The following is a 57,671-nucleotide window of genomic DNA, read 5'->3' as shown; positions in this document are numbered from 1 at the left end:
AGTCCAAAACTTAAAGATAATGCCATTGCTGTAGATAGAACTTTACGTTTTCTCAATCGTACCCCTCCTAGTAATTTTAATCGCGATACCCCTATCGAATTGACTACAAAAGTATGTACTTGAAACCCCCTCACAACTATTGGACTAGCCTAGCTTTTTCAATGTATCAGAAAATTCTTTAAAAATTTGTTGAAATTCTATGCTTATGATAATTTTCTTTCGCTAAATTCTTCTTAAAATGTTGCCATTCCGACAAATTGGCTTATTATACTTTTTTCGTAAAATAACTCGAAGGTCGAAATACATAGAAAATAAAAAACAGGCCCACATTATGAGCCTGTTTTCATACTTATTTAGTTGCCTTACCTTGAACAGTACGAGCAACTGTGATTAATTCATCTTGTGTTAAGTCTTCAGAGGCAATCATGTAGTCAACTCCATTATGAGTCCATGAGATTGCTTTGTCTGAAAGGATACCAACTGTAAATCCAAGATCTACAGGTTCACCGCTAACAGATATTGTTGTACCTACTTCTGCTACACGTGCTCTTTCTTGGATCATTGTGAATGACTTTTCTCCACCGAATGTCATGATCATTCGAGTGCCATTCTCTGTTTTCATTTCTTTTTCTTCAATAAGTTCTACGCCCGCAATTGCATCTTCGGCTGGATATAAAACTTCTAATGGTGCTTCATCAACTTCTCCCATTACCGGAATTTCTTCTAGGTTCGCTGTTGACATGTTTTTATCTACATCAAACGCAGATTTATCAAAGCTAGCATCAAACTCAACCTTTGAGAATTCTACTAATAGTAAAACTTTACGATCAGGATCCATTACTTTCACACTCATTGGAGTTAGATCCTTTTTATTAAATGTGATCTCTTGAGTTGGCAGCATTTTATTATTTTTGTAATTTGTTTTTGTTTCAAATACATAATGGTCTTTTGTTGCAGTAAATTTCGCCTCTGGATCTTCCTTCACATCATGTACTAATGATTCAAAAAGATATGCTTGGCTACTATTTTCTGGCCATTCGCTTTGGAAACGGAAGCTCTTATTAAGTGCAGGTGTTAATACGAAAACTCCCTCATCGTTTCGTAAGATCATTTGGCTCTGATCTTTTTCAGCATTTTTTAGGTTTACACGATAGTAAGTAGGCTCCTTGTGCCAAATTTCCACTTCGTATACTTGTGGATCATTTCCTGTTTGAAGCGTCATTTTTGCATCTGCTTTATAGCCAGTCATTTTTGAAACCTTTTCGTCTAACTCACTTACTACATCTTCTTGCGATTTCTCCCCACATCCTGCGAGTACAAGGGCAATGAGTAGCCCTAATAACAACAACAATACATTTTTCTTCATTTCCTTCTTCAACCCCTTTGCCTCATATCGACTATTCTGGACGAGACAAAGTGCATTTGTAATGAATGGATGTAAAAGCGTCTTAACCGATCGTTTTAGGACCCCCACTTTTTTGTTCCGTTTTTCTTAGGCTCTACAAAAATAGTACCTTCACAAGTAAAGCAAGCTAAACTTTACCCCATTCATTAAACTCGTACACCTTGTCTCCCCTACCGCACTAAAAATATATGAGACAAAGTTCCGTAATATGCAGACTAGCTTGACAAGCTTTCAAGAATTACTTGTGCAACTGCATATTCTTTACTATGCGAAATAGAGATGTGAGCCTTATATGTCAAGGGTTTAGAGACAATCGGCTTGCCTAAATGATCCGATAAAACTTCTATATCTAAAAAACTAAGAGTCTCTCCAATTCCAGTTCCAACTGCTTTTGCATATGCCTCTTTTACCGCAAATCGACCTGCAAGATATTCAATTTGTCTGGATTCAGATAGTAACTTGAATTTCTCTTTCTCAGCTTGAGTTAAAATTCGGTCTGCAAATTTTTTTTGCCTTTGATAAACACTTTTTATTCGATTAAGTTCAACGATATCAATTCCTGTCCCAATAATCATATCTAATCCCTCTTCTATTCATTTACTAAATGTCATATGTATGTACAAACAGTAGTCCATTGTAGTCTTCTTTTTTGAAGTATATATGTATTTGTAGTACGATTAAATGAATAAACAAAGGAGAATTCATATGTTTGTACGAACTGAAAGTTTTCGCTCTTTTTTACGATTATATCCAATTATATCAATAATAACTGGAATTCATATTTTTTTATGGTTATTGCTACTATTGCCTATTCCCTTTACAACAACGCTTCTTCAACAAATGGTTGGATTTAATTACCTAATCTCCGAGGGAGAATTCTGGCGTTTGGTGACCCCTATTTTTGTACATGGCGGCTTTGGCCACATGTTGTTTAATTCTTTTTCACTTATTCTGTTCGGTCCTGCATTAGAAGGTATGCTAGGTAAGTTCAAATTTATCGTTGCGTATTTGTTTGCCGGAGTAATTGCAAACATCGCAACATTTTACATCGAGCCACTTGATTTTGCACATGTAGGTTCCTCAGGGGCAATTTTCGGATTATTTGGTGTCTATTTATACATGGTTGTATTCCGTAAAGATTTAATTAGCCAAATGAATTCACAACTCATTGTCACGATCTTAGTTATTGGTCTTGTCATGACATTTGTTAATTCCAATGTAAATATTATTGCACATTTATTCGGATTTGTTGCCGGAGCACTGATTGCTCCGCTCGTTTTACCAAAAAATGCAGGTCTTATAATCAGAGCAGATACATCAAGTCGACCACGTCTTCAAATACCAAGAGAATTCTCGGCTAAACACATAGTGTGGCTGGTGATCATTATCCTCGTCATTATCGGAATAATTATGTAAATTCGAAAAGGAGCTTAGGCGAATACCTATAGCTCCTTTTTGTTATCCAGACTCTCTAGCACGTGATCTGTTTTTCTTTTTGTAAACCACTCAAATATCGTCCAGCCATCATCCTCGCATAAATCTTTTACTTGGAAGCCTTTCCCGCTGAAAGAAGATTTTATAAATGACTTTATTGAACTAAGCTCCGCTTTCTTCTGAAACGCTGACTGGCTTTTATCAATAGATTGTATTCGTTTCTTGTGCTGCATTATAGTTACCTTACTAAAAAGTCGATACTGTAGCGTCAGTTGATCATTTTCAATTTTCCAACCAGAATCTTTGTACCTATGGTACCCCAATAAAATCCCCAACGGTAAAAGCAGAAGGGAGAATAATCCCCAAGGATAAGCTAAGTAGGCGATTAGAATGATTACAGGTACAATCGGTAATACTGCTCTCAATATGTATCTCCATAGGGCTTTCTCTGATACCTTATTAACGTTTGTTGTAATTTTATAATCCGGTACAAAATGCTCTAATAATCCTTGAATCTCTTTCTTTTTTAGTAATGGAAAAAGGACTGTCGAAAAATCCTCTCCTTTATCCAGTGACCCTCCTGCAGATTCGATGTATACTGTTGCAAATCCTAATGGCTGTCGAATGAGGTTCTCACCTATTCGTATTGCCTGTATACGACTTAATGGGATTGTAGATTGGCGCTTTTCAATTAAACCTCTTGTAATAAAAAGCTCTTGGTCTCTTTTTACAACCGAAAAATTTGCATAGCGTAGAGTCATAATTAAGATTCCCACCACCCACGCAATCAATAAAAAGAAGGCAATTAAAACAGTGAGATATACTAAGATTGATAGACTCACATACTTTTCAACCGTGTCATACATCTTCTCAAAAGGCAGATATTCCGCAAATTGGCTCAGGAAAGCCAAGACACCTGAAATAACAATCCCTATTCCTCCTGAGGTTGATGCTAAAACAAGTAACTCTTTTGACGTAATTTGATAAGAAATAAGCGGCTGTTTATTTTCTTCAGCTTCACCTACGACTTCGGATGATTGATTCTTTGAACGTGTTAATAATGAACGAAGTAAGTTTGCCTCTTCTTCCTTAATAGCCGTAAGAACTGCCTCAGCCTGCATTCCACCACCGGCTGTTTCAACCTGTAGTTTTACAAGTCCAAATATCCGCTGAATAATTCCAGCAGAAACATCAATTGTTTGTATACGTTCAATCGGAATATATCGTTTTTTTCTTATGAACACTCCATATTCAATCCGAAGTTCTCCCTCTTCAACCCGATACGAATAGCGATACCAATGCAGAACACCTATAATTAATAATCCTAAAATAATAACCCCTGCGCCAATATAATAAATGCGATCAAGAAGGTCTGAATCCCCTGTCCCTACAAAGAAAAAAAACACCAAAGGAAGAATAAGTTCTTTTAATTGTTTAAGAAAATTCAATAACCCTGCAACAGGGTGCATGCGGCGTGGTTCAGACATCATCTTCATCCACCCTCGCTAGCTTAGAAATATAGTCACGTAGCTGGTCTGCCTCTTCTAAATCAAGCGCAGGAATTTCATGGACTGTTGCTGCTGTTGAAATTGTCACAGTTGCCAACTCATGTTTTCGTAATAATGGTCCTTGCTGGGTATCGACGTGTTGAACGCGATTCATTGGGATAATCGTCCTCTTAACAATGAAAACGCCTCTTTGCAAATCTATTTCGTGTTCATGAACCTCATATCTCCATCTCTTCCATTTAAGCTTTGGTAATATAAAAATAGATAAAATGGATTCTATCACGGAGAGAACAAGTAACACTCCGAATATCCAAAAAGTCCAATCAAATATGATTGTTAATACTAATACTGCAATCGTTATAATCCAACCAATCAATGACGTAATCGCAGCAGATGTCTTCCAAACGGTTAAGGCACGCTCACTTATCCGATTTTGTGGTATATTTCTCATTCACCAAACCAACCTCTCTCTTGCCTCTACTGGTATATTTTTCATGTCTATTCAAAAGTATATATGATTTTGTCGAAAACTTGAACTTAAATAATGAATTCGCCCTTGCGTTGCGAAGTTGCTCACCAAAGGTAAAAAAAAGAAACCACCCTTGGTGATTTCACTTTATTTTAAACCTAGCTCCAGATAATACCTCTACCTCTGGGTACTGTGCCATATCTTTTAGTAATTTGAACAAAGCATTATCCTTTTGTTTCGCTTCAATCATGCAATCGATATGGTCAACACTTCCTTTAATTTTAGTTAAAAAGTCCATAAACATGGAAGGATCAATATAATCTGCATGGGCTCTATATTCCGCCTCATCTCGTGGGCTGGATATATGCATTTTTAATGGGAGATTTGAATGCCTCCATGTTTCGATCACTCTCTCCCAATGTTCCTCCCAGTTTTCTCCCTCTTCATGGTGAGCTAAGTAGTGATGATAGTCAAAAACAAGAGGAATTGAGAGCTTTTCACATAAATATAATGTGTTATGTAGAGAAAAGGTAGTGTCATCATTTTCAAGCATAATCATCTGCTGAATCCCTCGAGGCAGCAACCCAAAGTTGTGAATAAACTGTTCAAGTGCTTGTTCTTTGTCATCATATGCTCCACCCACATGGATTACACAGCGATATTCAGGATTCACTCCCATCCCCTTTAATAAAGTATAATGCATCCTAAGCGTTTTAACTGTTGGATTAATAATCTCTGGCTTAGATGAAGTCAAAACTACAAAATGATCGGGATGAAAATCAACTCTCATTGGATTTTTCTCTAGGAAGTCTCCAATTTCCTTTAATTTCCACTTCAAAGGCTTTATATAGTTCCAATCAGGGAGTTCATCATGATTGGCTAATGGTATGAGCTTTGAGCTGAATCGAAAAAAAGTTACTCCATTACCTTTGTTATGCTTTAATAATCGGAGACAATTTTCCAGATTTGAAACCGAAATTCTCTCAAGTTTTTGAATGGCAGCTTCACGGTCTTTTATTGTTTTAAATTTTGCAAACGTCATTGTTTGTGAAGGTGAACAGTTTTGTAAATTCATACTCATTGCCACATATCCGAGTCTTACAACCGTCAACGAGAGACACCTCTTCTGTCGAATTTTTCTTTTAGTATGCCTCTTATCATGTATATCATGAGGAATCACGACCATTCCTTCATGTTATAAGCACTTTTCATTAATAATGATTTTAGATGCGGTAGTAGTTTGTAAAACAATTACGTAATCCGACAATATCAGTGGTAATTCGAAAAACTTTCATGTTAATCCGATAAAATGAAGTACTAATTCGAAAAACTTATTAGTTAATCCGACAATAATTAAATTAATTCGGCAAAACTGTCCCCCCAAAAAAACTATACAAAAAAACAGCGCACAACTTGTGCACTGTTTTTCAAAATTAGTCATTCTTACGGAAATTACCTCGGCGATTACTTCCAGATGATTGGCGTCCACCGGAAGATGGGCGATTACCACCGCTGCCACCACGACCACCACGGTCACGGCTACCTTTATAACGACCACGATCTCGTCCGCGGTCACCACCGCCACGATTATCGCGCTCTCTTTTCACACGTACTGGTGCTTCATCAGTTAATTTTACTGGAGTTGCATCCGGTTCTTTTGTCATTAGCTTAATTGCTGCAGCAACAACTGATACAGAATCATGCTCTTCTAAAAGCTCCTCTGCTGTACGAGTATAATATGCTAAATTATTTGCTTCAATTGTTGAAACGATTTTTTCAATCGTCATTTTTTGTTGACCTTCTAAAGCCTCATCTAATGTTGGTGGCTTCATTTTGTCCATTTTGCGTTTTGTTGTATTTTCAACGTTCTTTAATTGGCCAATTTCACGCGGTGTTACGAAAGTCATCGCCATACCATGCTTTCCAGCACGACCTGTACGTCCAATACGGTGAACATAGCTTTCTGGGTCCTGTGGAATGTCAAAGTTGTATACGTGAGTTACACCTGAAATATCTAATCCACGTGCAGCAACGTCCGTCGCAACTAACACTTCAATTGATCCTTCTTTAAACTTACGTAAAACTGATAAACGTTTCGCCTGACTAAGGTCACCGTGGATTCCTTCAGCAGCATAGCCTCTTAGGGTTAACGCCTCCGATAACTCATCCACACGGCGTTTTGTACGACCAAAAATAATCGCTAATTCAGGAGACTGAATATCTAATAAGCGTGTTAATACATCAAATTTTTTCTTTTCTTGTACCTCTAAATAATATTGTTGGATATTAGGTACAGTTACTTCTTTTGCTTTTACTTTTACTACTTGAGGGTCCTTCATAAAGCGTTCAGCAATACGTTGGATTGGACCAGGCATTGTCGCTGAGAAGAGTAATGTTTGTCTTTCCTCAGGAACTCCTTTTAAAATCGCCTCAATATCTTCTATAAAGCCCATGTTTAGCATTTCATCTGCTTCATCAAGGACAACTGTTTTTACGTTCTGAAGACGTATCGTTTTACGGTTGATATGGTCAATAACACGACCTGGTGTACCAACAATAATATGAGGATATTTTTTTAATGAACGAATTTGGCGGCTAATATCTTGACCACCATAAATAGGAAGAATGCGAATACGGTTAAAGTGACCAATTTTGTGAAGCTCTTCAGATACTTGAATTGCAAGCTCACGAGTTGGAGCAATTACAATACCTTGAATATGGTCGCTATTAACGTCTACATTTTCAATTAGTGGAATTCCAAATGCTGCGGTTTTACCTGTACCTGTTTGAGCTTGACCAATTACATCATGCCCACTTAATGCTAATGGAATTGTTTGAGCCTGAATTGGTGTTGCTTCCTCAAATCCCATTTTACTTATTGATTTCATTAAATCTTGACTAATCCCTAATTCATTAAATGTTGCCAATCTTTTCATACTCCTTTTGCTAATCATATTTGTACAATGACAAAATTGACTATTTAGACGGGAAATCTGTATAGACACTTGGCTTTACGCCTCGGATAGATTACATTCGGTTACTTTGGATACATAAATATGTATCATTGTCGCGAAACCTCCACATAGCATCCACAAGTTATGTGATAGGTAGGCGATCTGCCTAGTATTCCAATTAGATCAGAATTTAGAATTCTGCTTAAAAAAAGGACATTTTCCGTGAATACGGAAGTAATGCCCTTAGGGTTCACGTCCAAAAAGTTAAATTCTAGGGCATACATTTTTAGTTGCCCTTTTTAACACTGTATTTGTTATCTTACCATTACAATATTAGAATTGCAATTAAAGTCAATCTGTCCTGCTAAAAATAGTATAGACAATTTTTTTATATTTCATGTAAAAATCTATCAACCTCTTCAAATAATTTTTTCTGGTCCTCCCCGTAACAAACATGATGTTTGGCACACGGTAATAAACAAAGATGTTTTTCTTCTGAAGAGATTTCCTTGTAAATATAATGTGCACTTTTTAAAGGCACAATACCATCACATTCTCCTTGCACAATTAAGGTCGGTACTTTAATTTGCTTAAGTTTCGGGCGAATCGCTCTAACTAGTTTTCGAAACTCGATAGTTGCACTTATCGGTGTATCAGTTATTTTTTTCTTATATCGTAAAAACAGGTCATTTTCAGTTAACGTTTTTGTTAATCCATCACGGATCATTTCTCTCACGTCAGCAAGTAGTTGTTTCGGATTTATATAATAAGCCGCAGCGCTTAATAAGACTAACTTTTCAATAGGATACTTGGTGGCCAAATGTCCCGCTATAATACCTCCCATTGAAAAACCAACAACGTATACGGTATTACATATTTCGAGAAGTTCCTGCAGCTCACGCTCAGCATATGAAATCCAATCCGAGAATGGAATTCCCTTTAATTTTAGTTCCTCTCCATGTCCAGGTAGAGTAGGCGTTTTTACAATCCAATCGGTCGTTGCTCTAATATGTTCAGTTAGAGGCTCCACCTCATAAGGCGCACCTGTAAACCCATGTAGTAATAAACAGCCAATCATCCAATCACCCGCCTAGGACTTTAGATATATTTTTGAAATACTTGTAATATTTTTGTAACATTTCTCGTTTTCAAACGTACTATATAGTAACAGATAATCTAAGGAGGAGTTAAAATGGACAACCTATTCAACGAAAAATCAAAAGAATTTATGAAGGAGTTGTTATCCTACTCCGTCGGTATTGCAGTTACTATTTTACTAATTATTCCATTTATAAGCTAAGAACAAAAGCGCAAGCGCCTTGAAGTAGGAGCATCGACTAAGAACCGCCACGTCCTGTGGCGAACGTCGATGTCAGCACATCCTGTGCAAGTCCGACAAGCGCTGGAACCCAGACGAGTAGGCTCGAAAAAAAGCAAAGCTTTTTTCCTGCGAGGATTAACCTCACGAAGCATTCCTTAGTGTTGCCTCCGCAGGAGGGGTGAAGCGACCTCGAGGGGCTAGGCGCTGGAGCTGGACTTTTGATAATCCTTATTTCAAGTTATCCGCAAAATTTCCTAAACATTTAAAAGGCTCGGTGAGGTACCGAGCTTTTTCTCATGCATACGGTCCTTTTCGTCCCGCTTTTATTTTTTCGATTGATTGTTCAATACGTCGCGTACGAGTTTCTTCTCGTTTGGCGTCCGTTACCCATTCAATATAAGCCCGTTTATGGGAAGGTGCAAAATCTGAAAAAATTGCGTTTGCCTCTTGATCTACTGCAATTGCCTGTTTCAAATCGTCAGGCATTACAACTTCAACCTGTGGTTTACTTTGCTTAGGATAACTATTCCCTTTTACACCTATAGTTTGCTTTCTCGTATATTGTTTAATTTCTGATCTATTTCGGAATCGTAGTCCTGAATATATGTCATTAATAGAAATCTGCGTAACCCCTTCAAAGCCTTCATTAATAAACGTTTCCCAACCTTCATCTCGATTGATATCAGTTTTAACTTTAGAAGACTTTTTCGGATAACACGCCCAGAGTTGGCCACCTTCGGCTAACGAACGTAAGGCTACAGGCCCAAACTCTTCTAATTCGGCAATACTATTTACAAATAACAGAACATATTCATATACTCCTGTTGGTGTTGTATCAATTTCAACGCCATTAGGGAAAGCAGATTTATCGCTCACGTAATTGTCTGGCGCACGTAGGATTAGTATTTTTTGATCCGGTTGAATCCGCAGCTTTTTAATAGTTCCTGCATCCATATCTAACACCTCTATAGCTATCACTTTTTAAACGCAAAAATCACTTCTTCAAGCTTCATACCGCGTGACCCCTTAACTAAAAGGATATCTCCTTCAGAAAGTATATTACGTAACTCCTGAATTAACTGTTCTTTATCCTGAAAAGCTAGTACCTTGTCTGCAGAGAAGTTTTCTTTAGCTCCTGTTGCAATATGTTCTCCTAATTTGCCATAGGTAAACACATAATCAACCTTATCTGCCTGAAGAAAACGACCGATTTCTTCATGGTACTCTATTTCTCTCTCTCCCAATTCCAGCATATCGCCTAGTACAACAATTTTCTTACCTGTTGGTTGGAGGTCATGGATTAGTGAAATGGCCGCCTTCATTGACAGAGGACTTGCATTATAGGCATCGTTAATTAATTTTATTCCGTTTACACCTTCACTTAATTCTAATCTCATGTTTGTTATTTTAATTTGTCGTAGCCCTGCTTCTATATTGATCCATGATAGGTTAAAATGCTTAGCAACAGCAATTGCAGCAAGTGCATTATTTACATTATGCTTCCCTAGTACAGGGATGTATAGCTCTGAATCCTTTTCGTTACTAGTAAAATACGTACCTTCATTTTCTTGTTTTATTTTAAGAGGATAGAGGTCATTTTCGGTTGATTCCCCAAATGTAACTGTTGAAATCTTCATGTCCTTTACTCTTTCAGCTAATAGTGGTTCATCACCATGGTAAATAAGGACACCATCACTCGCTAAACCATCTACAATTTCAAGTTTTGCTTCAGCAATTCCTTCTCTAGAACCCAAGTCAAGCATATGAGATTCGCCAATATTCGTAATTACGGCAACCTCTGGTCTTGCCAGGCGTGATAAAAATTCTATTTCCCCTCGTGAACTCATACCCATTTCTAGTACAGCTACTTCTGTATCTTCTCGTAATCGTAGAATAGTGAGTGGTAATCCAATATGATTATTAAAGTTACCTTCGGTTTTTTGAACGCGTAGTGTTGTTGATAAAACCGAAGTAACCATGTCCTTAGTTGTTGTTTTACCATTACTTCCAGTAATCCCTACTACCTTAATGGCTAATTGGTCAAGGTAGTTTTTGGAGAGAGTTTGCAAGCTGATTAGGGTATCGTCTACATAAATAACAGGTATATTTTGTGGTGGATTGGGTTCATTTTCTCCCCAAAGTACAGCTGCCGCACCATTTTCAATTGCAGCATTAACAAACTGGTGTCCATTAAATGTTTCACCTATGATTGGTATGTATAAGTTACCTGATGAAATCGTTCTTGTATCAATCGAAACTCCTTCAATTACAATATCTTTAAATTGTGGGTCCAGCTTTTTTCCGAGTGACATTTGTTCAATTTCAGCTAATGTCTTTTTTATCACAGGAATCTCCCCTTTATTTAAACTTTGGCGCTGTTAAACAGTCTATTGATTTCCTTTACTTTTGAAATGCAAATCGTGTTCTTCTACTAAATCATTAACTCCATTAAGAAACACTATTCAATTATAGAATAGTGTTTCTTTAAAAGGCTGCCTTTGACTTACTATATTGTGTATTTAATACTTTGCTTTTCCGCATGGCGGTCAATGCCAAGTTGAACAAGTTTTTCAATAAGTTCAGAATAAGAAACTCCAGCTTCCTGCCAAAGCAATGGAAACATACTAAATGGAGTAAAACCAGGCATTGTGTTTACTTCGTTAATAACGATTTTTCCATCCTTGGTTAAGAAGAAGTCTGCTCTAACTAACCCCGAACAATCAAGTGACTTAAATGCTTTTATTGCTGCTTCTTTCACTTGTTCATATTGCTCTTCTGTAATATCTGCAGGAATGATTAGGGCTGTGTCTCCATCTTCATATTTCGCTTTGTAATCGTAAAAATCTTTCTTTGGAACGATTTCACCCACAACAGAGCATGTAGGATAATCATTTCCAAGTACACCAATTTCAATTTCACGCCCAATAATTGCTTCCTCAATAATGACTTTACGATCAAAAATAAAGGCTTCTTCAAATGCTTTTTCAAGGCTCTCACGGTCAGTCGCTTTGCTTATTCCAACACTAGATCCTAAATTAGCAGGTTTCACAAAACAAGGATAACCTAATTCCTTCTCAACCTTCTCATATGCAGCAGCAGGTGATTCCTTCCATTCACTGCGGATATATGAAACATACTTAGCTTGTAGTAACCCAGCCTGCCCAAATATGTTTTTCATGATAACTTTATCCATTCCAGCCGATGATGCAAGAACACCGTTACCTACATAAGGTACGTTCATTAATTCAAGGAGTCCTTGAACAGTTCCGTCCTCACCGTTTGGTCCATGTAATAGTGGAAAAATGACATCAATCGAATCTTGTTGTTGACTTTGCCCTGCAGGAAATAAATCTGTATTTAATGATACAGGTGAAATAGCAGTTCCTTCTTCTTTTAAAACCAGCTTTTTCACGTCTTCCACTGGTCCAGTTAATTGATTCCCACGGACCCATTCACCTTGTTCAGATATATATATAGGATGTATATCATACTTGGAATGATCTAATGCTTTAATAACAGCCAACGCAGTTTGCAATGAAACCTTGTGTTCAGCTGATTTACCTCCATATAGTAAGCCTAATTTGACTTTCATAAGCTTCCCCCTAAAAAATAAGTATACGTTTTATTTTATCATTAACCTTTTTATTTTATATAACAAATACGTAACATTTCTATAATTTATTACAAACGCCTAGAAATGTGTCTGTCTAGGCTTATATAGATATATTTTACACTCTTTTGTTGCAAAATAAAAAGCCCTGACCAGAGTCAAGGCTTTACTTCTATTCTAACGCACTAGCACTTTGCCCTAGTGAGTAGACATGTTCTTGTAACATTTTTCTTATTTCAAGTGTTTTTATATGGTGACCGTCCATTTCTAGAATTCTAAATTCATAGTCTCCATACGGAATCTTGTCACCTGGATGTACATCAATTTGTTCAGTTAAAATCCATCCACTAATTGTATCTACATCCGTATCATCAATACGTAAGCCAAACAGATCATTAACTTCACCGATTAGTACTTTTCCATCAAGTAATGTCGTTGTATCATTTATTTTCTGGATAGCTGGTTTTTCATCAGTATCAAATTCATCACGAATCTCACCAACAATTTCTTCGATGATATCCTCAACTGTTACTAAACCAGAAGTACCACCATATTCATCAATAAGAATTGCCATATGAACACGTTCTTTTTGCATTTTTGCTAAAAGATCATGAATTGGAATTGATTCAATTACATGGATAATAGGACGAGTAAAGTCTTCGATTGTTTTTTCAGTTATACCTGCCCCAATAACAATGTCAGTTAATACTTCCTTCAAGTTTATCAAACCGATAATATGGTCTTTATCACCATCAAGAACAGGATAACGAGTGTATTTTTCACTCGTCATAATGGCGAGTATTTCTTCAACTGATTTATCTTTATCAAGAGCCACAATTTCTGTTCGTGGCACCATTACTTCCTTTGCAACACGATCATCAAATTCAAATATATTATTCACATATTTATATTCTGATTGGTTTATTTCACCATTTTTATAGCTTTCAGATAATATAAGTCGCAGTTCTTCTTCTGTATGAGCAATATCATGTTCAGATATGCGTTTAAAGCCGAAGACTCCGGTTAAAATTCGCGCAGAACCATTTAGTACCCAGATAAACGGGAACATAAGTTTATAGAAAAACATTAGAGGTCGCGCAAACAACAGGGTAATTCCTTCTGCCTTTTGAATAGCAACTGTTTTCGGCGCCAACTCTCCAATTACGACATGTAAAAATGTAATTGCTAAGAATGCAACCGTAATAGATAATGCTGTTGAAAATGATTCTGGTATATTCAATATACCGAATAACGGATGGAGCATGCTTTCAAACGTAGATTCTCCTATGAATCCAAGTCCTAAAGCCGTTACTGTAATACCTAACTGACATGCAGAAAGATATTCATCCAGATTTGAGATGATAGTCTTAGCAGCAAGTGCGTTTTTATTCCCTTCCGTTACAAGTTGGTCGATGCGAGTGCTTCTTATTTTAACAATCGCAAATTCCGATGCCACAAAAAAGGCAGTTAACGCAATTAAAATTGCAACCATGACCAAATTAAATATCTCCAAATAGTTTCCTTACATCGTACGAAACGAGTAAGGATTACACCTCCTAAATAGGTAAGTTAGTAATCATTTCCCGCTTATAAATCTGCAGAGAAATGTCGCTTTATACAAAGTATTTATAATACTAATGTTTTATTCTATAAGTTTTCATATATATGAAACTTTTAATGAAAAAGAATCATTAATAATTTAGCAAGTGCCATGCTTTGAGTTGACATTTTGCTAATAACCGTTTTTTGTTGATCTTCTGTTAAGGAATCCAGCATTGGCTTTATTTCCTTTAATTCTGTTTCTAAATGCTCCATTCTCTTGGAAAGAGCCTGGGTGTATTTTAAAACCCTATCTTGTTCTATAGAACTTGTTTTAAATAGTTCAACCTTTTCCCTTATTTCTGTCAGTGGGATGTTTAATTCCTTATATTGCAAAACAAGCTGCATAGTACTTACAGCCTCTTCACCATAAAATCGATAGTTTGAGTCAGAACGTTCAGGAGTTAATATACCGATTTTTGTATAATAATCAATTGTACGCTTTGACACATTTGCTTCTTTTGCTAGCTCGCCAATACGATATAACTTCCCAACGCATCCACCCCCAACTATTAGACTTCTATTCTTTTATTATATGTCTATAAAACCGTACAGTCAAACGTTACGGTTTTCCTTGCATTCTTAGCGTCTAATTCTTTTTCGTACTCTTACCTGTTTCACTTTTCCAGCTATATAATCCTCCATTTAAATGTGCTAACGGTAGGTTTTTATATCTTTTTCTTAGTATTCTTGCAGCTTGCTTGCTCCTGATACCTGTTTGACAATACAAAATAATTTCCTTGTCAGCAGGCACATTTACTTTTTTCCTTCTAATTTGAGGGAGTGGCAAATTAATTGCTCCAATGATGTGATTCGTTTCATACTCATATTGATTACGAACATCTATTAGGACAGCATCTTTTGACTTCTTTAGTCGCTCTTTAATTTCTGTCTCTGACAACTGTTCAAAATTCTTCACAGGCTTAAATCGATCGTAGGTCAATATGATAAAAAGAATAACTAATCCGATTTGTACGACAGTTATTGTATCCATATTCATTACATCCTTTTCATTGATTTAATACTATTATAGACGATTTGAAATAGGTTGAAAAATTACACTAGTTTATTCAAAAAGTATTCAGAAAATTTTTGTGTACTCGCGATAACAAATAGTGTAAAATTACACTAAGCATTACTTCTGGAGGTAGCAAAGATTATGAATAAGTTCCTATCCCTTTTTCTGTTACGTTACATTCTTATTCCTTTTGCTCTATCTTTTACAGGGTTCATTACTCTTTCCGTGAGCCCGGAATACGGTAATTTTCTTGGTTTACTTTTATTTGCAGCTGGAGGGACATACGCAGGTTATACATATGGTAAAAAACAAGTAGAAACCGAAACATTTTGGAGAAGATATTTACCTGTTTATTTGCCTTTAGCTATTACCGTTTTAGTAGCAAGTTCTCTCACTCTACATTCAAAAGGAAATTTCGGTGATGATAGCTGGTCGGTTTTTGTTTTTCTATTCTTCCCTTTTTTCCCAAACAGTCTGATATCTGGACTAATTGGACAATTTTTATATGTATTTTTAGCACCTTTCACTTATTTCTTACTGGTAACCATCGGATTCGTTGTTGCAGAAAGAAAGTCTGATACAAAAGTAAAACTAGTAGCTCTTCCTATCTTCTTATCAAGTTCAGTTATTTTGATCGGGTTGGTTATTAGCGGATACGTATTATGGGAACGTTCACAAACAGTACTACCGTCCTATGGATTTACATATGAAAATGGATATTCTAGTGTTGATTTAGAACCTTATTATGTCACTAATCCTACAAACAGCTTACCGAAGCTCAGTGAACCTGCAACTTTTACGATTAGTAACCCTAGAGAAATGCCAATCCTAGACGGAGCAGAAGCAGCTTATCCGGTATATGCAGCCTTCGCGAATGAAACCTTTGAAAATATAAGTGTAAACAATACGATTGATGACAAATTTGAGATTGTAAGTTTTACGAATACCATTTACGCGTTTGAAAGACTTCTCTCCGGAGATGTAGATATATTCTTCGGCGCACAGCCTTCAGAACGACAAATGGATATGGCTAAACGTGCGGGAAAGGAGCTTATTCTTACCCCAATTGGAAAAGAGGCATTTGTGTTTTTTGTTAACTCAAAAAACACAATTACAAATCTAAGCACAGATCAAATTAAGGACATTTATTCTGGTAAAGTGTCGAACTGGGAAGAAGTAAATGGCAATAACGACAAAATTAGGGCATTCCAAAGACCGGCAGACTCAGGAAGCCAAACGATAATGGAAAAAGTTATGGGAGACACACCTCTAATGGAACCGCTAAAAGAGGAAATTAGTGGCATGGGAGATATTATGGAAGAAGTAGCAGATTATCGTAATTATAGTAACGCAATAGGATACTCATTTCGATTTTTCACTACTGGTATGAACCCTTCAGACGAGATAAAACTACTTTCAATTAATGGCATTGAGCCTAGTCCTGAAAATATCAGGAATGGAACCTACCCATATACAGTAAATCTCTATGCGGTTTCTGTAAAAGGTAATTCAAAAGAAACAATTTCTCCATTTCTTGAATGGATGCAAGGTCCTCAGGGTCAGGAAATTGTAGAGGAAATCGGCTACATTTCAAGTAAGTAATTTTTTCACGGGGGCTATTAAAAGCCCTTTTTTCTTTCCAGCCTTATGTGACTTTTTTACACTTTTAAGGTAGAGTAGTATTAAAAAGAAGTTCGCGAAGGATAGGAGAATTATCAGAGTTGGCAAAAGCTAAAAAAGCGAAAAAATATGTTGCATTTTTCTTTATCACGTATTCATCACTCCTTTTATATTGGATGTTTTTTGCTTTTTCTCGCTCAAGAGGTGAGGAATTTAGATACAATATAACTCCATTTTCAACCATAAAAAACTATTTTACGTATTACGATCATTTTCCCTTTGAAATTTGGCTTATGAATATTGCTGGAAACATTGGTGTATTTATTCCGTTTGGAATCCTACTACCTCTACTAAATCCAAAGTTAAGAAATATTTTCTTCTTTACTATTTCATTTTTACTCGGTATTACTTGTCTCGAAACACTTCAGTTAATAAGTAAATTAGGAAGCTTCGATGTGGATGATATTATATTAAATACTTGTGGTGCTGTAATAGGGTTAATATTTTTAAAAGTAAATAGACTTGGTAAATGAACAGCGCGAAATGGATATTTACCATTTCGCGCTGTTTGCACTTATTAGTTTCTTGCTACATATTGTGGTCTACCTAGGAGTCTCTCAATTGGCTTATGACTGACCAACTGGATCCCACTTTCTTCAGTTGGGCACTCCTCCCGTGTCGTGAATCCAACTGAATACGTTATGCAATTCGAGTTTTGCTTAAATGAATGTGCATTAGCAATGCTCTATCAATTAAAAAAACTCGGCAAACGCCGAGCTTGAATTACCGTAAAATAGAAGCGGCCATTCTTATATATGTATGACGCTTTCCACGGATTACAATTGAATAAGTCATAATGTTTTCAGGTATCGCAATTCCATTAAAGCCGGCATCGCCTATATGGTAAATATCAGCTCCTGCCATTTTACTTGTTAATGCGATTTGGCGAATTGTTGCTTCATCTGCTCCTTCTTGACTTGTGCCAATTGTTAACATCGCTAATGCACCTTTAGAATGAACAAAGCGTACATGTTTCTCAATTGTTTCAAGAGTAATTCCCGGCACAGTTCCAGGTGATGGCATGAGGATAACATCTGCACCCGCTTCAATAAAAGCTGCAAGTGCTACTTCAGAAATGATACCACTGCCTGACTCATTCGCAACACCAGCTCCATGCATTTTACCTGCAATAATTAAGCCTTCCTGGCCAAAGATTTCTCGTGCCTTTTTAATAGCTACAATTATTTCATCATTTGTTACACCTGTTTTCGGATTACCTGTTAAACAAACAAAATCAAAACCAAGTTTTTTTGCTTCCCGTAAGGACTCTTCGGTAGCCAATCTGCCCTTTGGTAACTGATTTAGTTTTTCAAGTTGTTGAGCATTTGGATCAACAGGCTCCAAATTCAAACCAACTGGACGTCCTGTTAGTTCTTTAACTTTCTCAATTATCGACTCTCCCTCATCACATTGGTAACCTTCGACAAACGGTGAAAACACATCAAAAAAGTTAAGTAACAATAAATCAGCACCGAAAGCAGCGGCCATTTCCGCATTTGTCACACTTGGATATAGTGGTGTGAAGGAACCGATGACTTCTGATAAAAGGACTCTTCCTTCAGAAGCTTTTATTGATTGCTTTAGTTCCTGTCCATTCATTTTTTTAAAATCTGAGGCCGTACAATCTAATATTCGTTTCATACTCTATACTCCTCTTCTATGTAAAATAAAAAATTGCCTATCTCGTCATTTCAACCTTATATTTATATCGATCTGCACGATAAAAGGACTTTACAAACTCTAATGGTTTATTGTTTTCAGTTAAACTTACCTGTTGAATATAAAGGACTGGCTCTCCCACTTTTATGCCAAGAGCCGATGCAACTTCTTTTTGCGCAACGGTTGCTTCAAGTTCCTGTACACCAGATACGATATGCAATCCGATTTCACTTTCTACATAACGGTAAATCGAATTTTCTGCTACTTCCATTGTTAAACCGGGAACAAGCTCTGTTGGCATATAAAAGATTTCAAAAGCTATTGGCTGCTCATCAGCTAATCGTAGACGTTTGATCTGATAAACGGTAGCTTCCTCTTCAATTTCTAACTTCGAGGATGTTAACGTATCCGCTTCCAAAACAGCAAAGTCAAGAACCGTGGTACCCGGTTCCATCCCTCTTGAACGCATATCCTCAGAAAAGCTGGTAAGCCCCTTTACATTTTTCTCAAATTTCTTTACGGCAACAAATGTACCCTTTCCACGTTCCCTTTGTAAATAACCATCATTTACGAGATTATTTAACGCTTGTCTTACAGTCATTCGGCTAATCTGAAATTTTTCTGCATACTCACGCTCAGAAGGAATCATGTCACCGGGTTTTAGTTCTTTATTATCAATTAACTCTCTAATAGCTTGTTCTAACTGAAAATAGATTGGTACCGGAGAGCTCTTTTTTATCACTACTAAAGCACCTCTTTTTTTCATCACCCACTAATGCAAGTGCGTCCTTATCAGCAATAATCGTTACATCTGGATGAGTCTTTAAAATAGAAGCTGGTACCTGTTCATCTATATCCCCGTTTAATAATTGTGAAAGGATAGCTGCTTTCTTCTTACCGGACACTAGCAAAAGGATCTTCTTACTTTTCATAATTGTTGAAATCCCCATAGTAATTGCCTGCGTTGGCACCTCATCCAAACTGTTAAAGAACCGCATATTTGCTTTACGGGTTGATTCTGTAAGTTTTTCGACATGTGTTACGGATTGAAAAGAAGTACCTGGTTCATTGAACCCGATATGGCCATTTACCCCAATACCAAGTAGTTGAAGGTCAACTCCGCCTAATTCTTCGATGGTTTTTTCGTACTTCTTACATTCCTCTTCATAATCCTTCGCTAGCCCACTTGGTATATGAACATTGTTAGTATCGATGTTAATATGTGAAAACAAGTGGTCTGTCATATAATAATGATAACTATTTGGATTAGATGGTTCAACACCAATGTACTCATCTAGATTAACAGTATGGATGTGCTCATAGGAAGTATTATTTTTTTTATAGTCTTCAATGATTCTCTCGTAAGTTCCAATGACAGTCCCACCTGTTGCTAAACCTAATACAGAGCTTGGCTTTTCCTTTACCTGATTGATTATCATATCAGCTGCCAATTGGCTCATATCTTGAAAATTCGTAGCTGCTACTATCTTCATAACTATCCCTCCTATTTAGAATAAGCAATTTCACCACGACAAAAAGTTTTTATGACTTCTAATTCATTGTTTACAATTACTAAATCAGCATCTTTTCCGGGTTTTATACTACCTTTTCTATCATATATATTAATTTCTTTAGCAGGATTAACTGCAGTCATTTGAGTAATATCCTGCAATGTGCAATCTGTAAATTCCATCATATTTTTAACAGCATGATTTAACTTCAAAATACTACCCGCTAAAGTTCCATCTTTTAGAACTGCTCTATCCTCGTTGACAGTTACCTCTTGCCCACCTAAATCGTAAACTCCAGCTCCAAGGCATTTTGCTCTCATTGCATCAGTTACTAGGACAACACCCTTACTGCCTTTATTTTTATATGCAAACTTCACCATTTTTGGTGCAATGTGAATTCCATCTACAATCATTTCGCAAGTGACTTCATCATGTAAGAGTACAGCTCCTGCTACACCTGGTTCTCGATGATGCAAACCACGCATTCCGTTAAATAGATGTGTTGCATGTGTTACACCAGCGTTAATAGCTTCTTCCACTTCTTCATATACCGCATCAGAATGACCAATAGAAGCTACTACACCGGTTTGTTTTAAGTGGGCAGTCAACTCTAAGCCACCATTTCGTTCTGGCGCTAAGGTGACTAACTTAATATTATTTCCTGATAACTCTTGCCATGATTTGAATAAGTCAACATTAGGCTCAATGATGTTGTCAGGATGCTGAGCACCTGCTCTTTTTGGTGATAAAAATGGTCCTTCTAAGTGTGCTCCAATAATTTCAGCACTCCCGGGTTGTTGACTTGGTACATATCCCGCTATTGTTTTAAGGGCATTTTCTATATCATGTTTTGCAGTAGTCATAGTAGTTGCTAAGAAACTTGTTGTTCCCTCTTTTGGTAATGCAGTAGCCATCGTTTTTAATGCATCTCTGCTACCATCCATAACATCTGCTCCATCGGCACCATGAATATGAAGATCAATCATTCCAGGTACTAATGAATAAGAATTATCCATTTTTACTATTTCTTTATTGCTAGTTGGTTTGAATTCTTCCATTGAACCAACTTGTTTAATTTTTTGTCCCTCGATTTCTACAAAGCCATTATCTATTACTCCGTCTTCAGCATAAATAGTAAGGTTGGTAATAAACATTTTTAGGACTCCTTTATCATTTTCTATCTCTAGTATAGCATCAAATAAAACTAGTTGTCTATACCACTAAACTCTCTTATAACGTTTTGATTAATGTACCCATTTATTTTAGAATTAAACGAAAAAGACTGCCCAATTGGACAGTCTATATCATGTAAAAATTAGTTTTTACGTAATTTGTGAACTTCATCAGCAACGAATTGTACGTTTGTACCTACAATTACTTGAATGCTATTTTTACCAACAATATTTATACCTGGGACACCAGTTGCCTTAATTTTCTTTTGGTCAACCTTATCCATGTCTTTTACTTCCAAACGTAGGCGAGTTACACAGTTATCAACAGAGATTACGTTTTCGTCTCCGCCTAAACCTTCGTAGATTTGAGCAGCCATTGAAGCAAACTTTGTTTTACCATCAGCCTGCACTGTTGCTAATCCTTCTTCATCATCTTCTCTACCTGGAGTTGTAATATTGAACTTGGTAATTAAGAAACGGAAAACAAAATAGTAAATTGCAAAGAATACCACACCTTGCAGTAATAACATATATGGCATATTAGCTAAAGGTAATCTAGAACTTAATACAAAGTCAACAAAACCTGCACTAAATCCAAATCCAGCTGTCCAATCAAATGAAGCTGCGATAAATAATGAAATACCAGTTAATGCTGCGTGAACTACATATAATGCTGGTGCAACGAACATGAATGCAAATTCAAGAGGTTCTGTAACACCTGTGAAGAAAGAAGCAAAACCTGCTGCCAACATTAATGATGCAACTTGCTTTTTCTTTGCTGTCTTTGCAGTATGATACATAGCTAAACCAGCTGCTGGTAAACCAAACATCATAACTGGGAAGAAACCAGCTTGATACATACCAGTTACACCCTTTTCACCCTTTCCAGACCAGAAGTTACCGATATCATTGATACCTGCAACATCAAACCAGAATACTGAGTTAAGAGCATGGTGTAATCCAGTTGGGATTAATAAACGGTTAAAGAATCCATATAAACCAGCACCGATTGAACCTAGGTCACTAATACCTTTACCGAAAGATACAAGACCTGTGTAAACAACTGGCCATACAAAGAAAAGTACAGCAGAAGCAACAATCATTGCCACTGATGTCATAATTGGTACTAAACGTTTACCACTAAAGAATGCTAATGCATCTGGTAGTTGTACATGGCTAAAACGGTTGTACATTGAAGCCGCTACCAAACCTGAGATGATACCAATAAATTGGTTACCAATTTTACCGAAAGCTGCATTTACTGCCTCAGGGTCTACACCTTGTAGCATAGCTACCGTATTTGTTCCGAGTAAAGTAGTTACTACTAGGTAAGCTACTAAACCACTTAGGGCTGCAGATCCATCTTTGTCCTTCGACATACCTAAAGCTACACCGACTGCAAATAGGATGGACATGTTGTCAATAATGGAAGAACCAGCCTTAATTAAGAATGCTGCAATCGCACTTTCCGATCCCCAGCCTGTCGGGTCAATCCAGTAACCGATACCCATAAGAATTGCCGCTGCCGGCAATACTGCAACAGGTAACATCAAGGAGCGACCAAGCTTTTGAAGATACTTCATCATTTTAAGTTTCCTCCTAAAATATGTTTTTTTCGTCTATCTCTTTGGTGGTGGTCGTACATTTGAAAAAATAAAAAAACATTCATGAATAATTTCTACTTATAGCAAAATATTAACCGTTTTCATTTTAAACATGACCAAAGTAGTAGACAGTAAGTATTATACACATCAATTGTAGCACCCTAATTTTAAGTTGTCTATACCACTTTGTGCCAACTAGAGGAAAGATACTTTATTTAAACAACTTCACTATAAAATCGTTACTTTTATCTATCACAATATTACTAAAGGTGTATAGATTTGGGTAAATCTGTATATTAAAATGGGGTAAACCGTTGGATTATGGAGTGATTATATTGAAATTAGGTGATAAGGTTTTATATAAGAATGATTTATATGAGGTCCTTTACATCTATGAGAACGGAATGTACGAAATTAAAAGAATGGAATTCCTTCAAAGGGTAGAATTAGTTAATGAGCAAGAAATTGTATTATTTGTCTAACTAGAGGAAAGTGTCATTATTAAGAACAAAAGCGCAAGCGCCTTGGTCAGCCCCGACAAGCGCTGGAACCCCGACGAGGAGGCTGTTGCCGCCGCAGGAGGGGTGAAGCGACCTCGAGGGGCTAGGCGCTGGAGCTGGACTAGGATACCCATTTTTCAAAGTTATCCACATCATGAAATTTTATAATTTCCTAAACAATGAAAAATCCATTGTGCAATGAACAATGGATTATTTTTCGTTTATATATTTCTCAGCACAGCTCTGACAGGACTGCCATCACCATCTACAATTGGTAACGGTAAGGCAATTAATTCATAATCTCCTGGTTCTACATGTTCAAGCACAATTCCTTCCAGGATATGAATTCTATACTTATGTAAATTATGATGAGCTTTTAGTTCCTTACTATCAAGCGGATCAACCGAAGGAACATCTACCCCAATTAATTTAATCCCCTTTTCAGCCAAGTAAGGTGCCACCTCAGGCTGCAAATAAGGTATTGATTTAGGAAATTCCCCTTTGTCCTTCCATGATTGAGTACAGATTAATAATCTTTTTACACCTTCCAGGTCAAAGCCTTTTAATTCTCCAACTCCTATTTCATCACATTCCGAAACTTTAATAACCTTTGCTTTTCCAACATACAGGCTAAGATCTAGCTCATGAATCTTTTTACCTTTATTATCAAAATGAAAAGGTGCATCAACATGTGTACCGATATGGGTACTAGTTGTTACTTTTCCAACATTTACTGAACTTCCCTTGGCAATCGACCAGTTCATTTCTAACTCATAAGGTGTATCTCCTGGCCATTCTGGAATTCCTTGACGAAGCTGTTGCGATATATCAATTAATGTCACATGACTCACCTCTTTTTTTCTTTATCCCTATATTTATTCTAAACATTATAGATAAAATCCTTTTTTAGGCTTTCTTTTCACTTTTCCTAAACTGTAAATTTTCTTCATACATAAACCCACCAGTATAAGCGGAATCTAGAAGTGTCTTCTCAAAAAGAAGGTGTTGTTGTGAAAATAAAGCCATTGAGGAGGTACATGATGGGAATCTTAAGTGGAAATCCGAAAGAAGAACCAATGCATTATGGCGAGGTTTTTGGTGTATGGTCCCATTTACTAACAGCTAAAGGTATGGTAGCTGCTTACCAAACATTACTTAATCATACTGGTGATGACGATTTAAAGAAACTAATAGAAGACATCTTAGAAAACGGACTTAAACAAGAGATAGAAGAGGTCGAAGTCCTATTGAAGGAAAACGGTGTTGGATTGCCTCCTGCACCTCCAGAAAGACCAAATGCCTGCCTTGAGAATATCCCTCCGGGGGCACGCTTTATGGATCCCGAAATATCTGCAAAGGTTTCTGCAGATATTGCAGCTGGCCTGGTCGCTTGCAGTACGGTGATTGGACAATGTATCCGTGAAGATATTGCAGCAATGTATGGCCAATTTCATATGAAAAAGGCACAATATGGGGCAAAATTACTAAAGCTTAACAAAGAAAAAGGCTGGCTTGTTCCACCTCCCCTTCATATGAATGGCGCTGACGGCTGCTAATAACGAATACCAATAGTTACAACCTTTAAAAGCAGATTCTTATACAGAATCTGCTTATTCCTTGTGTGTATTATGAAGAAATTGTAACTTTTGCTCATTCAAAAAATGGTCACAATTCCGCCGGAATCTACTTTTTTACGGAATTAGTAACTTCTACCATAATCTGTTGATTATTAATTTTGAACCGGATATTATTTACTTGTGAAACATTTCACATACTTATGATGAGAGAGGGTTAATTATGAAAAAGTTATCTGTTTTTGTTTTACTTATTACATTAATTGCAACTATGGTTGGATGTTCAACAAATGAAGCATCAGCAGGTGAATCTAGTTCTTCTGGAGCTACAGGAGAAATTAAAATGGGACGAGTTAATTACGCTGCTCATGGTGATAAGTCATTTGCAGTAGCAGTTGTGGCAATGGATGGAGATACAATTGTCGGTGCATCAATTGATGAATTCCAGTTTTTAGATAAATCTGAAGCAGGCGTTGTTCCAGTTCCAAATTCAGATGGTGCATTTTCCGAAGGATACGCTGATGCAAATAATCCTTTAGCTTCAAAGGTGGACAGCACAGAGTATTATAGTAAGCATATGGCAGAAGCAGCTGGAGCTACAAATACAATTGAAGATAACTATGCAGCTATTGAAAAATATGTAACAGGTAAAACCATTAAAGACATAGAAGAAGTTTTAGCCGATCATTCACCTGAAGAAATGGTGGATGTCGTTAGTGGTGCCACTTTAGCTGATACATACGGATATGTAAAAACATTTATTGAAGCAGCTAAGGCGACAAAATAATTTATTTTTTAAAAGGGGCAAATGCCCCTTTTTTAATTTAAGGTACCTTTTCTGCTACTTCAACCTTTAGCTTTTATTCCCCTTCAAACTCCCCAAATCGTTCATACTTTCTATAATTACCAACCATACTTTTTATATGAAGAAGGCAAAATAAAAAAGTAAATCTAACAACATGTAAAAAGGGGGTTTTAATAATGCAAAGATTTACAAAACTAAGCATGTTTACTTTGATGTCTCTACTGTTATTACTTTCAGCGTGTAATAACAATAATGATAATGCGGCTGATAATAATCGATCAGCAGGTGTTAACAAGGTAAATAACGGCTATATAACAGACGAAAATAGACCTTTCAGAACAACTACTTCAAGTGATAAGTACCCGCATACTACTAAGGTTCAACACAATCAAGGTGAAAGAAAATATTTTCGTTTCATAAATAAAAAAATAGTAACACGACAACCTGCAGGATACAATGGTATTGCAAACGGTAACCAGCAGCAAAATGCTCCTTCACCAACACAAAATGTAACACCAACACCTGGTTATCCACAGGCTCAACCAGGACAACCTGCAGAGCAACAACAACAACCTGCTGCACAGCAGCCTGCACCAACAAATCAGGGTGCAATTACTGAAATTGAAAGACAGGTAATCAACCTTACAAATGAGCAACGTAAGAAAAACGGATTACCAGCGTTACAAGCCGATACTTCCCTAAGCAATGTCGCTAGAACAAAATCAGGTGATATGGCACAGAACAACTATTTCTCACATACAAGCCCAACATATGGGTCTCCATTTGATATGATGAGGGACTTTGGAGTGTCATATAGAACAGCTGGAGAAAACATTGCAAAAGGACAACCAACTGCTGAACAGGTTGTAAACGCTTGGATGAATAGTGAAGGTCATCGTAAAAACATACTCAATAAAGACTTTACCCATATTGGGGTTGGGCATAATCAAAACGGTGACTATTGGACACAAATGTTTATAGGTAAGTAAGCAGAATCCAGAAAAAAGCAGGGCTGACACTTATACATAAAGTAAGATGTCAGCCCTGTTGTTTCTGTTATTATGCTCGGATTTTCGCAAATTTGCGCTTTCCAACTTGGACAATAAGTCCGTCGGTAATGGCAACCTCTAAATGGATGTCTTCTATTTTTTCACCATTTAATTTAACGCCACCATTTTGAATCATTTTTCTTGCTTCACCTTTTGACTTTTGTAATTCTAATTCGACAAGTAGATCAATGATTGACATTGATGTTGCGCCTGACCAACTTACTTCAGGAATGTCTGTTGGTAGTACTCCTTTTTGAAAAACAGTCTTAAAATGATCTTCTGCTTGTTGTGCAGCAATTTCACCATGATACATTCGGACAATTATTTTACCAAGTAACATTTTCGCATCACGTGGATGTAGTGAATCATTTTCTAATTTCTGCTTAATCTCTGACTTCTCTTCTAATGAGAGATCAGTTACTAAATCAAAGTACTTTGGCATCATTTCATCAGAGATAGACATTGTTTTTCCAAACATATCATTTGGATTTTCGTCTACTCCAATGTAATTGCCTTTTGACTTAGACATTTTCTCGACGCCATCCAGACCTTCAAGAAGTGGTAGTAAGATAACAACCTGCTTTTCCTTTTCAAAATACTCCTGTAAGTGTCTTCCCATTAGGACATTGAAATGCTGATCATTTCCACCTAATTCAATATCACTTTCCAATGCTACAGAATCATACCCCTGCATTAACGGATAGAAAAATTCATGCAGTGAGATTGGTTTCCCTGTTGATAATCTTTCCGAAAAGTCATTTCTTTCTAATAGTCGTGCAACTGTAATACTCGCAGCTAAGTTAATAATATCCTCAAGGTTTAATGGAGAGAGCCATTTAGAATTGTAGTACAATTCGACCTTCTCCATATCCAATATCTTTCCAAATTGTTCGAAGTACGTTTTCGCATTGTGTTTTACTTCTTCGTCTGTTAACTGCTTTCGAGCAACTGATTTCCCTGTAGGATCTCCAATTTTACCTGTAAAATCTCCGATAATGAGTTGGATCACATGACCATTTTCCTGGAACTGTTTTAATTTATTCAAAACAACAGTATGACCTAAGTGAACATCTGGTGCTGACGGATCTAAACCTAATTTCACTTTTAAAGGTATTCCAGTAATAATCGACTTTGCAATTTTATTACGTAGTTCCTGAGCCGGAACAACTTCTTGTATTCCACTTGTATATAACGCAAATTGTCTTTCTAAATCTTGTAGTTGCTCATTCGTTAGTTTTTCTATAAAGTTCTCCATGTTTTCTCCTCCAGATTTTTTTAGACACAAAAAACCACGCCCCTAAAAAGGGACGTGGTTAAACATGCACGCGGTACCACCCTAATTGAAGATAATAAATCTTCCACTTAATCGAATAACGGTTCGTCCGTTCCTTGCTACTTTGACCTTTTATAAAAAGTTTTCACAAAGAAAGTTCAAGGAGGTAATTCACTTTTACCTATGTGCCGATTCACACCACCCACCGGCTCTCTGTTTCAGGGAGATAAATAGCTACTAATTCCTATCATTACTTAAGTATAAATTTTATATTATCGTTATTTTAAAGCAAATGTAGATAGAAAACAAGGAAAACCTCAAACTCTAATTTATTGTTGACTAAAACAAATAGTTAGACTATTATCTAATTAGATTTTTATTAAATCTGGATAAGGGGGCTACTTAGTATGAATAAAAATGTGATAAAGGTACTTGAGGATAAACGTGTTTACTTACGAAGAATTGAAAGTAGCGATGTTGATTATTTTCTTCAGAGCGTATCCAATCCAGAAATCCGTCGTTTAACTGGTACAACTGCATTTTTCACACATGCAAAGATTGAAGCTTTTCTAGAACAAATTACTACAGACTCTAGTCGGATTGATTTGATAATTGCCCTCCAGGAAAATGACCAAGTCATCGGCGATCTAGCCATTCTCGATGTAGACCACCAACAGCGAAACGGTAGCTTTCGAATAGCTATAACAGACGAACGTTATATGAGTAAAGGTTATGGAACAGAAGCTCTTCGATTAATTATTGATTATATGTTTAATACGCTTAACCTTAGAAGAATAGGTATTAATGTATATGCCTATAATTCACGTGCAATCAAAGCATATGAGAAACTTGGTTTTGTTCAAGAAGGGATTTTGCGCGAGGAACTTTATTATGATGGTCAATATTATGATAATATTTTGATGGGTCTATTAAAAAGTGAATATCGAAAATAATTTACATTAGTAATGCCCCAGCAGCTATCTGCAGGGGCACTTTTGTTTAGTCCTCTAGAGTTATATTAAATGCAATTTGCTGTATTCTTACCGGAACCTCACCGGATGGAGTTCGCAATAAGACTTCTTCTCCTAATTTACGTAAGAGCAGTTGTCTACCCACAGGTGATAAAAATGAAATCCTTCCTTCATCCGGATTTGATTCTTTTGGTAGACAGATATGATAAACCTCTGGATCGTTATCACCATCAAAAAGAACCGATACTTTAGTTCCAATAAAGACCTTGGGTATTTCACGAGGTACTCCTCTTTGTGTAAATGACTCTACGTATGCTTCAAGTTCACTCACATATAAGTTAAAGAAATCTTCTATTCTTTCAGGTACAGGAGTATTTAACATATATAACCTTGTTAACTCTTGTATATTTTGGTCTATATACTCCAACTGTTTTATAAAAACATTGGTATCAAGTTGATTAATGTTATGGTTCATAGTACGTAACCTCCCTACTAGGATCAAACACCCTGCAAAACTTCAACTCTAATTTCATCTGAATTACCTCCTTTTACATATAAAAATAGAGACCCTTCCTCGAAAAGAAGAGTCTGCCATACATTTCCAATAGTAGCATATTTAAGTATATAAGACTAGCAAACTAAGAGTACCTTCATTGGTATATTTTCAACAAAAATACAGGTACCTCTTTCATGGTACCTGTTTTCCTATTACTATTCGGTTACTTTTTTTCGCGAGTTCACCTTTCTCGTTCTTGCGTCCTCTGGTCCCTAGGGTACGATTCTCTACCTTTTGAATTATGCTATCACAAGCTGAATTAGATTATCAGAGGGATCCGTGGTCTCTACCACACCATTTACTTCATTCACATATGCATCAATAGCTTGTAGATTTTTAATCGTTTCCTGTAATGCCGCTTCATTTGGCAAAACCAATTGGAATGACTTTAATCCAGCACTATTTTCAGAAGGTGCAGGAGCTCCAACTCCATTCCATGTATTTAATCCGATATGGTGATGATAACCACCAGTCGAAATAAATAATGCTTGCGCTCCATAACGGGTAACAACATCAAAACCAAGCCCTTTTGTATAATACTCTTCTGTCTTATTTAATTCGGATACATGTAGATGGATATGTCCCATCACAGTTTCACTTGGAAGTCCTTTCCACGGCTCGCCTTTACCTTCTGCAAGTACACCTTGCCCATCAAGGGGGTCAGTAACCATTTTTACTTGTCCTGCCGACCATTCCCAAGTTTCAGAAGGACGATCGGAATAAATCTCGATACCATTACCATCTGGATCATCTAAATAGAGTGCCTCACTAACTAGATGGTCTGAGGCACCTATTGGAATATTTTTTTGCACTAAATGGTACAAAACTCTTCCAAGGTCTGCTCTTGTCGGTAAGAGGATCGCAAAATGATACAATCCTGTTTTACGCGGTTCCTTTGGAGTAATTCCTTCTGGTTGTTCAAGTGATAATAACGGATTTTTTCCATCAGCAGTTAATAATACCTTTCTTTCGGATTTCTCTAGAATTTGAAAACCGATAATATTTTGGTAAAACTCAAGCGAACGCTCTAAATCCATAACCTTTATATCCACTATCCCTACAAATGTATAAGGCGGTCTTTGAAATTTCATTTTAAAAGCCTCCTAATGGCAATATTTTCACTTCCGTTACTAACTTACTTTATGTAAGTAATTATATTTTTGTAATAAATATATGTCAAGTAAGTTTATTATTTCTCACAATAAGCTATAATATGTATATAGGAGTGGTGGGATATGAATACAAATATAATTTGCCCTAGATTTGAAAAAGCAATGAATATATTAGGTCAGCGTTGGACGGGACTCGTTATTTATCAATTATTAACTGGACCTCAGCGCTTTTGTACAATTGAGTCATCCATTGGCATTAGTGGGAGAGTTCTCTCAGAACGACTTAAGGATCTAGAGAATCAGGGGATTGTAAAACGAGATGTTTACCCAGAGACACCAGTTCGAATTGAATATTCCTTAACAGAAAAAGGGTTATCTTTAAAGCCTTTAATGGACGAAATTCAAAAATGGTCACAAGATTGGATTCAAACCGATACAAACAAAGAGTAAAAGCAGATTGTCACTATAACAATCTGCTTTTTTTGTATTTAAGGAAGATTACAATATCTATACATACGTGTAATTTCTTTTCTTCTGTCGCCTATATCGCTCTGCGTTCGCCCAGTCTTAATATTAATACGACTCAAGTCTTACAATAAAATAAATCGGTGGTGCATTCCGGTACCATGAGGATCACCTGTAGAATGAATGTATCAAGTAAAGAAGGCAGGTAATCATATTGAAAAAAATAATGACTATTTTTTTAATCCTTATTGGAATTTATCTTGTATTTACGAATATAGACCGAATCCCATGGGTCCCCTTCGGGAAATCAGAAGACTCTGTTAAGGTAACCGACCGGATTGATAAGATAGAAATTGATATTACTTCTATAAAGACCGAAGTTATTCCAGATAAGCGTAATGATGTGAAAGCTGTTTTACAAGGAAAAGGCGAAGTCATTGTTTCAAAAAGTGGAGATACCATACTTGTAGAATATGAAAGAGGACTTTTTCATTGGTCCCCATTTAATAGAAGATCTAATTTAACAATATATGTACCTGAAGACTTTGACCAGGATATGAATCTACGGGTCGGCTCTGGCCATATAGAGTTAACAGAATCACCTATGAAGTTAGATGAGTTATCAGTAGAAGTACATTCAGGTAATGTAAAACTACAACAACTTACTGTTCAGGAATTTGAGCTTGATATTGCGTCCGGTAACGCAACGATAAAAGGACTTTCTGCAAATGAAGGCGATATTGATGTCCGTTCTGGAAATGCTACGATAGAAGACTACACAGGTAAACTGCTTGCGGATGTTTCTTCAGGTCGATTAAAAGCTGAAATCACAAAACTAACCGATTCTATTTCAGCTGATGTTAATTCAGGTCTACTGGACTTAGACCTACCAGATGATGCCGATTTCACCCTAACTGGTAAGAAAAGCAGTGGGTTCATTTCAAACGACTTTACACTTAAAAATATCGAAAAAAGCGGAAATACGATAAGTGGGATTCATGGAGATGGTACACACCCAATTGAACTCAAGGTATCTAGTGGTAAGATAGATATCAGGTAATCACAAAGGATTTCCCTTAATTTAAACGTAACAAAGGCTTAGAGTATTTTTACTCTGAGCCTTTCTAGTAGTTTGCTGTTATTAACTAACGATTTAACTGGAAAGCCAATCATTTTTTATAAGCTTATAATAATGATACTTTTGACCCTCAATTTCAATATCGCCTACAAGATTAAACCCACTTTTTTGAATCACTTTATTTGAGCTAAGATTTTGTATAAGAGCAACAGCATTTAAAACTTCGACGTCGGTATTCTCAAACAGATAAGTTATCAGTCCATTTACTGCCTTTGTTGTGTAGCCTTTATTTCTGTAGTGTTTCGAAATTGCATAAGCGATTTCTCTATTAGGTGCAGGCAGTTCTTCTTTTATTCCTGTATAGCAAAATCCTATAAACTCCTCTGTTTCCTTTAGAATAATTCCTAATTTTAAATACTGTTGTTCTTCAATGCTAGGCACCGCTGCTAAAAATCTTTCATTGGACGGTATTTCATAATTTAATACCCACTCAAAACGTTGCTCTCTTGTTGATTTCCAATCTGGTAAATATTCATAAACTTCAGGCTGCGAGGTAATTTCATATATTGCATCTACATCTTCAACCCTAAATTCACGTAGTAAAATTTCACCACAATCGATTGTAAATAAGTTTTTCAAAATTCCACCTCGCCTTCATAAACATACTTTCGATTTATTGGCCCGTTGTTTTTCTATTCTATTTATAAGCAGGCACCCCTAAAAGCTCTTCCAGTCCAACTATTTCGAAACCTTTATCTTGCAGCGATTCTATCAACTCAGGCAATGCTTCATATGTATCATACTCATCAGAATCGGTGTGCATGAGAATAATGTCTCCATTTCGGATATTATCAAGTGAGTTTGATAGTATCACATCTGTACTACGTTGTGCCCAGTCCAATGAGTCAATTGACCAGATTACAATATTCGTTCCCTGATCCTTAGCAACTTCTACAACCAGTTCATTCGTTGAACCATATGGAGGACGCATTAATGCAGGCTCTTGACCAATAATGGATTCTATTACATCCGCTGCCTGCTTAAATTCTGTATTTACTTCATCTTTTCCTAACTTTGTTAACTCGACATGATTATAGCTATGGCTAAGTACAAGATGCCCCTTTTCAAATGCTTCTTTAACCACCTCTGGCTGCTTTTCTGCTTCACTTCCTAAAAAGAAAAAATTACCTTTTACTTTATATTTATCTAGAATCCCTATAACAGCCGAGGTTACTGTATCATCTGGTCCATCATCGAATGTTAATGCTACCTTTTTTTCGTTTTTTCCATTAATGAATACGCTCTCATTTAATTTCGAGAATTCAACTATTTCTCCTCTCCATTGCTCCATAGACTCTCTAACACCGTCTGATAGATAAGGAGATTCTCCCTTAATGTCGATGAGGTAATCTGACTTCCAAGAGGTATCGATAGGAAATCTGGATTCAGGTTGAGCATCATCTTTTTGTCCCAATTCATGTTTATCTTGAGGCATGTCGCCAGCCACTTCTTTATTCTTTGAATCACATGCCGTCGCTATCAACATTGTACTTATTCCAAGGATTACTATTTTACGAAGAATAGTCAACTTATTTTCCCCCATTCTCTATAAATCTATTGTTGTTACTTTAACTATACATATAAAAGGTCTAAGAAACTAGCTATTATTGGTATACGGTTTCACCATTTAGTTGAAATTTGGTATGATAATACGTAACTAAAAAACAAAGTTATACTTTATTTTCCAAAATAATACTGACAAAATATTCAATCTATTTTATTATTAACTTACAGAATTTTCACCTGGGAGGTTACATAATGAGTATTGCACTCATTTCCGATATTCACGGGAACATGACTGCACTTGAAGCTGTTTTGGACCACATAACAAGAAGAAACATTAAAACAATTATCTGCCTTGGTGATTTGATCGGAAAAGGGCCAAATTCAAGTGCTGCAGTTGACAAAATTAGAGAGGTTTGCGATATAGTCATACTTGGAAATTGGGATGACTTTATTCAAAACGAACATCCTGACTTAGCCATTAGGTGGCATCGCAATCAGCTTGGAAATGAGCGTTTGACCTATTTAGGCACTCTTCCATTTCACTACGATTTTTACATGAGTGGAAAATATATTCGGTTATACCATGCTTCCGCAAAAAGCGTCCACCATCGGGTCTTGCCAATGAAACACTCCGATGAAGAAAAGATGGCCATGTTTGATAAAACAGAATTGATTTCGCCACTTGAAGAAGGGAAAACCCCAGATATCATTGGTTACGGTGATATTCACGCAGCACTAATCGAGCCGATTGGTTCACACAAAACACTTTTAAACGTTGGAAGTGTTGGGAACCCCCTTGATATGACGCAGGCATCATTCGCAATTTTACATGGTGACTATCAATCTAGAGAAATCGCTCCGTTCTCAATCGAAATTGTCCGCGTCCCATATGACATTGAAAAAGAAATACAGATTGCAAAAGACATGGAAATGCCAAACATAGAACCTTATGCTAAAGAATTAAGAGAAGGCATATACCGTGGGGCGCCGAAAAAAGAATAAAATCAGGATACTCTGAGAACTCCATTGCTTTTAAGCTATTCTGAATGACTGTTTTTAGTTGTTATATATGTTATAAAAGTGTGATTGGAGCGCATGGCACGAGACTCCTCGAAAATGCTTTGCATTTTCTTCGTGCGTGGGAGAATTCAAAGGAGCCTTTCAAAGTCCTGCGGGAAAGTCATAGGATCGTCTACTAACGACCGCCACGTCCTGTGGCGAACGTAGACGTCAGCACATCCTGTGCAAGTCAGGTGAGACCCCGCAGGAGCTTGCGACCTGTCTAGCTTCAGCGGCTAGAAACTCGAGAAATTTCAACTCCTCCGTCAGAGGCAAAAGGCACCTCTTTTGTCGGAGTCTCCAATTTCCTCGTTTCTGGTCGAGCCGCTTCAGCATTTCAGTGAGGAGGCTCACGGTCCGCCCGCGGAAAGCGAGTGCCAGGAGCGGAAATCACCACCACTCTAAAGAACTTCGAAAAAATTTTAGCAATAATTATTTAGAAGTGGATAGGGAAGAAAAAATATCCAAATCCTGAAACTTGCATAGGCAAATTCCCTAGTTGTAAAATATAATAATAATCCGTAAAGAATGCATAAAAAACATTCTGATTGGATATAATCGTAAAACTCAGTTTCTCTAAGCAACGGATGTTAGCCTCAATGTTTATATAATTTTACTTTGAGAGGAGATTCTCCATGTCTACCAATAATGAAGCAAAAAAAGAAATTACTGTAAACTCAACAGTTCAACTGAAGGGAATTGTAAAAGCCATCTTCAACGATTCCATTCATGTCCAAATTGGCGGCAAAATCATTACCCTACCTGCTTCCAATCTATTAAAGAAAAACGAGTCACCATTAACGTAAATATACAAACATAAAAGACATCGTCTGTCCGCCAAGTATTGGAGGATACGATGTCTTTTCTTATAAATTCATTTTTCTTTCTACAGAAATGGGTTATAGAAACGATTTCCATCATAAAACGTTACAATCATCGAAACAGCTAAAACCACCGTGAAAAAAACTAACGAAACATAGTCTATAGCTTGAAATTCCCTCATGCTGTACCAGGTACGTTTTTTGTTTTTACCAAACCCTCGAAGTTCCATCGCATTACTAATAACTTCAATTTTATCTAAACTTGATAATATTAACGGAATAAGGATTGAAGCAATATTTTTTACGCGCTTTGGTAACTTTTCCTTCCTAGACATATCAATTCCCCTTGCTTGTTGGGAACGTGCTATGTTCCAAAAGTCACGTTGAATATCAGGAATATAACGGAGAGCCAATGCAACTGCATAAGAAACACGATAACTAATTCCAATTCTGTTTAACGATGCTGCAAATTCACTTGGTTGTGTAGTTACAATAAAAAGCAAGGCTGCAGGAGCTACCGTGAAATATTTAATCGTAATATTAAACTGGTAAAAAAGCTGTTCAAGTGTAATGTTATATCTTCCTATTATTTCAAACACCACATGACTTGTCCCATAAACAGCAACTCCTTCTTGTGGTGAAAATAAGTAGATTGCCAGATTATTAAGAAGCAAAAATACCAAGATAAAAATAAGAACAAAGGAAATTTCCTTAATCTTTATCTTTGACAGTTTAAATATCACTAAGCTAATAAAAAATAAAAAAAGAAGAATACGTGTATCATAGGTCAACATTGCTGCAAAAGACCATAAAATAAAGCAAATTAGCTTGGTTGCTCCTGTAAGTTGATGTATAGGTGACTTACGCTCAATATATGATAGCATCTCTACTGCCATGTATGACGTACCCCCTTATCATACGCAATAAATCGCTCGATAAATTCTAACGGCTCGGTTATCTCTGCTCTTTTAGCTAACTCAAATAAAGAGGTTTCTTTTAAGTTTGCTTTTTCGATGATCAGAGGTTCGGATAGCACGCTAGCCGCAGATTTGTCTGCAATTTTTTCCCCATCCGCAATTACAATTGCACGAGGAGTATATTCAAGCATGAGGTGCATATCATGGGTAATCATCATTACAGTTACACCCTGTTGGTTTAATTCAACTAGAAACTCCATAATTTCTGTATAATGGCGTAAATCCTGGCCAGCCGTTGGTTCATCTAGAATGATTACCTCTGGTTCTAAGATGAGAATTGACGCGATTGTAACCCGCTTTTTTTGACCAAAACTTAACGCAGATATCGGCCAGTTGCGGTAAGGATACAATCCACAAATTTTCAATGTTTTTTCTACCCGCTCTTTTATCTCTTCGGCAGGTATTCCACGATTAACCAAACCGAGTGCTACCTCATCAAAAATCATATGCTTTGAAATCATATGATTTGGATTTTGCATAACCATACCAATTCGGAGTGAACGTTCTTTTATGGTATCCTTTGTAATATCTATTCCATTTAATAATATTTTACCTGCGCTTGGTTTTTCGAATCCACAAATAAGTTTTGATAATGTTGATTTACCTGCTCCATTTTTGCCAACGATACTTACCATTTCTCCCTTTGAGATAGAAAAAGAAACATTCCGTATCGTTTCATTTTTACGATTGTAGCTAAAAGAGAGATTTTCTACTTCTAGAATAGGTTTTGAATAAGTTATATGTTTAGGGTACGTGACCTTTTCAAACCATTCTTTAAGCTGCTCCTTACACATATTTACCTGAAACGTATCAATATGAGATGGCTTCATGTCTTCTGTAATCGAACAACCAGCATATTTCACTGCTTTTACATATAAGGGCTCCCGTATGTGGCGTTCTTCTAGAATTGCCTTTGTTAATAGCTCATCAGGATTCATGTCACCTACAATGCGGCCATCATCAACTACAATTATCCGATCTACATGGCGATAGAGAACGTCCTCTAAACGATGTTCTATAATAACCACTGTTGTATTCGTTTCCTTTTGAATTCGATCAATTAGATTAATTGCATGTTTACCTGTTGCCGGGTCGAGATTAGCTAACGGTTCGTCAAATAAGAGAATGTCAACTTTATCTACCATAACTCCAGCTAAGGATACACGTTGTTTTTGACCTCCTGATAATCGATGTATGGAAGAATTAATGTAGCTTTCCATATCCACCATTTTTGATACTTCTTCTACCATATTAAACATGTCTGACTGAGGGACAGTGTCATTTTCCAATGCAAATGCAATATCCTCACCTACTGTAAGACCAATAAATTGCCCATCTGGATCTTGTAATACAGTCCCTACCAATTTTGAAAGTGAGAAAATATCGAGGTCTTTTGACTCTTTCCCCATAATCTTAAGCGAGCCTGTTATGTTTCCCTTATAAGAAAAGGGAACAAGCCCGTTCAAACAATGCCCGATCGTGCTTTTCCCTGACCCCGAAGGTCCAACTATCAAGACCTTTTCACCTTCATAAATGGTTAAATCTATATCCTGAAGAGTAGGTGTTGTCTGACTTCGATATGTAAAGCTAAAATTTTTAAATTCAATGACTGGTTTTCTCATCATACTCTCCTGTAATACAGAACTACTTACTTTAAGTTACAATTCTTTTGTAAGACTGCCGCTTTGACTACGAGTTTTTGCATAAGCAATTAATAATATTGTACCAATGATACCGACTGTTAGCATATTTGACCCACCAGCCACAAGTCCTTGCACATATACTTTGTTTGCTGGTTCAGCGTAGATCCAGATATCTAATGTTGGAGCAACTACAAACCAGCCAACTGCTTGAGCTAGTACCTGTACAATGTTAAATGTAATAATCTTTTTTGCATTAATAATTCCGGATTCGATATCAATTTTATTTTTTGCTAATCCAAATAAAAACCCAACAAGCATTGAAACAACTACCCAGCTCCACCAAACTGAACCATACGAAATCGCATCATTTAGTGCATGACCGATTAACCCGATAAGTGCACCAGCAATTGGACCAAACACAACAGCCATTAATGCTAGGAAAGCATACGAAGTTTGAATTGTCGTATTTGGAATAGGCGATGGAATTGCCGCAAACTTTGCTAATACAAAAAATACAGCTGCTCCTATACCAATAGCTACAATCGTCTTAATAGATAATCCTTTCATAATCCTTCATCCCCCTAAAGTTTTCTAATTATTTAAACAAGAATTAATTATATATGATTTTTGGTATCTTGCGTATAGAAATTTTCCAATTTACACCTGTCTCGATATGGTACGCTTTCGCGAAGGAACCCTGGTTAATGGCCACTCCAATTTTATCTAAGGAGTTAATATATAATAAAGGCTCACCTAAATGGCTATCTGCAAAAGAACGACCATAGGTCATGATATTTTTATAAATTTGTCGTGTATCATTCTCTATCGTTACTTCAAAGGAATCCCCATAGCCAATTTTCAACCCAAGGAAAAGTTCACGATCAATATTCGTCCAAAGGTTTCCAAACCGAATATCCAGAATATCAATTGTACCTAGCACACTTCCATTTTCTATCTTTGCCTCGACCACCGGCAATTCAATAAGAGATTCAATCTCAACCTCTGGTCCTACACCCTCAAAGTCGATAACTCCGGTAGCAAGTCTCGCACCTGTAAAGGCATACACATCACGTCCATGGAACGTATATGACTCACCAGAAAAAGGTAACCGGTTAACATTTTCATCAATGATTCTAGCTTCTTTAACACCGATTTTTTTCTTAATATGTGTAATTGATCCATTGTCAGGAGTGACAATATAGTGATTCGTATTCGTTTTAACTACTACACTTCTTCGGTCAGAACCGACACCAGGGTCTACAACTGAAACAAACACTGTTCCTTCTGGCCAGTATGAAATCGTTTGATACAGACGATATGACCCTTCCCAAATATTGTATTGAGGGATATCATGCGTAAGATCAAATATGCGTAACGTGGGATCAACAGAGATTGCAACTCCATACATAGCACTAACAGCCCCATCACTTACACCAAAGTCGGTTTGTAAAACTAAATGATTCTTCATCAAAAATTCCTCCATTCTTTCAAGTAATATATGACAGCTATAAATAGGAAATGCGCAAGCGCCTTTGGAAAGATGATCATCGACTAAGTTCCGCCACGTCCTGTGGCGAACGTCGATGTCAACACATCCTGTGCAAGTCCGACAAGCGCTGGCCGACTAGAATCGCCACGTCCTGTGGCAACGTCGCCACTAGCACGTCCTGTGCGTCGAAACCCTGACGAGGAGGCTCGAAAAAAAGCAAAGCTTTTTTCCTGCGAGGATTAACCTCACGAAGCATTCCTTAGTGTTGCCGCCGCAGGAGGGGTGAAGCGACCTCGAGGGGCTAGGCGCTGGAGCTAGACACCAAAAATTAAGTTGAAGTTATTTCTATTTCAACTAAAAAAACCACGTCTTTATCGATTTCGATAAGGACGTGGTTTAGCACGCGGTACCACCTTAATTTACTATTTGCTCACACAAATAGCCTCAGCAAGTACGTGGGTTCTCCCATATACTGTGGTATTGATAACGAGTACCAAAACTCGCCGGAACCTACTCATAACACTGCGTTACTTTCAGCACGGAACTCAGAGGCCATTTTTCAGATTCGTATTTTTGCTTCTTTTCAGCTACCGAAGCTCTCTGTGTAAAATAACTAAATCCTACTTTTTCTCTTCATCGTCTTTAGGTCGTTCATAAGTTAAAACTGATTATAGTCCATCCATTTTAAAAGTTCAAGACTAAATTTCAAAATAATTTGTAAATTTTAATTATATTCTTTATATATTGCGCTTATCCTTTGTAAAATATCCACCAAAAAACCGTCCAAATGATGTTGAACGGTTTTTTCAATCTTAGATTAATGCCTTTTTCAATTTTTTTAAATACCGATAACGAATGAAAAAGAAGTAAAGAATTTGAGCTACTAAAAATGCAGCAAGTACAAGGATTACTTCCGTAGCTATTGATAATTGGTAAAAGCTTTGTAACGCTGCGAAAGCAAAACCACTGTGCACAAACGCCAAGGCAATTGGTACAAAAAATAATAAAGCTAATTGATTCGTTACAATTTTAGTAAGCTCCTGGTCAGTTAACCCAATCTTTTTGATAGTCAGGTATTGCCTCGTATCATATTCTAAATCTGCATATAATCGGAAATAAAGGAAGCTACCTGCCGCTAGGAAAAATACGGCTCCTACTAATAATGCTACGAAAAACATCATTCGATACATGCTCAGCATCTTCTCATTAATTGTACCTCTAACAATAATGGAATACGGGTTTTCCTCAGAAGAATACGCCAGTCCTTCTTCTACTAGATTGTCTAACATTCCATCTGTATTCTCTACTTCATTCGTGTAAAAACCATAAAAGGTTTCAGTATGATGTGCATCTAACTTTTCATATAACTCATCACTTACAACAACACCTTCATTTTCAATTAACTGAAATGGCATTACAACGTGCTCAGTCATATGACTTGGAGCAATTTCAATATGATTCTGCTCTAAAACATAGGTTTCAGGCAGATATTGTTCAAGAACAGACTGTCTTATAAAAGCTACTTCATTCCCAGTTAAATCCGCTTCGGTAAACTCATAGCCTGCTTCCTGCGCTATAATCTTATAGTCAGAAAACCTTATAACAACTAACTCTTTTTCCGGATACTTTGTGGTTGAGGATTGAATATCTACTACCTTCACAGGGACCTGATTGGAAGTATATGAAATACCTCTTTCCTGTAGTTCTTGTTCAATTTGTTGTAAATTTTGTTGATGGATTGGTTTATCATCAATTGCTAAATAACTAATTTCTGCTGGAAACTCCACTTGGGACTGATCCGTTAGAACCTTAGTGGAGGATAAGGCACCTACTGCACAAAAAGCCACCGCAGATACAATCGTTACCATAAAAAACATTCTAGCATTATCCTTTAATCGGTATGCTAAGTTAGAAATCGTAACGATATTGGTTTTTTTCCAGAAAAAGAAACGGCTTCTTTTTACGAGCCTTATTAAAAAAACTGATAACTGGGTATAAAAAAAGTACGTCCCAACTGTTGTCATCGCAATTACTGGTAACATCCTAAATAGCATTGTATGCAATGTGGAAGTAGCTGCTAAATAATAACTTACAATTAATAGTAACGCAGACAAAATAGAAAGAGCAATCGATACTTTTGGTTCCTTTTTTGGCTTTTGTCCAGCTTGAAATAAATCAATTAACTTATTACTTTTTACAAGTATCGTTGTAAATAATGATATTGATAAAAATAATAAAAGAAACGCTCCAACTGTTAACCCTATAGCCTTTTTAGAAAAGTAAAATGGCAGTTGTTCAATTCCAATCATGTTGGAACCCACCATTAAAAAGAGTTTCCCCGTAAGTAATCCGGTTGCAATACCTACAATAATTGCCCCAAAACCAATAATCATATTTTCTAAAAATACCATACCGTTCAATTGAGGGCGGGTCATCCCGTGCATCATTAAAATACCGAACTCATGTTTACGTGACTTTAAAAATGTACTTACAGAATATAGTACAAAAAGAAACGAAAACACATACATAAGGACCTCAGCTATCACCATCATCTGAATAGCAAGCCCAGCTGTTACACCACTTTTAATATCAGGATGAAAAATAAACAACGCATACACAAAGAAGATTAACACTGAAAACGCACTGCTTAGAAAATAAGCTGCATAGGTACGTTTGTTACGTACGACATTTCTATAGACGAACTGTGGAAAGGTCACTGCTGTCCCCTCCTAACAGTGCAAGCATATCAATGATTTTTTGGAAAAAGGCCTGGCGATTATCACCACGATAAATTTCGTTATATAAGCGACCGTCTTTAATAAAAATGACCCGGTGACAGTAGCTCGCAGCTACTGCATCATGTGTAACCATTAGGATTGTCGTTCCATCATCTTTGTTAATTGTTGAAAAAGTCTCCATCACATCTCTTGATGATTTGGAATCCAGATTACCAGTCGGTTCATCAGCTAATACAAGAGAAGGAGCATGAATAATTGACCTCGCAATTGCAGTTCGTTGCATTTGACCACCAGAAATCTCATAGGTGCGCTTTTTCAGAATAGAATCAATCCCTAGCTTTTTGGCAACCTCTAACAGCTTTCGATCCATTTCCTTAACACTTACTCCATCCAGGGTTAAAGGTAGCACAATGTTTTCTTCAACAGTTAACGAATCTAATAGATTAAAATGCTGAAATACAAATCCAAGTTCATGGCGTCTAAACAATGCGGTTTTCTTTCTATTTAGCTGATGTGGATTTTGCTGGTTGATAAAAACCTCGCCAGATGTTGGTTTATCGATCGTAGCAATTAAATTTAATAGTGTCGTTTTTCCGCTTCCAGAAGGCCCCATAATTCCAACAAATTCGCCTTTTTCAACAGAGAAGTTAATAGAATCAAGGGCTTTATGAGAAACTTGCCCACTATATATTTTTTCAATTCTTTTTACATCTAAAACTGGCATCACTTTCACTCCTTGTGCTTTTTTCTATCCTAATTTTACCTATTATCCTGCTATTACAACCACTTAATAGGCTTACAGTTTTCTTACAGATTTGTAAGATTACTAAAAGAAAATACGCACAATCGTACCCTGTCCTACAGTTGATTCAAGTTCAATCCGGTGACCAAGCTTTTCGCAGATCTCTTTTGATAGATAAAGGCCCATGCCTGTTGATTCTTGAAATGACCTGCCGTTCTCACCAGTAAAGTATGGATCAAATACTCTTGTTAAATCACCAGGCGGTATTCCCACACCTTCATCTTCAATTTCAAGTACTTTGTTTATGCCACGAGTATATGCTCTAAAGTGTATTTTGGCATTTTCCTTTTTGGTATAGCGAATGGCATTTGTAAGTAACTGATTAATCACAAACGATAGCCATTTTTCATCAGAGGTAATGATTAGTTGTTTTTCTATATCAATTACCGGAAAGATTCGATTCCTAATAAATAGCCGTTTTTGGTTAGAAGTTGCTTTACGTACCACTTTTTCTAAATCTAGCATTTCTACATAAAAATCACGTTCAAATGTATCTAATCTTGCGGTATAGAGGACTAATTCTAAACCCTTTTGTAATCTATCGATTTCATCTTTAATTGCCGATGAACGTGGATCATCTTCATTTTGGACCATCAAATGCAAAACAGACACCGGTGTTTTCATTTGATGAACCCATTGGTTAATAAATTGGATATGGTGATCCAGTTTGTTTTTATACGTATGTAAATCTGTTCTATATAAACGGAACTGGCTATCAAGAAGCTGATGGAGCGCGTCACCAAGCGGTGAATTTTGATCAATGTTCGTAAACTCATCTAGTGAAGTAAAAGGTTGCTCTAATCGCTTGTAAAAATTACGATTTCTTAGATAGCGATATATAAGATAACCCGCAAATAATACTGAGCTTAATAAGGCAGCATATAAAATAATGCTAAAATTCCTGTACCCGTCTAGGAAAAAAATAATAGATATAACGACTAATTGTATGATGTAAATAAAAATAAGAGGGAACTGCTCGCGAATAAATAATTTCATTCCTCAGTCCCCCATGTTTTTAACAAACGATACCCTTGTCCACGAATCGTTTGTATTGCATCATTAATCTGCAAAGCAGTAAGTTTTTTACGTACCCTGGTCACATATACATTAAGTGTATTATCGTCCACAAATACTTGATCATCCCAAATCTTTTCTAGTAGAGTGTCCCTGCTCACTACCCGTTCGTGTTTTTGCATCAATTCATCTAAAATAATCGCCTCAGTATGACTGAGCTCAATTGAGTTACCATCTAAAGTTAATGTCAATCGTTCCACATCGAGAGTTAATCCAGATACTGTTATGCTACGGCCATTTTGATTGCTTGCATAGGAACCATACGCTCGGCGAAGCTGACTATTTATTTTTGCAGTAACTAATTCATAATCAAATGGCTTTGTAATATAATCGTCCGCCCCATTTTCCAGTGCCATTACCTGATCCATTTTGCCATCTCTCGCCGAAATAAAGAGAATTGGGCAGGTAGACTTGTTCCGAATTTGTCTACACCAAAAATAGCCATCAAATCTCGGCAAATTAACATCTAATAACACAAGATGTGGTGAAAAAACCTCAAACTCAGCTACTACATTTTCAAAATTAACGATTCCCTTTGTTTCAAATCCGAATTTTTCTAAATGCTCCCCTAACAAACGAACAAGCTGTTTATCATCTTCAATGATCAGTATCTTAAACATGGCTCTACCCCTTCGTTATCTAACTACCTCGATTGTAACGAATAGTTAATTTTTAGGAAAGAAAAAAGTGGCCCGAGTGATGGACCACGCTAATTAGTAGTTTTTTGTCTTAGCTTGAGTTTGAGGCCAGATGATGTTTTCTACTTTTTCATAGAAAGCTAACAGTTTTGGGACTAACTTAATTTTCGGTACTGACACGTAAGTTATTAGTGCTGCGATAATTGCTATAAGTGCTCCGACAAGTATGTCCATTGGATAATGGACACCTACCCAAATCCTTGAGATACCAGCAAGGAGAGCAAGACCTATCCAGATTACCCCACTCTTTCTATGGTAAAGGAAGAATGTAAAGCAAAATGAAAAGAATAAAATTGTGTGATCACTTGGAAACGAGTTGTCTATCGCTTTTTCAATTAACTGGTTTACATTGGATAGCTCCGCAAACGGCTGTTGATTGGAGTGGAACATCCCCGCTACTTTTCCTACTACTTCAGCTAGTATAAAAGCAATTGCTGCATTTATGACCATTATTCTGTTTTGCTTTATCCTCGTAAACCAATAGATCAATGCCGCAAGAGCAAGAAAAAACACCATATATTCTGCTGTGAAAACAGCGACCTGATCTAAATGCGGGTACTCTTTCCCAAGATTGTTTATTTTGAAGAACCACTCTTCATTCAATTCCATCATTTCAATTTATCCTCCTTATGAATATCGCTAAGAAGAATATAGTTGTTTTTTATAAGTAGAAATATGGATGCAGATTACATTTCATTACAGTTTTGTAAGATTTGTTAGACAGTTAGTAGCAAGTGGTCTATGATACTAGTAAGTAAATAAGAAAGGAAGTGGAATATGATTTATAAACCCCTCATTGAATCAAAGGAACTAATTTTACTACGGATCATAAACAACCGCATGAACACCTCTGCAAAAGAAAAACAATACTACTACAATCTAGAAAAAGGATTTGAAGGAGAGAAACTATTTGCTGCTAGCATCGAAAAACTGTCTAATGATAGGATTATCATCCACGACTTGCTGCTTGAGTATAACAACACCCTCTTCCAAATCGATACACTCCTCATTGCCCAAACCCATATATACCTTTTTGAAGTGAAAAATTTCGAAGGTGATTATTACCTTGAAGGTGACAAACTGCTCACATTTTCCGAAATAGAAGTAAAAAACCCCTTGCTACAATTACAACGAAGTGCATCTCTCCTACGTCAACTACTCCAAAAAGCAGGAATTACACTTCCCATTGAAGCTAACGTTGTCTTCGTTAACCCTGAATTCACCTTATACCAAACTCCAAAGAATGTCCCTGTTATCTTCCCTACACAACTTACCAAATTCCTGGAAAAGATAGAAAAAAACCCATCTAAACTAAACCAAAAACATCACAATCTAGCAAAAAAGTTAGTTGCCATGCATATAACAGATTCTCCGTTTTCCAATCTGCCAGCGTATACATATGATGGACTTAAGAAGGGGATGACTTGTTTGGGGTGTGGGGGGGTTTTTTGCAACTTAAATAGAATAAACCTTATTTGTAAAAAATGCGGTTGTTGCGAAACAGTAGATTCGGCAGTACTTAGGAATATAGAAGAGTTTAGGCTGCTTTTTCCTGAAAGAAAACTTACAACTAATGTTGTTTATGATTGGTGTGGGGGGATTGGACCCAAAAAGCAAATTAAAAGGATTTTAGCAACGAATTTTAAACAAATTGGAGATAAGAGATTTACGTATTACGTAAAGGAATAGTGTTTTATACTTTCAATCGACCGAGGTTCGGTTATGCATGCTATCTCAAGCAGTTAGACTCGTTCTTATCGACCGAGATTCTACTCCACATGCTTTCTCGGGCGATTAGAACCGCTCTTATCGACCGAGATTTGGCTCTGCATCCTTTCTCGGGCGATTAGAACCGCTCTTATCGACCGAGATTTGGCTCCGCATCCTTTCTCGGGCAGTTAGAACCGTTCTTATCGACCGAGATTCAATTCCGCATCCTTTCTCGGGCAGTTAGAACCGTTCTTATCGACCGAGATTTGGCTCTGCATCCTTTCTCGGGCAGTTAGAACCGCTCTTATCGACCGAGATTCGGCTCCACATGCTTTCTCGGGCTGTTAGAACCGCTCTTATCGACCGAGATTCAACTCTACATGCTTTCTCGGGCGATTAGAACCACAAAACCACAAAACCAAAAAACACCCGCCGCACCCCCCGCCCCCAAAAGAGACAGTACCCCGAGTGTTTCCCGCCACCTACAAAATCGGTGACAACAGCCTAGAAATTGATTCCTTAAATCTCACTTTTAAATTGCGTTGCTTGTATTGCTCATAGGTCAGTAGTTTGGATAGTTTGATGTCTTCTTTGAAGATCTCGGTTAGTTTTTTAGAGATGGCTTCATCGTATAAGAAGGCATTCACTTCGAAATTCAGTCTAAAGCTGCGGACATCGATGTTGGCCGTTCCTACTGATGAGATTTCTTCATCGACTACAATTGATTTCGAGTGGATGAACCCATTACTGTAAATGTAGACATTGGCTCCGATATGAAGCAGCTCCCCGATATGGGAGAGCGTTGCCCAGTACACAAATGGGTGATCTGGTTTATCCGGAATCATAATATTTACTTCTATGCCAGACAGACATGCAATCCTAAGCGCATCCAACAAGCTTTTGTCAGGGATGAAGTATGGTGTTTGGATGTAGATTGATTTTTTTGCAGAAAAAATCATTCGGATATAGCCATTCTTAATTTGCTCGAATTCCGAATCAGGTCCGCTTGTTACAATCTGAATTCCTACGTTCCCTTTTTTTCCATTATCTTCAGAAAACAGTTCCGGTGCATAGGTTATATCAAAATGTCTTGAAGCCTGGTTCCAGTCCAAGATGAATCGAGCCTGCATTGCATTAACGGCTCTGCCCGTAATCCGCAGATGGGTATCTCGCCAGTAACCGAATCTCCTGTTTAATCCCAGATATTCATCTCCAACGTTAAAACCACCAACATATCCTATTTTTCCGTCAATGATAACAAGCTTCCGGTGATTTCTAAAGTTTAGACGTAGATTGAGAAAACGTAATTTAGATGGGAAAAACACTTCAACTTGCCCACCCGCTTCACGGAACTCTCTAAAAAACCGCTTTGTCAGTTTACGGGAACCAAGCTCGTCGTAAAGGACGCGAACTTTTACACCTTCCCTCACCTTATTTGTGAGAGCTTCCATAAGCTTTTTCCCTAATCTATCATTTTTTATTATGTAATATTGTAAATGGATGGACTCTTTTGCTTTTAGAATATCCCTAAACAATCGATTAAACTTTTCTGTTCCGTCTGTAAACAACTCAACTGTATTATTTTCAGTAAAAATGGCCTGGTCGTTTATTAGATTCATATAAATAAGGTCTTTATGCCTTCCTGACACTTGACTACCAAACTGAAACTCATTGGTTCTTAGCTCATTAAGCTGTGACTCCAACATTTTCTCTATTCCGATTTCCTGCAGGTCTTCCCATTGAAATAGATGGTCGCGACTCAAATTTCTGCCTATTAATAGATATAAAATAAAGCCAGCCAACGGAATAAAGAACAGGACTAATAACCAAGCCCAAGTAGAGCTTGCATCTCTTCTTTCACGAAAAATAACAATGACGGCAAATACGATATTTAATATAATGACCAAGCCGAGCAAAATAGAAGAGATGTTCATTCTATTACCCTCTCTCACAGTAATCATTCATTAGTATCAAATATACTATAGATAGCAAAATTTATGTAATAAAATGAACTTAATAAATCCAGTAGTGGAAAATATATGCATATTATTTCAATTCTAAAACAAGAAAGCCTGGCCTAACAACCAGGTTTTCCTACTTTCTATATATGTTTCTACTAATACTTAATGTAATTTCCCATCAACATACTTCCCGTAATCTGGAACCGCAATTTTGTCAAATTCGCTAACTAATTTTTTCAGATTGTATGTTAAAGTTTCGCCTGTCATCGGTAAGCCATGTCCGGTAACGGCAACGGCAGGATTTAGGTTTGCCAATGTTTCTACCGATTTTTTTGCTGCCTTCCAATCTGTCGTCAGGTATCTAGGTGGCCCGCTTATTTCTTGTTCTTGTGTAAATACTTTATACAATGACTCTTGTTTAACCGTTACAAATGCATCTCCAACAATTAGAGCTCGATCTCTCTCGCGAAACAAGGAAATATGACCTGGAGAATGTCCCGGGGTATGTATCCATTTAAACTCCGGTAGATGAGGGACAGTTCCGTCAGCAGGTAATTTCTCAACATGACTACCTAAATTAATAGGCTCATTAGGAAAAATTGGAGACATTTTTGCTACTAACCCTCCCTCGACAGTTGGATCGGGTTCTGGATAGCTCTGTTGTCCAGTTAAAAACGGCATTTCCAATTCATGAGCAAAAACAGGTACCTTCCAGTGATTAATCAACTCAATAATAGCACCAACGTGGTCAAAATGACCGTGAGTTAAAATGATTGCCTTTGGACGACTATTTGCACCAAATCGTTCCTCTGTCACCGAGATAATCTCATCTGCTGATTCAGGCATTGCCGCATCAATTACGACAAAATCATCTGAATTTGGCTCCCCTACTAACATAAAATTCACTACTTGAATGGTGTGAGTATATAAATCGGGTAAGACTTGAATACCAACTCCGCTACCTATTGAAGTTGCCGGTATCATTTTATAGTCACTACCGTACTGCATTTCGTTATCCATCGATATCCTCCTCCTTGTATTACAATATACAAGGATTAGTTTCTCTCGCAGGATATTAAATTATTTATCCCCTAAATCAAGAAGCCATTTGCGGAGTTTTGTTTTCGGATAATAAACGGTGCCATTCAATACGATATGCGGAATATCTGGATGTTCACTTACTAACTGTTTGGCATCCTCCTTTGATACTCCAATATAATAATGAATGTCTTTCTCTTTAATTAATTCGTCTAAGTCATCTTCCTCTAAATGTTCTAAAACTCCTTTTGCTTGCGGGTTATTAAAATTTTTCATACCGTCTCCAATGAAATATCCCGCTAACGCTATTCCAATTCCTAAAAATAACAAGCCCATTACATCTCCTCCTCTCCCTTTATTATTCTATTACTTTTAAAAAAATTCTAGGATTTCCACTCCATTCATATACTAAAACATGTCCAATTTGGAGTTGGTATACAATGAAGGTTGCAAAAAAGGCTTTGGCAATTCTTGTAGGAAGTCTGTTACTTGCGATAGGCATTAATCTCTTTTTAGTACCATTCAAGGTCCTAGATGGTGGGGTAATCGGACTTGGCCTCATTTTACATTATATAACCGGTGTAAAAGCTGGGCTTGCTATTATTTTTTTAAGTGTTCCTATTTTTGTAATAGCATGGATATTTAATAAAGCGTACTTTTTCAATAGCTTACATGGCATGTTATTTTCTTCTTTTATTATCGATATTATGGCTACACGAAATCTCTTTTCTAAACTCGGGCTAGCTCCAATCCTAAGCTCCGTTATAGGAGGGGTTTTTGTTGGCCTTGGAATTGGAATCATGCTACGACAAGAGACAAGCACTGGTGGCACTGATTTACTCGCCCAATTTTTATCTAAAATTTTAAATGTGAATGTGGGGATTATGATTTTTATCATCGATGCTGTTGTCATATCTTTGGGTGGCTTATTAATTTCAAAAGAGACCTTTTTTCTTTCCTTCATTACAATTACTTTCGTTGGTCTTTCCACAACGATTAGCACTTGGAACCTCCCTAAATAATGGGATATCGGTCTTCTATTAGGGAATCATGTAACTATCATCCTAATTTTGAGGTGTTTACATTGATTCTACTTGTAAAAGCATTTGTCTTATATTTATTAACCATAGCCAGCATGCGTTTAATGGGCAAATCAACTATCATCCAAATGACACCTTACGACTTAGTTGCAATTATTATCGTAGGTACTGTAGTTTCGGAACCTTTAATCAGTACTGAATTTAAACCTACCTTGTATGCACTAGGTGTAGTCGTTGGCCTTCATATCCTTTTCTCCTATTTAACGTTATGGCAATGGGGCAACCGATTCTTTTTAGGCGAGCCAACACTACTAATCAAAAATGGACAAATACTTGAAGATAATATTGAAAAATCCAGACTTTCTATATCACAGCTACTATCTATTTTACGAAGCAAAGGTTATCCGAAAATTGCTGATATCGAATATGCCATACTTGAACCAATCGGTGAAGTTAGTATCATTCCAAAACCTGAAAATACACCTGTAACCGTCCAGCATCTTTCGATTTCTATCGATGATGAAGGCTTACCGATTGCAGTAATCATTGACGGACGGTTACAACATAGAAACCTCAAGTTGCTTGGTAAGTCAGAAAAGTGGCTATTAGACCATTTAGATAAGGAAACTCTCCAAGTAAAGGAAATTATATATGCGTATGTGAATGAAAAAACGAAAAAGCTAAACATTGTAAAAAGGACTGATGACAAATAAAAAAGAACCGAGCATCTGCCCGATTCATACATATCTATGCCTTCACTTGTCTTCTTGGGTAATGCAGAATTATTCGTATGATTATCCAGAATAAATACCCTACTATTAGTACGTTGACTATCCAGTTAAGGGCGAATACCTGGTCAAAAAGTGCAAAAAGGAGAATGGGTTTTGTTAATGCAAATGCGCTCAATTTCCAGAGTAATTGAAACTTTATATTCCTGTGAACCATTTTACTAATTACGACTCCTACTCCCGCCAAAAGAGTGATGCCTGCTAATCCTAAAAACAACATGAAAAACGGGTAAAAGATTAGGACTTGAATAATATAGATGTTTTGTGGGATATCACTTTCTTTAAAGGAATCATCTAAGAGCAAGTTTATCTCTATAGGCAAAGCAAGTATGAATAAAAGAGTAAGCAAAAACAGAATCGTGTTCCGCATTTCAAGCCGATTCAAGCGCTTCATTGCAGTCTTATTAGGTAATTTAATGCAATCTATAAAAGTAGATATGAGTTTCACAATAACCACTCGCCAATCCTTACTTATTCACGTTATTCTTTTACAATACAAAAGACACCTTTCTATGTAAAGAAAGGTATCTTTTTTCACAGATACTTATTTATAAAATTCTTCAGGAATGTGTCCGAACTTTCGATTATGGTAAAGAAGTGGTTCTTTGCTATGATTCTCTATATCTACTACTTCCCCGATTAGAATCGTATGGTCTCCTGCATCAATTGTTTTAAAAGTCTTACATTGAAGTACTCCCGCAGCGCCGGAAACAATTGGAAGATTATGATCTGATAACGTCCATTCGCAGTTACCAAAGCGATCTGTTCCTTTACTAGCAAATAAAGCACAAATATCTCCTTGATCTCCCGCTAAAACATGCACAGCAAATTTATCTGACTTAATAAACGGCTCGTAAGAAGAAACTCGTTTATCGATAGACCATAAAATGAGTAGCGGATCCAATGAAACAGATGCAAAAGAATTTACAGTAAGTCCTAATGGAACACCATTTTCGTCTGTTGTTGTTACAACGGTAACTCCAGTTGGATAATTACCCATTACTTCTTTAAATTTTGTTACATTCGTATTATTATCCATAGTCACACACCTTTCTCTGGTTGATACGTATTTATTCATTTTCACTAAAAAAATCGAATTCACAAAGCTATTTTTACTATATCACTATTGTAACAACATTTCTAATTGTTTGCATTCGAGCAAATCGAAATAATCAAACATACTCACCCGTAAATATTTCCTTGGCGAATCCATTTTGTTGCAACCCACTTTTCTCCATCAGATACCGGGATAGATGAATGCAATGACATTTTATCCACCTGCCCCTTGCTATTTCCATATTGGAAATACACGGCTGAACCTTTCTTTGGAACTATTGATACACCCGCTTTTGGAAATACAGTTTCTCCGCCTGATTCTACATCATTTAAATACATGAGAAATGTCCCAACACGTTGTCCCCCTTTAGCAGGGTCAACTTTATTTGACGGAAAATAATCGAAGTGTCTTTTATATTCCTCTCCAATTCCATAATTTAAAACTTGCAGACCTTCTCCATTTCCACGTGGATATTCTGTAATTTCTGCAATTCTATTTTCAATTTTGGTTATTACTTCATTTTCACCAAGTGTAAAATACATACCCTTGCTGGTTCTTCCTGTTGCAGCTTTTTCTTCACCCGTTTTTTGGTCAATAACAGTTGAGGGTTTTAGTCGATCTTTGGATTGTTGAATTAGAGCATCACACTCTTCTTCGCTTAAGAAATTATCCATATGTAAAATATAAGGTTGCTCTATCTTAGAAAGCACTTTAACGATTCGATCACTTGTTTTGATAACATGTCCCTTTTTATCAATTTCGGGCTGCTCGTATTCATAAGGAGCTTGTACACCTGGAGATTCAATTGGTTTATTTCCTACGATTCGAAATAGGGTAGTATAAGATAGCCTTGCATCATAACCTTTGCGTATCATTGCATCTACAATTGCCTCTGGATTTACACCACTGTTTAAGGTTTTAATAATCCAATCCATAAGCGCACCTGGAATTTGGTTTGTTTTCTCCATATCCAACTCTCCTTTAGCCCATTTGCTCTACAGTTTCTCATTTTCTCGATAGTCTTATTTTAATATAAAAAATACAAATAGTGGTAACATTTCAACCTTTTCCAAAGATTACATGATTAAAAAAATAAAAAGTAACCACATAAGCAGTTACTTGCATCCTACCTATATTGTTTTTTATAAAAACTTACCCAAAAAACTCTCTTGCCTTTTCAATTAAGGCAACCTCATCATCCGGAACCTCTTCTTCATGATAGATCGCATCAACCGGGCATACTGAGACACACGCTCCGCAATCAATACAAACATCAGCATTAATATAGTATTGGTCGTCTCCTTGTTCAATACACTCTACCGGACACACCTCTACACATTCTGCCGCTTTTTCATTCCGACAAGGAGATGTAATTACATAAGCCATTCTATCCCTCCCAAGCTTTTAGTAACACAGGAATTACTAGTGGTTACTACACACTATGTTACAAGTCCAGGAAATATGCGGATTTGACTACTCCCAAATAAGGATTTCCAAGCTATACTAATGCGTTCCTATCATTCTAGGAAAACCATATTATTTTTGGAACTACTTGTATCAAAAAAGGAATATTCCCCCTCTGTTACGAATTAGTTAAGTAATAATGCAAAAAGCGAGGTCTTATCATGTATAAATTGTATTGTCGGTCATACCAAAAAGTGTTCAAAGTAGCCTCAAACTTTCTTCCATGGAGAAATCCTGAATTAGTTGAAGGTGAAGGGAGCATTCAATTACTTCCAGGAATGATTAAAAAACAAAATATTGAAAGCGTTTTAATCGTTACTGATATGGGAATCGTATCAATTGGTTTAATGGATGAATTGCTTAACAGCTTAAAAAATGAAGGGATATCCTATGTGATTTATGATAAAACAGTCCCTAACCCTACTATTGATAATATTGAAGAAGCTTTAAGTTTGTATAAGAAAAATCACTGCCAGGGAATCATTGCTTTTGGAGGTGGATCTCCTATTGATTGTGCAAAAGGTGTGGGTGCTCGGATTGCCAGACCTGATAAGTCTATCTCTCAGTTAAAAGGGCAGTTGAAGGTAAAGAAAGACATCCCGCCACTTTTTGCTGTTCCCACAACGGCTGGTACAGGTAGTGAAGCGACTGTTGCTGCGGTTATTTCGAATAGTCAAACACATGAAAAGTACGCGGTTAATGATATGGCTCTAATTCCTCATGTCGCTGTACTTGACCCGCTACTAACATTGAAGCTCCCTCCACATATTACATCTACAACAGGTATCGATGCACTTACACATGCGGTAGAGGCTTACATAGGAAGAAGTAATACACCTGAGACAATACAATATAGCAAAGAAGCTGTGAAGCTAATCTTTGAAAATATCTATGAAGCATATTCAAACGGAACAAATCTAGAAGCACGATCTAATATGCAAAAAGCTGCTTATTTAGCTGGTGCTGCATTCACACGTGCATTTGTAGGATACGTACATGCTATAGCTCATACGCTTGGCGGATTTTACTCAGTTCCACATGGGTTGGCAAATGCAGTTATTTTACCTTATGTACTTGATTACTACGGAAGTTCTGTTCATAAACCTTTGGCAGAGCTAGCGGAATTAGTGGGTATTGGAAAATCTACTGATACCGACGAACAAAAGGCTAATGCATTAATACGTGCAATTAGAGAACTAAATCAAAAAATGAATATACCAGAAAAAATAAGTGGAATTAAAGAAAGCGACATACTACTAATGGTAGAACGTGCATACAAAGAGGCTAACCCTCTTTACCCAGTACCAATGATTTTCTCAAGAGATGACTTAAAAGCACTCTATAATATGATAAGTGAGTAATATATATAGATAGAACCCTCGTGATTTTACAAGGGTTCTTTTTTGTCCCTATTGTTAAAGGAAATTCTTTTTTAGTAATGAATACATGATAAGATCATCATACTTGCCATTTGAAAACTCATATTCGTAAAGCAGTCCTTCTTCCTTAAACCCTACCTTTTCGAGCAAACGTCGGGAAGCCATATTTTCAGGCTCAACTAATGCTTGTACTCTATTAATCTCATAATTTGTATAGCCATAGGTAACAACAGCTTTTATTGCTTCAGCCATAATTCCCTTATTCCAATATTCTCTTGCTAGTTCATACCCAATATCTGTCCGGTGATGTCGTTTATCTCTGTTAAGAAAACCACAAGAGCCAATCAATTTGTCCTGACCAGCTAGCGTAATCCCCCAACGTATTCCTACATTTGTTTGGAATATATTCGTGTACCACTCCACTTCATCTAATGCTTCTTGCTTAGAATGAAAAGGCTGCAACCCATAATATTTCATTACCTCTGGGTCTGATAAATACTCCATCATATCCATACTATCTTGTTCAGTGATCTGTCTTAAGACTAACCGCTCTGTCTTTAGTACCGGGAAACTGTTATCCATATTCACTCGCCCCTTTAGTAGTTATATAGTAAGTCTAACAAAAAAATACTCTTGTAAAAACAAATACCGCCAAGATTGGCGGTATTCAATGTATTCCTTAAGACTTGTAAAATTGTATTCGTCTACTTTTTCTGTCCAGTAAAAATATGAACAGCATCACGTAAGAACTCCGCAGTTCCAGGTTGTTCTTTATCATAGTATGCAGTGAATCTTTCATCATCTACATACATTTGCGCTAATCCAGCATGTGCCTCTTTACTATATTGCGGCCAATAAAACATGAGCCACTGCTTATGCAATTCGGCTGCCCTTTGCCCTAACTCTCCAGCTGGGTCTGCAGTTTGGATTGCATTCGCCAAGGTTTCTTTCATTTCTGCTTCAATTTTAGTAGCTTCCTCATGCTGTTCTGGGGTCATATTCATAAATTTATCGTTAGACTTCTTAACTGTTTCTTCCCCATACTTCTCACGTATTTCGTTTCCGTATTTTTTCTCGTTTTCTTCAAGTGCCTTTTTCTTAAAGCCTTCAAACTTTTCTTTATCAGACATAGTCATTCTCCCTTCATATTGAGCAATTGTTTTTTCTACATTTAAAATCAATTTCTCTAATTGATTTTGCTTCTCAAGGAGACGTTCTCTATGCTCTTTTAACGCTTTGGTATCATCAAAATTAGGATCTGTAACAATATTTTTTATATCTTCTAAGCCAATACCTAATTCCCGGTAAAAGAGTATTTGCTGCAGACGATTAACTTCATTCTGTCCATAAATACGATACCCTGACGAATTAGTTCTTGCCGGCTTAAGAATTCCAATTTCATCATAATACCGCAATGTTCTGGAACTGACACCCGCTAACTTTGCTAGTTTTTGTACTGTATATTCCATCTGCACACCTCCCTGATACCTCAACTTTACACATTTACGCAACGTAAAGGTCAACACCTAAATTTATTTTTTTATTATATGATACGCTGAATGCTTAATACATAAAGGGTAGGGGGAATTAGTGGCGTTTGTTTATGGTTCCTGCGGGTAGTGCTAGGCCATATTTCACCTCGAGCACCACCCACATTTCTCTCTTGCTGGTGCCGCTTCACCATATTTCACCTCGAGCACTACCAGAATATCTCTCTTGCGGGTGCCGCTTCACCATATTCACCTCGAGCTCCACTCGTATATCTCTCTTGCGGGTGCCGCTTCACCTCATTTCACCCGGAGCACCACCCGTATATCTCACTTACGGGTGCCGCTTCACCATATTTCACCTCAAGCACCTCCCGTATATCTCACTTACGGGTGCCGCTTCACCATATTTCACCTCAAGCACCACCCGTATATCTCACTTACGGGTGCCGCTTCACCATATTTCACCCCGAGCACCACTCGTATATCTCTCTTGCGGGTGCCGCTTCACCTCATTTCACCCGGAGCACCACCCGTATATCTCACTTACGGG

59 protein-coding genes and 2 other annotated features (1 of these 61 cut by a window edge) are annotated in these 57,671 nt (G+C 37.0%); of the genes, 16 read left to right on the top strand and 43 right to left on the bottom strand.

Annotated features, from left to right (window positions below):
* The 3 genes from AB3M96_RS19210 to acpS all read right to left on the bottom strand — a co-directional run.
* A protein-coding gene (locus AB3M96_RS19210) for an immune inhibitor A domain-containing protein (protein ID WP_412969220.1) crosses the window boundary here: on the bottom strand, positions 1-56 show its 5' end (the start). The gene continues 2,320 nt to the left of window position 1, outside the view; 56 of the gene's 2,376 nt are visible here — the first part of the coding sequence; it begins with the start codon at positions 54-56; its stop codon lies beyond the left edge, outside the window.
* A gap of 293 nt (positions 57-349) precedes the next feature.
* The gene (locus AB3M96_RS19205; RefSeq protein WP_412969230.1) at positions 350-1,366 is read right to left on the bottom strand and encodes a LolA family protein; all 1,017 of its coding nucleotides are present in this window, start codon (positions 1,364-1,366) and stop codon (positions 350-352) included.
* 254 nt (positions 1,367-1,620) lie between these two features.
* Complete coding sequence (gene acpS / locus AB3M96_RS19200; RefSeq protein WP_412969219.1) at positions 1,621-1,980, bottom strand: holo-ACP synthase; 360 nt, start codon at positions 1,978-1,980, stop codon at positions 1,621-1,623.
* 130 nt (positions 1,981-2,110) lie between these two features.
* Between acpS and AB3M96_RS19195 the strand changes: the two genes are divergently transcribed.
* Entirely contained in the window at positions 2,111-2,821 is a 711-nt protein-coding gene (locus AB3M96_RS19195) for a rhomboid family intramembrane serine protease (RefSeq protein ID WP_412969218.1), read from the top strand.
* Positions 2,822-2,847: 26 nt separating this feature from the next.
* Here AB3M96_RS19195 and AB3M96_RS19190 read toward each other — a convergent pair whose 3' ends face one another.
* The 11 genes from AB3M96_RS19190 to AB3M96_RS19140 all read right to left on the bottom strand — a co-directional run bounded on the left by AB3M96_RS19190 (position 2,848) and on the right by AB3M96_RS19140 (position 15,294).
* A complete protein-coding gene (locus tag AB3M96_RS19190) occupies positions 2,848-4,326 on the bottom strand; it encodes a PH domain-containing protein (protein WP_412969217.1) in 1,479 nt (492 codons plus the stop codon).
* The gene (locus AB3M96_RS19185; RefSeq protein ID WP_412969216.1) at positions 4,319-4,798 is read right to left on the bottom strand and encodes a PH domain-containing protein; all 480 of its coding nucleotides are present in this window, start codon (positions 4,796-4,798) and stop codon (positions 4,319-4,321) included. Before AB3M96_RS19185 ends, AB3M96_RS19190 begins: the two co-directional genes overlap by 8 nt.
* Before the next feature lie 160 nt (positions 4,799-4,958).
* Complete coding sequence (gene uvsE, locus AB3M96_RS19180; protein ID WP_412969215.1) at positions 4,959-5,927, bottom strand: UV DNA damage repair endonuclease UvsE; 969 nt, start codon at positions 5,925-5,927, stop codon at positions 4,959-4,961.
* Between the two features lie 322 nt (positions 5,928-6,249).
* Positions 6,250-7,743, bottom strand: a complete 1,494-nt coding sequence (gene cshA, locus AB3M96_RS19175) for a degradosome RNA helicase CshA (protein WP_489672280.1) — start codon at positions 7,741-7,743, stop codon at positions 6,250-6,252.
* A 415-nt stretch (positions 7,744-8,158) separates the two neighbouring features.
* Positions 8,159-8,848: an alpha/beta hydrolase gene (locus AB3M96_RS19170; protein WP_412969214.1), complete on the bottom strand. Its 690-nt coding sequence runs from the start codon at positions 8,846-8,848 to the stop codon at positions 8,159-8,161.
* Positions 8,849-9,385: 537 nt separating this feature from the next.
* A complete protein-coding gene (locus tag AB3M96_RS19165) occupies positions 9,386-10,045 on the bottom strand; it encodes a YdeI/OmpD-associated family protein (RefSeq protein WP_412969213.1) in 660 nt (219 codons plus the stop codon).
* Positions 10,046-10,065: 20 nt separating this feature from the next.
* Entirely contained in the window at positions 10,066-11,436 is a 1,371-nt protein-coding gene (locus AB3M96_RS19160) for a UDP-N-acetylmuramoyl-tripeptide--D-alanyl-D-alanine ligase (RefSeq protein WP_412969212.1), read from the bottom strand.
* 161 nt (positions 11,437-11,597) lie between these two features.
* Positions 11,598-12,683, bottom strand: a complete 1,086-nt coding sequence (locus tag AB3M96_RS19155) for a D-alanine--D-alanine ligase (protein WP_412969211.1) — start codon at positions 12,681-12,683, stop codon at positions 11,598-11,600.
* Between the two features lie 190 nt (positions 12,684-12,873).
* Complete coding sequence (locus AB3M96_RS19150; protein WP_412969210.1) at positions 12,874-14,193, bottom strand: hemolysin family protein; 1,320 nt, start codon at positions 14,191-14,193, stop codon at positions 12,874-12,876.
* 182 nt (positions 14,194-14,375) lie between these two features.
* Positions 14,376-14,777 carry a MerR family transcriptional regulator gene (locus AB3M96_RS19145; protein WP_412969228.1) on the bottom strand — a complete coding sequence of 134 codons (402 nt, stop codon included), beginning with the start codon at positions 14,775-14,777 and terminating at the stop codon, positions 14,376-14,378.
* A 112-nt stretch (positions 14,778-14,889) separates the two neighbouring features.
* Positions 14,890-15,294: a rhodanese-like domain-containing protein gene (locus AB3M96_RS19140; protein WP_412969209.1), complete on the bottom strand. Its 405-nt coding sequence runs from the start codon at positions 15,292-15,294 to the stop codon at positions 14,890-14,892.
* Between the two features lie 165 nt (positions 15,295-15,459).
* Here AB3M96_RS19140 and AB3M96_RS19135 point away from each other — a divergent pair, with 165 nt between their 5' ends.
* On the top strand, positions 15,460-16,920 hold the full coding sequence (locus AB3M96_RS19135) for a PstS family phosphate ABC transporter substrate-binding protein (RefSeq protein WP_412969208.1): 1,461 nt from the start codon (positions 15,460-15,462) through the stop codon (positions 16,918-16,920).
* 119 nt (positions 16,921-17,039) lie between these two features.
* The gene (locus AB3M96_RS19130; protein WP_412969207.1) at positions 17,040-17,471 is read left to right on the top strand and encodes a VanZ family protein; all 432 of its coding nucleotides are present in this window, start codon (positions 17,040-17,042) and stop codon (positions 17,469-17,471) included.
* A gap of 250 nt (positions 17,472-17,721) precedes the next feature.
* On the opposite strand, the gene AB3M96_RS19125 is transcribed toward AB3M96_RS19130, so the two are convergent.
* From AB3M96_RS19125 to nagE, 5 genes are all read right to left on the bottom strand, one after another.
* Positions 17,722-18,639, bottom strand: a complete 918-nt coding sequence (locus AB3M96_RS19125) for a DUF7916 family protein (protein ID WP_412969206.1) — start codon at positions 18,637-18,639, stop codon at positions 17,722-17,724.
* Positions 18,640-18,676: 37 nt separating this feature from the next.
* Positions 18,677-19,399 (bottom strand): GntR family transcriptional regulator, encoded by a 723-nt coding sequence (locus AB3M96_RS19120; protein ID WP_412969205.1) that lies wholly within the window; start codon positions 19,397-19,399, stop codon positions 18,677-18,679.
* The gene (gene nagB / locus AB3M96_RS19115; protein WP_412969204.1) at positions 19,344-20,150 is read right to left on the bottom strand and encodes a glucosamine-6-phosphate deaminase; all 807 of its coding nucleotides are present in this window, start codon (positions 20,148-20,150) and stop codon (positions 19,344-19,346) included. The genes AB3M96_RS19120 and nagB overlap by 56 nt, the downstream gene beginning before the upstream one ends.
* A gap of 11 nt (positions 20,151-20,161) precedes the next feature.
* A complete protein-coding gene (gene nagA, locus AB3M96_RS19110; protein WP_412969203.1) occupies positions 20,162-21,322 on the bottom strand; it encodes an N-acetylglucosamine-6-phosphate deacetylase in 1,161 nt (386 codons plus the stop codon).
* Between the two features lie 161 nt (positions 21,323-21,483).
* Positions 21,484-22,926: an N-acetylglucosamine-specific PTS transporter subunit IIBC gene (gene nagE / locus AB3M96_RS19105; protein ID WP_412969202.1), complete on the bottom strand. Its 1,443-nt coding sequence runs from the start codon at positions 22,924-22,926 to the stop codon at positions 21,484-21,486.
* A 353-nt stretch (positions 22,927-23,279) separates the two neighbouring features.
* On the opposite strand from nagE, the gene AB3M96_RS19100 reads away from it, so the two are divergent.
* On the top strand, positions 23,280-23,426 hold the full coding sequence (locus AB3M96_RS19100; protein ID WP_412969201.1) for a hypothetical protein: 147 nt from the start codon (positions 23,280-23,282) through the stop codon (positions 23,424-23,426).
* A gap of 239 nt (positions 23,427-23,665) precedes the next feature.
* Here AB3M96_RS19100 and kynB read toward each other — a convergent pair whose 3' ends face one another.
* Positions 23,666-24,286 carry an arylformamidase gene (gene kynB, locus AB3M96_RS19095; RefSeq protein WP_412969200.1) on the bottom strand — a complete coding sequence of 207 codons (621 nt, stop codon included), beginning with the start codon at positions 24,284-24,286 and terminating at the stop codon, positions 23,666-23,668.
* A 198-nt stretch (positions 24,287-24,484) separates the two neighbouring features.
* Between kynB and AB3M96_RS19090 the strand changes: the two genes are divergently transcribed.
* The 3 genes from AB3M96_RS19090 to AB3M96_RS19080 all read left to right on the top strand — a co-directional run bounded on the left by AB3M96_RS19090 (position 24,485) and on the right by AB3M96_RS19080 (position 26,812).
* The gene (locus AB3M96_RS19090; RefSeq protein WP_412969199.1) at positions 24,485-25,000 is read left to right on the top strand and encodes a DUF3231 family protein; all 516 of its coding nucleotides are present in this window, start codon (positions 24,485-24,487) and stop codon (positions 24,998-25,000) included.
* 241 nt (positions 25,001-25,241) lie between these two features.
* The gene (locus AB3M96_RS19085; RefSeq protein WP_412969198.1) at positions 25,242-25,805 is read left to right on the top strand and encodes a hypothetical protein; all 564 of its coding nucleotides are present in this window, start codon (positions 25,242-25,244) and stop codon (positions 25,803-25,805) included.
* Between the two features lie 194 nt (positions 25,806-25,999).
* Positions 26,000-26,812, top strand: a complete 813-nt coding sequence (locus AB3M96_RS19080) for a CAP domain-containing protein (protein ID WP_412969197.1) — start codon at positions 26,000-26,002, stop codon at positions 26,810-26,812.
* Positions 26,813-26,882: 70 nt separating this feature from the next.
* Here the strand turns inward: AB3M96_RS19080 and tyrS are convergent, their stop codons facing one another.
* A complete protein-coding gene (gene tyrS, locus AB3M96_RS19075) occupies positions 26,883-28,127 on the bottom strand; it encodes a tyrosine--tRNA ligase (RefSeq protein ID WP_412969196.1) in 1,245 nt (414 codons plus the stop codon).
* A gap of 45 nt (positions 28,128-28,172) precedes the next feature.
* Positions 28,173-28,405: a binding site (T-box leader), on the bottom strand.
* Positions 28,406-28,552: 147 nt separating this feature from the next.
* Here tyrS and AB3M96_RS19070 point away from each other — a divergent pair.
* Positions 28,553-29,098 carry a GNAT family N-acetyltransferase gene (locus AB3M96_RS19070; protein WP_412969195.1) on the top strand — a complete coding sequence of 182 codons (546 nt, stop codon included), beginning with the start codon at positions 28,553-28,555 and terminating at the stop codon, positions 29,096-29,098.
* Positions 29,099-29,144: 46 nt separating this feature from the next.
* Here the strand turns inward: AB3M96_RS19070 and AB3M96_RS19065 are convergent, their stop codons facing one another.
* Positions 29,145-29,591, bottom strand: a complete 447-nt coding sequence (locus tag AB3M96_RS19065) for a GreA/GreB family elongation factor (RefSeq protein WP_412969194.1) — start codon at positions 29,589-29,591, stop codon at positions 29,145-29,147.
* A 320-nt stretch (positions 29,592-29,911) separates the two neighbouring features.
* Positions 29,912-30,763, bottom strand: a complete 852-nt coding sequence (locus AB3M96_RS19060) for a VOC family protein (RefSeq protein WP_412969193.1) — start codon at positions 30,761-30,763, stop codon at positions 29,912-29,914.
* A 144-nt stretch (positions 30,764-30,907) separates the two neighbouring features.
* Here AB3M96_RS19060 and AB3M96_RS19055 point away from each other — a divergent pair, with 144 nt between their 5' ends.
* Positions 30,908-31,234: a winged helix-turn-helix transcriptional regulator gene (locus tag AB3M96_RS19055; protein ID WP_412969192.1), complete on the top strand. Its 327-nt coding sequence runs from the start codon at positions 30,908-30,910 to the stop codon at positions 31,232-31,234.
* A gap of 241 nt (positions 31,235-31,475) precedes the next feature.
* Entirely contained in the window at positions 31,476-32,309 is an 834-nt protein-coding gene (liaG, locus tag AB3M96_RS19050) for a LiaG family protein (RefSeq protein ID WP_412969191.1), read from the top strand.
* Positions 32,310-32,402: 93 nt separating this feature from the next.
* Here the strand turns inward: liaG and AB3M96_RS19045 are convergent, their stop codons facing one another.
* A complete protein-coding gene (locus tag AB3M96_RS19045; RefSeq protein ID WP_412969190.1) occupies positions 32,403-32,966 on the bottom strand; it encodes a GNAT family N-acetyltransferase in 564 nt (187 codons plus the stop codon).
* A gap of 58 nt (positions 32,967-33,024) precedes the next feature.
* Positions 33,025-33,915: a polysaccharide deacetylase family protein gene (locus AB3M96_RS19040; RefSeq protein ID WP_412969189.1), complete on the bottom strand. Its 891-nt coding sequence runs from the start codon at positions 33,913-33,915 to the stop codon at positions 33,025-33,027.
* A 230-nt stretch (positions 33,916-34,145) separates the two neighbouring features.
* On the opposite strand from AB3M96_RS19040, the gene AB3M96_RS19035 reads away from it, so the two are divergent.
* On the top strand, positions 34,146-34,895 hold the full coding sequence (locus tag AB3M96_RS19035) for a metallophosphoesterase family protein (RefSeq protein WP_412969188.1): 750 nt from the start codon (positions 34,146-34,148) through the stop codon (positions 34,893-34,895).
* Positions 34,896-35,587: 692 nt separating this feature from the next.
* Positions 35,588-35,758, top strand: coding sequence for a hypothetical protein (locus tag AB3M96_RS19030; RefSeq protein WP_412969187.1), 171 nt, complete (start codon positions 35,588-35,590; stop codon positions 35,756-35,758).
* A gap of 80 nt (positions 35,759-35,838) precedes the next feature.
* Here AB3M96_RS19030 and AB3M96_RS19025 read toward each other — a convergent pair whose 3' ends face one another.
* The 9 genes from AB3M96_RS19025 to AB3M96_RS18985 form a co-directional block, all read right to left on the bottom strand.
* On the bottom strand, positions 35,839-36,669 hold the full coding sequence (locus AB3M96_RS19025) for an energy-coupling factor transporter transmembrane component T family protein (RefSeq protein ID WP_412969186.1): 831 nt from the start codon (positions 36,667-36,669) through the stop codon (positions 35,839-35,841).
* Positions 36,660-38,372, bottom strand: coding sequence for an ABC transporter ATP-binding protein (locus AB3M96_RS19020; protein ID WP_412969185.1), 1,713 nt, complete (start codon positions 38,370-38,372; stop codon positions 36,660-36,662). Before AB3M96_RS19020 ends, AB3M96_RS19025 begins: the two co-directional genes overlap by 10 nt.
* Positions 38,373-38,408: 36 nt before the next feature.
* Entirely contained in the window at positions 38,409-38,960 is a 552-nt protein-coding gene (locus tag AB3M96_RS19015) for an ECF-type riboflavin transporter substrate-binding protein (RefSeq protein WP_412969184.1), read from the bottom strand.
* 43 nt (positions 38,961-39,003) lie between these two features.
* A complete protein-coding gene (locus AB3M96_RS19010; protein ID WP_412969183.1) occupies positions 39,004-39,861 on the bottom strand; it encodes an SAM hydrolase/SAM-dependent halogenase family protein in 858 nt (285 codons plus the stop codon).
* 403 nt (positions 39,862-40,264) lie between these two features.
* Positions 40,265-40,528, bottom strand: a binding site (T-box leader).
* A 166-nt stretch (positions 40,529-40,694) separates the two neighbouring features.
* Positions 40,695-42,599: an FtsX-like permease family protein gene (locus AB3M96_RS19005; protein ID WP_412969182.1), complete on the bottom strand. Its 1,905-nt coding sequence runs from the start codon at positions 42,597-42,599 to the stop codon at positions 40,695-40,697.
* Entirely contained in the window at positions 42,574-43,344 is a 771-nt protein-coding gene (locus AB3M96_RS19000) for an ABC transporter ATP-binding protein (protein WP_412969181.1), read from the bottom strand. Before AB3M96_RS19000 ends, AB3M96_RS19005 begins: the two co-directional genes overlap by 26 nt.
* Before the next feature lie 102 nt (positions 43,345-43,446).
* Positions 43,447-44,418 carry a sensor histidine kinase gene (locus tag AB3M96_RS18995; protein WP_412969180.1) on the bottom strand — a complete coding sequence of 324 codons (972 nt, stop codon included), beginning with the start codon at positions 44,416-44,418 and terminating at the stop codon, positions 43,447-43,449.
* On the bottom strand, positions 44,415-45,116 hold the full coding sequence (locus AB3M96_RS18990; RefSeq protein WP_412969179.1) for a response regulator transcription factor: 702 nt from the start codon (positions 45,114-45,116) through the stop codon (positions 44,415-44,417). The genes AB3M96_RS18995 and AB3M96_RS18990 overlap by 4 nt, the downstream gene beginning before the upstream one ends.
* A 93-nt stretch (positions 45,117-45,209) precedes the next feature.
* The gene (locus tag AB3M96_RS18985; RefSeq protein WP_412969227.1) at positions 45,210-45,812 is read right to left on the bottom strand and encodes an undecaprenyl-diphosphatase; all 603 of its coding nucleotides are present in this window, start codon (positions 45,810-45,812) and stop codon (positions 45,210-45,212) included.
* A gap of 159 nt (positions 45,813-45,971) precedes the next feature.
* Here AB3M96_RS18985 and AB3M96_RS18980 point away from each other — a divergent pair, with 159 nt between their 5' ends.
* The gene (locus AB3M96_RS18980) at positions 45,972-46,883 is read left to right on the top strand and encodes a nuclease-related domain-containing protein (protein WP_412969178.1); all 912 of its coding nucleotides are present in this window, start codon (positions 45,972-45,974) and stop codon (positions 46,881-46,883) included.
* A 503-nt stretch (positions 46,884-47,386) separates the two neighbouring features.
* Here the strand turns inward: AB3M96_RS18980 and cls are convergent.
* From cls to AB3M96_RS18965, 3 genes are all read right to left on the bottom strand, one after another.
* Entirely contained in the window at positions 47,387-48,838 is a 1,452-nt protein-coding gene (gene cls, locus AB3M96_RS18975; protein ID WP_412969177.1) for a cardiolipin synthase, read from the bottom strand.
* A gap of 189 nt (positions 48,839-49,027) precedes the next feature.
* Positions 49,028-49,885: an MBL fold metallo-hydrolase gene (locus AB3M96_RS18970; protein WP_412969176.1), complete on the bottom strand. Its 858-nt coding sequence runs from the start codon at positions 49,883-49,885 to the stop codon at positions 49,028-49,030.
* 60 nt (positions 49,886-49,945) lie between these two features.
* Complete coding sequence (locus tag AB3M96_RS18965) at positions 49,946-50,239, bottom strand: DNA-binding protein (protein ID WP_412969175.1); 294 nt, start codon at positions 50,237-50,239, stop codon at positions 49,946-49,948.
* A gap of 104 nt (positions 50,240-50,343) precedes the next feature.
* On the opposite strand from AB3M96_RS18965, the gene AB3M96_RS18960 reads away from it, so the two are divergent.
* Complete coding sequence (locus AB3M96_RS18960; protein ID WP_412969174.1) at positions 50,344-50,925, top strand: YitT family protein; 582 nt, start codon at positions 50,344-50,346, stop codon at positions 50,923-50,925.
* Between the two features lie 53 nt (positions 50,926-50,978).
* Entirely contained in the window at positions 50,979-51,656 is a 678-nt protein-coding gene (locus tag AB3M96_RS18955) for a DUF421 domain-containing protein (RefSeq protein WP_412969173.1), read from the top strand.
* Between the two features lie 34 nt (positions 51,657-51,690).
* Here AB3M96_RS18955 and AB3M96_RS18950 read toward each other — a convergent pair whose 3' ends face one another.
* From AB3M96_RS18950 to fdxA, 4 genes are all read right to left on the bottom strand, one after another.
* The gene (locus AB3M96_RS18950; protein ID WP_412969172.1) at positions 51,691-52,101 is read right to left on the bottom strand and encodes a DUF1189 family protein; all 411 of its coding nucleotides are present in this window, start codon (positions 52,099-52,101) and stop codon (positions 51,691-51,693) included.
* Between the two features lie 174 nt (positions 52,102-52,275).
* Positions 52,276-52,770 (bottom strand): flavin reductase family protein, encoded by a 495-nt coding sequence (locus tag AB3M96_RS18945; RefSeq protein ID WP_412969171.1) that lies wholly within the window; start codon positions 52,768-52,770, stop codon positions 52,276-52,278.
* 143 nt (positions 52,771-52,913) lie between these two features.
* Complete coding sequence (locus tag AB3M96_RS18940; protein ID WP_412969170.1) at positions 52,914-53,756, bottom strand: 2OG-Fe(II) oxygenase; 843 nt, start codon at positions 53,754-53,756, stop codon at positions 52,914-52,916.
* Positions 53,757-53,940: 184 nt separating this feature from the next.
* Positions 53,941-54,174: a 4Fe-4S ferredoxin gene (gene fdxA / locus AB3M96_RS18935; protein ID WP_412969169.1), complete on the bottom strand. Its 234-nt coding sequence runs from the start codon at positions 54,172-54,174 to the stop codon at positions 53,941-53,943.
* Positions 54,175-54,413: 239 nt separating this feature from the next.
* Between fdxA and AB3M96_RS18930 the strand changes: the two genes are divergently transcribed.
* Complete coding sequence (locus AB3M96_RS18930; protein ID WP_412969168.1) at positions 54,414-55,613, top strand: iron-containing alcohol dehydrogenase; 1,200 nt, start codon at positions 54,414-54,416, stop codon at positions 55,611-55,613.
* A 54-nt stretch (positions 55,614-55,667) separates the two neighbouring features.
* Here the strand turns inward: AB3M96_RS18930 and AB3M96_RS18925 are convergent, their stop codons facing one another.
* Positions 55,668-56,213, bottom strand: a complete 546-nt coding sequence (locus AB3M96_RS18925) for a GNAT family N-acetyltransferase (protein ID WP_412969167.1) — start codon at positions 56,211-56,213, stop codon at positions 55,668-55,670.
* Between the two features lie 122 nt (positions 56,214-56,335).
* Complete coding sequence (locus AB3M96_RS18920) at positions 56,336-57,100, bottom strand: MerR family transcriptional regulator (RefSeq protein ID WP_412969166.1); 765 nt, start codon at positions 57,098-57,100, stop codon at positions 56,336-56,338.
* Positions 57,101-57,671 lie beyond the last annotated feature (571 nt).

Source organism: Ferdinandcohnia jepli, assembly GCF_047246645.1.
Lineage (GTDB): Bacteria > Bacillota > Bacilli > Bacillales > Bacillaceae_L > Ferdinandcohnia.
This window is presented reverse-complemented; position numbering and strand designations above follow the sequence as displayed.

Coding starts and splice junctions, on each gene's coding strand:
- AB3M96_RS19065 (WP_412969194.1), bottom strand. CDS start 29,591: ATGAACCATAACATTAATCAACTTGATACCAATGTTTTTATAAAACAG.
- AB3M96_RS19070 (WP_412969195.1), top strand. CDS start 28,553: ATGAATAAAAATGTGATAAAGGTACTTGAGGATAAACGTGTTTACTTA.
- AB3M96_RS19190 (WP_412969217.1), bottom strand. CDS start 4,326: ATGTCTGAACCACGCCGCATGCACCCTGTTGCAGGGTTATTGAATTTT.
- AB3M96_RS19010 (WP_412969183.1), bottom strand. CDS start 39,861: ATGAAGAATCATTTAGTTTTACAAACCGACTTTGGTGTAAGTGATGGG.
- AB3M96_RS18960 (WP_412969174.1), top strand. CDS start 50,344: ATGAAGGTTGCAAAAAAGGCTTTGGCAATTCTTGTAGGAAGTCTGTTA.
- AB3M96_RS18945 (WP_412969171.1), bottom strand. CDS start 52,770: ATGGATAATAATACGAATGTAACAAAATTTAAAGAAGTAATGGGTAAT.
- AB3M96_RS19125 (WP_412969206.1), bottom strand. CDS start 18,639: ATGAAACGAATATTAGATTGTACGGCCTCAGATTTTAAAAAAATGAAT.
- AB3M96_RS18970 (WP_412969176.1), bottom strand. CDS start 49,885: ATGGATAACGAAATGCAGTACGGTAGTGACTATAAAATGATACCGGCA.
- AB3M96_RS19195 (WP_412969218.1), top strand. CDS start 2,111: ATGTTTGTACGAACTGAAAGTTTTCGCTCTTTTTTACGATTATATCCA.
- AB3M96_RS19185 (WP_412969216.1), bottom strand. CDS start 4,798: ATGAGAAATATACCACAAAATCGGATAAGTGAGCGTGCCTTAACCGTT.
- AB3M96_RS18980 (WP_412969178.1), top strand. CDS start 45,972: ATGATTTATAAACCCCTCATTGAATCAAAGGAACTAATTTTACTACGG.
- AB3M96_RS19150 (WP_412969210.1), bottom strand. CDS start 14,193: ATGGTTGCAATTTTAATTGCGTTAACTGCCTTTTTTGTGGCATCGGAA.
- AB3M96_RS18920 (WP_412969166.1), bottom strand. CDS start 57,100: ATGGAATATACAGTACAAAAACTAGCAAAGTTAGCGGGTGTCAGTTCC.
- AB3M96_RS19140 (WP_412969209.1), bottom strand. CDS start 15,294: ATGGATACAATAACTGTCGTACAAATCGGATTAGTTATTCTTTTTATC.
- AB3M96_RS19205 (WP_412969230.1), bottom strand. CDS start 1,366: ATGAAGAAAAATGTATTGTTGTTGTTATTAGGGCTACTCATTGCCCTT.
- fdxA (WP_412969169.1), bottom strand. CDS start 54,174: ATGGCTTATGTAATTACATCTCCTTGTCGGAATGAAAAAGCGGCAGAA.
- liaG (WP_412969191.1), top strand. CDS start 31,476: ATGACTATTTTTTTAATCCTTATTGGAATTTATCTTGTATTTACGAAT.
- AB3M96_RS18925 (WP_412969167.1), bottom strand. CDS start 56,213: ATGGATAACAGTTTCCCGGTACTAAAGACAGAGCGGTTAGTCTTAAGA.
- AB3M96_RS18995 (WP_412969180.1), bottom strand. CDS start 44,418: ATGAAATTATTTATTCGCGAGCAGTTCCCTCTTATTTTTATTTACATC.
- nagB (WP_412969204.1), bottom strand. CDS start 20,150: ATGAAGATAGTAGCAGCTACGAATTTTCAAGATATGAGCCAATTGGCA.
- acpS (WP_412969219.1), bottom strand. CDS start 1,980: ATGATTATTGGGACAGGAATTGATATCGTTGAACTTAATCGAATAAAA.
- AB3M96_RS19170 (WP_412969214.1), bottom strand. CDS start 8,848: ATGATTGGCTGTTTATTACTACATGGGTTTACAGGTGCGCCTTATGAG.
- AB3M96_RS19020 (WP_412969185.1), bottom strand. CDS start 38,372: ATGAGAAAACCAGTCATTGAATTTAAAAATTTTAGCTTTACATATCGA.
- AB3M96_RS19155 (WP_412969211.1), bottom strand. CDS start 12,683: ATGAAAGTCAAATTAGGCTTACTATATGGAGGTAAATCAGCTGAACAC.
- AB3M96_RS19055 (WP_412969192.1), top strand. CDS start 30,908: ATGAATACAAATATAATTTGCCCTAGATTTGAAAAAGCAATGAATATA.
- AB3M96_RS18930 (WP_412969168.1), top strand. CDS start 54,414: ATGTATAAATTGTATTGTCGGTCATACCAAAAAGTGTTCAAAGTAGCC.
- AB3M96_RS19165 (WP_412969213.1), bottom strand. CDS start 10,045: ATGGATGCAGGAACTATTAAAAAGCTGCGGATTCAACCGGATCAAAAA.
- AB3M96_RS19025 (WP_412969186.1), bottom strand. CDS start 36,669: ATGGCAGTAGAGATGCTATCATATATTGAGCGTAAGTCACCTATACAT.
- AB3M96_RS19035 (WP_412969188.1), top strand. CDS start 34,146: ATGAGTATTGCACTCATTTCCGATATTCACGGGAACATGACTGCACTT.
- AB3M96_RS19060 (WP_412969193.1), bottom strand. CDS start 30,763: ATGAAATTTCAAAGACCGCCTTATACATTTGTAGGGATAGTGGATATA.
- AB3M96_RS19080 (WP_412969197.1), top strand. CDS start 26,000: ATGCAAAGATTTACAAAACTAAGCATGTTTACTTTGATGTCTCTACTG.
- AB3M96_RS19135 (WP_412969208.1), top strand. CDS start 15,460: ATGAATAAGTTCCTATCCCTTTTTCTGTTACGTTACATTCTTATTCCT.
- tyrS (WP_412969196.1), bottom strand. CDS start 28,127: ATGGAGAACTTTATAGAAAAACTAACGAATGAGCAACTACAAGATTTA.
- AB3M96_RS18950 (WP_412969172.1), bottom strand. CDS start 52,101: ATGCGGAACACGATTCTGTTTTTGCTTACTCTTTTATTCATACTTGCT.
- AB3M96_RS19000 (WP_412969181.1), bottom strand. CDS start 43,344: ATGCCAGTTTTAGATGTAAAAAGAATTGAAAAAATATATAGTGGGCAA.
- cls (WP_412969177.1), bottom strand. CDS start 48,838: ATGAACATCTCTTCTATTTTGCTCGGCTTGGTCATTATATTAAATATC.
- AB3M96_RS19085 (WP_412969198.1), top strand. CDS start 25,242: ATGAAAAAGTTATCTGTTTTTGTTTTACTTATTACATTAATTGCAACT.
- AB3M96_RS19090 (WP_412969199.1), top strand. CDS start 24,485: ATGGGAATCTTAAGTGGAAATCCGAAAGAAGAACCAATGCATTATGGC.
- AB3M96_RS18990 (WP_412969179.1), bottom strand. CDS start 45,116: ATGTTTAAGATACTGATCATTGAAGATGATAAACAGCTTGTTCGTTTG.
- nagA (WP_412969203.1), bottom strand. CDS start 21,322: ATGTTTATTACCAACCTTACTATTTATGCTGAAGACGGAGTAATAGAT.
- AB3M96_RS19030 (WP_412969187.1), top strand. CDS start 35,588: ATGTCTACCAATAATGAAGCAAAAAAAGAAATTACTGTAAACTCAACA.
- AB3M96_RS19015 (WP_412969184.1), bottom strand. CDS start 38,960: ATGAAAGGATTATCTATTAAGACGATTGTAGCTATTGGTATAGGAGCA.
- AB3M96_RS18965 (WP_412969175.1), bottom strand. CDS start 50,239: ATGGGCTTGTTATTTTTAGGAATTGGAATAGCGTTAGCGGGATATTTC.
- nagE (WP_412969202.1), bottom strand. CDS start 22,926: ATGATGAAGTATCTTCAAAAGCTTGGTCGCTCCTTGATGTTACCTGTT.
- AB3M96_RS18940 (WP_412969170.1), bottom strand. CDS start 53,756: ATGGAGAAAACAAACCAAATTCCAGGTGCGCTTATGGATTGGATTATT.